52 protein-coding genes, 3 pseudogenes and 1 other annotated feature (1 of these 56 running past the window's edge) are annotated in these 57,671 nt (G+C 50.0%); of the genes and pseudogenes, 16 read left to right on the top strand and 39 right to left on the bottom strand.

The annotated features are described in order from the left end of the window. The first annotated feature begins 511 nt into the window (after positions 1-511). Positions 512-943, top strand: a complete 432-nt coding sequence (locus BLR97_RS17245) for a hypothetical protein (protein ID WP_139172976.1) — start codon at positions 512-514, stop codon at positions 941-943. Between the two features lie 397 nt (positions 944-1,340). Here BLR97_RS17245 and BLR97_RS17250 read toward each other — a convergent pair. Both BLR97_RS17250 and BLR97_RS20030 read right to left on the bottom strand, forming a co-directional pair. Beyond that, a pseudogene (locus BLR97_RS17250) lies at positions 1,341-1,876 on the bottom strand (IS5 family transposase); the annotation flags it as partial. Positions 1,877-1,907: 31 nt separating this feature from the next. Continuing rightward, positions 1,908-2,473: pseudogene (locus BLR97_RS20030) on the bottom strand (IS3 family transposase); the annotation flags it as partial. Between the two features lie 213 nt (positions 2,474-2,686). On the opposite strand from BLR97_RS20030, the gene BLR97_RS17265 reads away from it, so the two are divergent. The 3 genes from BLR97_RS17265 (at position 2,687) to BLR97_RS17275 (ending at position 5,608) form a co-directional block, all read left to right on the top strand. Then, positions 2,687-3,712: a TRAP transporter substrate-binding protein gene (locus BLR97_RS17265; RefSeq protein WP_089707808.1), complete on the top strand. Its 1,026-nt coding sequence runs from the start codon at positions 2,687-2,689 to the stop codon at positions 3,710-3,712. Positions 3,713-3,793: 81 nt separating this feature from the next. Next, a complete protein-coding gene (locus BLR97_RS20210; RefSeq protein WP_089707809.1) occupies positions 3,794-4,327 on the top strand; it encodes a TRAP transporter small permease in 534 nt (177 codons plus the stop codon). 3 nt (positions 4,328-4,330) lie between these two features. Then, positions 4,331-5,608, top strand: a complete 1,278-nt coding sequence (locus BLR97_RS17275; protein ID WP_089707811.1) for a TRAP transporter large permease — start codon at positions 4,331-4,333, stop codon at positions 5,606-5,608. A 184-nt stretch (positions 5,609-5,792) separates the two neighbouring features. Here the strand turns inward: BLR97_RS17275 and BLR97_RS17280 are convergent, their stop codons facing one another. The 4 genes from BLR97_RS17280 to BLR97_RS17295 form a co-directional block, all read right to left on the bottom strand. Next, complete coding sequence (locus BLR97_RS17280) at positions 5,793-6,989, bottom strand: FAD-dependent oxidoreductase (RefSeq protein ID WP_089707813.1); 1,197 nt, start codon at positions 6,987-6,989, stop codon at positions 5,793-5,795. 35 nt (positions 6,990-7,024) lie between these two features. Next, on the bottom strand, positions 7,025-7,696 hold the full coding sequence (locus BLR97_RS17285; RefSeq protein ID WP_089707815.1) for a GntR family transcriptional regulator: 672 nt from the start codon (positions 7,694-7,696) through the stop codon (positions 7,025-7,027). 216 nt (positions 7,697-7,912) lie between these two features. Continuing rightward, entirely contained in the window at positions 7,913-9,394 is a 1,482-nt protein-coding gene (locus tag BLR97_RS17290; RefSeq protein ID WP_089707816.1) for an NAD-dependent succinate-semialdehyde dehydrogenase, read from the bottom strand. 24 nt (positions 9,395-9,418) lie between these two features. Further along, positions 9,419-10,651 carry an aminotransferase family protein gene (locus tag BLR97_RS17295; protein ID WP_211605182.1) on the bottom strand — a complete coding sequence of 411 codons (1,233 nt, stop codon included), beginning with the start codon at positions 10,649-10,651 and terminating at the stop codon, positions 9,419-9,421. A 341-nt stretch (positions 10,652-10,992) separates the two neighbouring features. On the opposite strand from BLR97_RS17295, the gene BLR97_RS17300 reads away from it, so the two are divergent. The 7 genes from BLR97_RS17300 to BLR97_RS17340 all read left to right on the top strand — a co-directional run bounded on the left by BLR97_RS17300 (position 10,993) and on the right by BLR97_RS17340 (position 20,290). After that, entirely contained in the window at positions 10,993-11,214 is a 222-nt protein-coding gene (locus BLR97_RS17300; protein WP_089707820.1) for a TA system antitoxin ParD family protein, read from the top strand. Continuing rightward, complete coding sequence (locus tag BLR97_RS17305) at positions 11,207-11,497, top strand: type II toxin-antitoxin system RelE/ParE family toxin (RefSeq protein WP_089707821.1); 291 nt, start codon at positions 11,207-11,209, stop codon at positions 11,495-11,497. The genes BLR97_RS17300 and BLR97_RS17305 overlap by 8 nt, the downstream gene beginning before the upstream one ends. Positions 11,498-11,675: 178 nt before the next feature. Then, positions 11,676-11,794: a sequence feature (AL1L pseudoknot), on the top strand. A 647-nt stretch (positions 11,795-12,441) separates the two neighbouring features. After that, a complete protein-coding gene (locus BLR97_RS17315) occupies positions 12,442-14,148 on the top strand; it encodes a competence protein CoiA family protein (RefSeq protein WP_139172978.1) in 1,707 nt (568 codons plus the stop codon). Between the two features lie 674 nt (positions 14,149-14,822). Then, positions 14,823-15,599 (top strand): hypothetical protein, encoded by a 777-nt coding sequence (locus BLR97_RS17325; protein WP_089707829.1) that lies wholly within the window; start codon positions 14,823-14,825, stop codon positions 15,597-15,599. Next, positions 15,596-16,594, top strand: coding sequence for a hypothetical protein (locus BLR97_RS17330; protein ID WP_089707831.1), 999 nt, complete (start codon positions 15,596-15,598; stop codon positions 16,592-16,594). Before BLR97_RS17325 ends, BLR97_RS17330 begins: the two co-directional genes overlap by 4 nt. 109 nt (positions 16,595-16,703) lie before the next feature. After that, on the top strand, positions 16,704-17,963 hold the full coding sequence (locus BLR97_RS17335; RefSeq protein WP_089707833.1) for a hypothetical protein: 1,260 nt from the start codon (positions 16,704-16,706) through the stop codon (positions 17,961-17,963). Beyond that, positions 17,951-20,290: a site-specific integrase gene (locus BLR97_RS17340; protein ID WP_089707835.1), complete on the top strand. Its 2,340-nt coding sequence runs from the start codon at positions 17,951-17,953 to the stop codon at positions 20,288-20,290. The genes BLR97_RS17335 and BLR97_RS17340 overlap by 13 nt, the downstream gene beginning before the upstream one ends. Positions 20,291-20,541: 251 nt before the next feature. Here the strand turns inward: BLR97_RS17340 and BLR97_RS17345 are convergent, their stop codons facing one another. Together BLR97_RS17345 and BLR97_RS17350 are read right to left on the bottom strand one after the other, a co-directional pair. Next, positions 20,542-21,636, bottom strand: a complete 1,095-nt coding sequence (locus BLR97_RS17345) for a phospholipase D family protein (protein ID WP_139172980.1) — start codon at positions 21,634-21,636, stop codon at positions 20,542-20,544. Next, entirely contained in the window at positions 21,636-22,514 is an 879-nt protein-coding gene (locus tag BLR97_RS17350; RefSeq protein ID WP_089707838.1) for a hypothetical protein, read from the bottom strand. Before BLR97_RS17350 ends, BLR97_RS17345 begins: the two co-directional genes overlap by 1 nt. Positions 22,515-23,112: 598 nt before the next feature. Here BLR97_RS17350 and BLR97_RS17355 point away from each other — a divergent pair. From BLR97_RS17355 to BLR97_RS17370, 4 genes are read left to right on the top strand one after another with little or no spacing between them, the layout of a single operon-like run. After that, on the top strand, positions 23,113-23,316 hold the full coding sequence (locus BLR97_RS17355; protein ID WP_089707840.1) for a hypothetical protein: 204 nt from the start codon (positions 23,113-23,115) through the stop codon (positions 23,314-23,316). Beyond that, positions 23,313-23,939: a hypothetical protein gene (locus tag BLR97_RS17360; RefSeq protein ID WP_089707842.1), complete on the top strand. Its 627-nt coding sequence runs from the start codon at positions 23,313-23,315 to the stop codon at positions 23,937-23,939. The genes BLR97_RS17355 and BLR97_RS17360 overlap by 4 nt, the downstream gene beginning before the upstream one ends. Next, positions 23,936-25,507: a DEAD/DEAH box helicase gene (locus tag BLR97_RS17365; RefSeq protein WP_089707844.1), complete on the top strand. Its 1,572-nt coding sequence runs from the start codon at positions 23,936-23,938 to the stop codon at positions 25,505-25,507. The genes BLR97_RS17360 and BLR97_RS17365 overlap by 4 nt, the downstream gene beginning before the upstream one ends. A gap of 10 nt (positions 25,508-25,517) precedes the next feature. Next, on the top strand, positions 25,518-26,519 hold the full coding sequence (locus BLR97_RS17370) for a site-specific integrase (RefSeq protein ID WP_244511373.1): 1,002 nt from the start codon (positions 25,518-25,520) through the stop codon (positions 26,517-26,519). Positions 26,520-26,630: 111 nt separating this feature from the next. Here the strand turns inward: BLR97_RS17370 and BLR97_RS17375 are convergent. The 27 genes and pseudogenes from BLR97_RS17375 to BLR97_RS17505 form a co-directional block, all read right to left on the bottom strand. Further along, positions 26,631-27,031: pseudogene (locus BLR97_RS17375) on the bottom strand (UDP-glucose 6-dehydrogenase); the annotation flags it as partial. Positions 27,032-27,048: 17 nt separating this feature from the next. Next, positions 27,049-27,204 carry a hypothetical protein gene (locus BLR97_RS20215; protein ID WP_139172982.1) on the bottom strand — a complete coding sequence of 52 codons (156 nt, stop codon included), beginning with the start codon at positions 27,202-27,204 and terminating at the stop codon, positions 27,049-27,051. 37 nt (positions 27,205-27,241) lie between these two features. Next, entirely contained in the window at positions 27,242-28,417 is a 1,176-nt protein-coding gene (locus BLR97_RS17385) for a DegT/DnrJ/EryC1/StrS family aminotransferase (protein ID WP_089707851.1), read from the bottom strand. A gap of 63 nt (positions 28,418-28,480) precedes the next feature. Next, positions 28,481-29,101 carry an acetyltransferase gene (locus BLR97_RS17390; protein ID WP_089707853.1) on the bottom strand — a complete coding sequence of 207 codons (621 nt, stop codon included), beginning with the start codon at positions 29,099-29,101 and terminating at the stop codon, positions 28,481-28,483. After that, positions 29,101-29,697 (bottom strand): sugar transferase, encoded by a 597-nt coding sequence (locus BLR97_RS17395; RefSeq protein ID WP_089707855.1) that lies wholly within the window; start codon positions 29,695-29,697, stop codon positions 29,101-29,103. Before BLR97_RS17395 ends, BLR97_RS17390 begins: the two co-directional genes overlap by 1 nt. Next, entirely contained in the window at positions 29,694-30,818 is a 1,125-nt protein-coding gene (locus BLR97_RS17400; protein WP_089707857.1) for a glycosyltransferase family 4 protein, read from the bottom strand. Before BLR97_RS17400 ends, BLR97_RS17395 begins: the two co-directional genes overlap by 4 nt. Further along, positions 30,815-32,077, bottom strand: a complete 1,263-nt coding sequence (tviB, locus tag BLR97_RS17405) for a Vi polysaccharide biosynthesis UDP-N-acetylglucosamine C-6 dehydrogenase TviB (protein ID WP_089707859.1) — start codon at positions 32,075-32,077, stop codon at positions 30,815-30,817. The genes BLR97_RS17400 and tviB overlap by 4 nt, the downstream gene beginning before the upstream one ends. A gap of 41 nt (positions 32,078-32,118) precedes the next feature. After that, on the bottom strand, positions 32,119-33,135 hold the full coding sequence (locus BLR97_RS17410; protein ID WP_089707860.1) for an NAD-dependent epimerase/dehydratase family protein: 1,017 nt from the start codon (positions 33,133-33,135) through the stop codon (positions 32,119-32,121). 749 nt (positions 33,136-33,884) lie between these two features. Then, the gene (gene asnB / locus BLR97_RS17415; RefSeq protein ID WP_089707862.1) at positions 33,885-35,840 is read right to left on the bottom strand and encodes an asparagine synthase (glutamine-hydrolyzing); all 1,956 of its coding nucleotides are present in this window, start codon (positions 35,838-35,840) and stop codon (positions 33,885-33,887) included. A gap of 3 nt (positions 35,841-35,843) precedes the next feature. Next, a complete protein-coding gene (locus tag BLR97_RS17420; protein WP_089707906.1) occupies positions 35,844-36,926 on the bottom strand; it encodes a glycosyltransferase family 4 protein in 1,083 nt (360 codons plus the stop codon). A gap of 14 nt (positions 36,927-36,940) precedes the next feature. Next, complete coding sequence (locus BLR97_RS17425; RefSeq protein WP_170833053.1) at positions 36,941-37,864, bottom strand: glycosyltransferase family 2 protein; 924 nt, start codon at positions 37,862-37,864, stop codon at positions 36,941-36,943. After that, entirely contained in the window at positions 37,861-38,850 is a 990-nt protein-coding gene (locus BLR97_RS17430; RefSeq protein ID WP_089707864.1) for an EpsG family protein, read from the bottom strand. The genes BLR97_RS17425 and BLR97_RS17430 overlap by 4 nt, the downstream gene beginning before the upstream one ends. A gap of 1,042 nt (positions 38,851-39,892) precedes the next feature. Then, entirely contained in the window at positions 39,893-40,966 is a 1,074-nt protein-coding gene (locus BLR97_RS17435; RefSeq protein ID WP_089707866.1) for a glycosyltransferase family protein, read from the bottom strand. Positions 40,967-40,977: 11 nt separating this feature from the next. Then, positions 40,978-41,844 (bottom strand): polysaccharide pyruvyl transferase family protein, encoded by an 867-nt coding sequence (locus tag BLR97_RS17440; protein ID WP_089707869.1) that lies wholly within the window; start codon positions 41,842-41,844, stop codon positions 40,978-40,980. Positions 41,845-42,107: 263 nt separating this feature from the next. Next, positions 42,108-43,073 carry a glycosyltransferase gene (locus BLR97_RS17445; protein WP_089707871.1) on the bottom strand — a complete coding sequence of 322 codons (966 nt, stop codon included), beginning with the start codon at positions 43,071-43,073 and terminating at the stop codon, positions 42,108-42,110. Next, positions 43,070-44,590 carry an O-antigen translocase gene (locus tag BLR97_RS17450; protein WP_089707873.1) on the bottom strand — a complete coding sequence of 507 codons (1,521 nt, stop codon included), beginning with the start codon at positions 44,588-44,590 and terminating at the stop codon, positions 43,070-43,072. The genes BLR97_RS17445 and BLR97_RS17450 overlap by 4 nt, the downstream gene beginning before the upstream one ends. Beyond that, positions 44,587-45,690, bottom strand: a complete 1,104-nt coding sequence (locus tag BLR97_RS17455; RefSeq protein ID WP_089707875.1) for a DegT/DnrJ/EryC1/StrS family aminotransferase — start codon at positions 45,688-45,690, stop codon at positions 44,587-44,589. The genes BLR97_RS17450 and BLR97_RS17455 overlap by 4 nt, the downstream gene beginning before the upstream one ends. Positions 45,691-45,933: 243 nt before the next feature. Further along, entirely contained in the window at positions 45,934-46,251 is a 318-nt protein-coding gene (locus BLR97_RS17460) for a hypothetical protein (protein ID WP_089707877.1), read from the bottom strand. After that, a complete protein-coding gene (locus BLR97_RS17465; protein ID WP_089707878.1) occupies positions 46,235-46,771 on the bottom strand; it encodes an acyltransferase in 537 nt (178 codons plus the stop codon). The genes BLR97_RS17460 and BLR97_RS17465 overlap by 17 nt, the downstream gene beginning before the upstream one ends. Continuing rightward, positions 46,768-47,175 carry a sugar 3,4-ketoisomerase gene (locus tag BLR97_RS17470; RefSeq protein WP_089707880.1) on the bottom strand — a complete coding sequence of 136 codons (408 nt, stop codon included), beginning with the start codon at positions 47,173-47,175 and terminating at the stop codon, positions 46,768-46,770. The genes BLR97_RS17465 and BLR97_RS17470 overlap by 4 nt, the downstream gene beginning before the upstream one ends. After that, positions 47,172-47,738 carry a dTDP-4-dehydrorhamnose 3,5-epimerase gene (gene rfbC, locus BLR97_RS17475; protein ID WP_089707882.1) on the bottom strand — a complete coding sequence of 189 codons (567 nt, stop codon included), beginning with the start codon at positions 47,736-47,738 and terminating at the stop codon, positions 47,172-47,174. The genes BLR97_RS17470 and rfbC overlap by 4 nt, the downstream gene beginning before the upstream one ends. Before the next feature lie 9 nt (positions 47,739-47,747). Further along, a complete protein-coding gene (rfbA, locus tag BLR97_RS17480) occupies positions 47,748-48,620 on the bottom strand; it encodes a glucose-1-phosphate thymidylyltransferase RfbA (RefSeq protein WP_089707883.1) in 873 nt (290 codons plus the stop codon). Next, entirely contained in the window at positions 48,621-49,493 is an 873-nt protein-coding gene (rfbD, locus tag BLR97_RS17485; protein ID WP_089707885.1) for a dTDP-4-dehydrorhamnose reductase, read from the bottom strand. It lies immediately after the preceding gene. Then, positions 49,490-50,563, bottom strand: a complete 1,074-nt coding sequence (rfbB, locus tag BLR97_RS17490) for a dTDP-glucose 4,6-dehydratase (RefSeq protein WP_089707888.1) — start codon at positions 50,561-50,563, stop codon at positions 49,490-49,492. Before rfbB ends, rfbD begins: the two co-directional genes overlap by 4 nt. A gap of 566 nt (positions 50,564-51,129) precedes the next feature. After that, positions 51,130-51,825 carry a YveK family protein gene (locus tag BLR97_RS17495; RefSeq protein ID WP_089707890.1) on the bottom strand — a complete coding sequence of 232 codons (696 nt, stop codon included), beginning with the start codon at positions 51,823-51,825 and terminating at the stop codon, positions 51,130-51,132. A 329-nt stretch (positions 51,826-52,154) separates the two neighbouring features. Next, on the bottom strand, positions 52,155-52,982 hold the full coding sequence (cysQ, locus tag BLR97_RS17500) for a 3'(2'),5'-bisphosphate nucleotidase CysQ (protein ID WP_244511375.1): 828 nt from the start codon (positions 52,980-52,982) through the stop codon (positions 52,155-52,157). A gap of 26 nt (positions 52,983-53,008) precedes the next feature. Beyond that, a complete protein-coding gene (locus BLR97_RS17505; RefSeq protein ID WP_089707892.1) occupies positions 53,009-54,775 on the bottom strand; it encodes an SLC13 family permease in 1,767 nt (588 codons plus the stop codon). Between the two features lie 204 nt (positions 54,776-54,979). Between BLR97_RS17505 and rfaH the strand changes: the two genes are divergently transcribed. Beyond that, positions 54,980-55,504 (top strand): transcription/translation regulatory transformer protein RfaH, encoded by a 525-nt coding sequence (gene rfaH, locus BLR97_RS17510; RefSeq protein WP_089707894.1) that lies wholly within the window; start codon positions 54,980-54,982, stop codon positions 55,502-55,504. 458 nt (positions 55,505-55,962) lie between these two features. Here rfaH and nadS read toward each other — a convergent pair whose 3' ends face one another. From nadS to BLR97_RS17530, 4 genes are all read right to left on the bottom strand, one after another. Beyond that, positions 55,963-56,247, bottom strand: coding sequence for a NadS family protein (gene nadS, locus BLR97_RS17515; RefSeq protein ID WP_089707896.1), 285 nt, complete (start codon positions 56,245-56,247; stop codon positions 55,963-55,965). Then, on the bottom strand, positions 56,247-56,582 hold the full coding sequence (locus tag BLR97_RS17520; RefSeq protein ID WP_089707898.1) for a type II toxin-antitoxin system RelE/ParE family toxin: 336 nt from the start codon (positions 56,580-56,582) through the stop codon (positions 56,247-56,249). Before BLR97_RS17520 ends, nadS begins: the two co-directional genes overlap by 1 nt. 413 nt (positions 56,583-56,995) lie before the next feature. Next, a complete protein-coding gene (locus tag BLR97_RS19840; RefSeq protein WP_211605183.1) occupies positions 56,996-57,427 on the bottom strand; it encodes an RpnC/YadD family protein in 432 nt (143 codons plus the stop codon). Positions 57,428-57,507: 80 nt separating this feature from the next. Continuing rightward, on the bottom strand, positions 57,508-57,671 hold the 3' end of the coding sequence (locus BLR97_RS17530) for a hypothetical protein (RefSeq protein ID WP_089707900.1). Its footprint extends 316 nt past the window's final position; only the last 164 of its 480 coding nucleotides appear in the window; the start codon falls outside the window, past its right edge; the stop codon is at positions 57,508-57,510.

Raw genomic sequence — 57,671 nt, forward strand, 5'->3', positions numbered from 1 at the left:
CCGGCTATCAAGTGGCTTGATGACGTTGAAGTAGGCCGGTACCGGCAATCCCGCGGTTCAACACCCCCATTCGGCTTCCTGATGAATGAGGCGGGTTTAGGGTAGGCATACTCAGTCGGTAGACCAAAATAGCCGCTTTATCTATGACGGTAAACCAGCCTTGACCAAAACTCTACGTGTTTACCGCATGGGCCTTAATCTCCTGTCTAGGGGCCATCGTTTTGTCAAGGATCTACATACATGCCTAGGGTGTGGTTAGCGACTCCGTAATACTGGCGGTGGTTACTACAGTAAAAATGTATGATTTTTCTTATAGCTACCTTCAAGCAAGCGCTTACCCGCTACACTTAGGATAAGTCTTGATCAGTAGCAACGAGTAACTCAGCGACAAATATTCCGCTGCTCCGCTCTCCCAAACCGGTGCGTAAGCCAGCCTTGGGCCAGCGACTACTGAAACTATGAGGGACGGGCTATGTGCGAAAACCATAAGCGAGTTGCAGTTGAAATGTACATGCGTCAACACGAGTTCTATGCGGCTCAGACAGCAACAGCGCTACAGTTTCCAATTAAGTTAGTTCTGACATTGAATGCTACTTTAATGGCGGCCTCGCTTCTCCTAGCGAGAGAAGCGGTACAGGCCGGTGATCTACCCCAGTTAATTAACGCTTCGCAGATACCGATGACATTTTTTGGACTAGGTGTAATCTGTGTCCTCATTTCAAGCTGGTTTCAATGGAAACTGTACTCCAAGATCATGTATCGTAAAAGACAGATTCTTAAAGCTGCGGTTAAAGCAAGTAATTGGGTAGAGGCGGTGAGCCCGTTCGTGAACGAGCTGGAAAAATACGGAAAAACCTGGTATCAGGGCGCATGCTACACCTTCGTTGCAGTGTCTTTCTTCTTCTTCCTAGGAGGTGTATTCAATTTGGCAAGGGTGTTATGACGGAACACATAGGCAAGAGATGTTTGAGTTAGCCAAGTGGGTAGTGGCACAAACGAACGTCAGAGCAACCAAAGGCTACGATGGGCGTATTAAAGACCTCTCAGCACTATCTTGCAGCATACGTTTTGAAGTGAAAGGCATTTTGCGTGGTGCTCCACTCAGCCAATAAGTAACGGCAAGGGTGAGAATGCGGGAACGCGTCGATGCTCGTTACCAACTGAGAGAATACATCCTCTACGTCAGTCGATGTTTTGACTTGAAACACCATCAGCTTATGGTCAGCTTGGGCTTGTATTAGTTTATTGAAATCCTAACGTATGCCACCCACCCTGCTGTCGGAGACTTCTATTTCGACTGCTAACGGTATACTAATCACATTTCGATTAGCATCCACGCGCCGCCCTGTCTTTCCTGGCAGATGGATAGTTTCCATCGTGGGCATGAAATGACGAGTGTCGGCGTCCTGGCCCGGCGAGAGCGTGAAGGTCAGCGGCCATCCATGCCGATCGCAGACCAGATGGATCTTGGTGGTCAAGCCACCCCGGCTACGCCCCAACGCATGGTCTACCGGTTCGTCCGGTTCCCATTTTTGCCGCCTCCCGAGGCGGCCCGAGTGGCACGAACGGCCGTGGAGTCGATCATCCAGGTATCCAGATCCATCAATCCATCCTCGCGCAATTTCAGTTGGAGGCGTGCCAGTACGGCGTCGAAGGTGCCATCATCACGCCACTGCCGGAATCGGTCATACACCGTTGTCCAGGGGCCATAGCGCTCCGGCAAGTCGCGCCATTTGGCCCCTGAGAGCAGGACCCAGAAGATGCCGTTCAAGACCTGGCGATCATCCCGCCTTGGCCGACCTATCGTCTGGGGTGGCGAGACGATGTCCTTGATCAGCGACCAGCTGTGCTCGGATAGCTCGTAGCGTCCTGCCATACTTCACCTATGCTGCTGCAGCATGGACAAAATTAGCAGAATCTACTTTTCGTACAAAACCTAGATGGTTGGTGGATACGACGGCCGGTTTGCCGTCGCTATAGCAGCCAGGACGCCTTCGGTAACCCGTCTGAGAGCGTAGTCCCTCTCTGTGCATCAGACGGGCCACTCGGTGCTTACCACAGGCCTCGCAAGCCTCACGCAAATCCTGATAGACCTTGCGATAGCCGTAGACACCGCCGCTTTCAAGCCAAGCATGCTTGATCAATCCCAGCAGGCGCTGATCTTCCCGGTCTCGATCTGACAGGGTATTTCGACACCAAGCGTAGTAACCACTGGGATGCACGGCAATCATGTAGCACAAGCGCCGCACCGGATATTGGCTCGCATGATCCTGAATAAACACGTACCTCAGTCGGAGTCCCTGGCGAAGTACGCGGTGGCCTTTTTTAATAAATCTCGCTCTTCTGATACGCGTTTTAGTTCAGCCTTCAAACGACGGTTTTCCGCTTGGAGATCATCGTCTTCTTGCCGTTGCTCAGTAGGCTTGTCGTAGCGCTTAATCCTTTGGTACAGGCTATGACCTGACACGCCTAAAAAGAACATGGGTTTGATCCCTACACGCGGCGAGCGTGCGGCACTGAGGGCATCAAAGCCAGCCTTCGTGAGGAGTCATCACATGAGTTGCGGTAGACGAAGATTGTGTTACTGTAATACAACGTGGGTGGGCATGATCGGTGACAATGGCACCAACACACCAGCCCACGAATCTGTTGCTCCCAAAAATTTTCCAACAACAGGAGTGCTGATATGATCCGCACTACAAATCTCATCACCGCTGGAACCATGGCTGCCTTCGGCCTCACTGCCTGGTCAGGTGTCGTCGCCAGTGACAGCCACACCATCAAATTCGGGAATGTGATCTCAGCCGGTGACACACAAAACCAGGGTTACGAACTGTTCGCTGAGCAGGTGGCCGAGCGTACCGACGGACGAATTACTGTCGAGGTGTACCCCGACAGTCAGCTCGGTGGTGAGCGGGAGATGGTCGAAGCTACCCAGTTCGGCGATATTGAGATGACTGCGCCTTCGGTTGGTGTGCTTGCCAACTTCGACAAGTCACTCGAGGTCTTCGACTTTCCATTCATCTTCGAAGATGCCGATACAGCCCACGAAGTACTTGACAGCGAACTCGGCGACGAAATGTTGGCAGGTCTGGCCGACAGCGGCTTGGTCGCGCTCGGCTGGGGAGAGAATGGTTTCCGTAATCTGGCCATGACAGATGGCACGGTTCGAGTCCCCGAGGATATGGAAGGCGTCAAACTGCGTACCATGCAGGTGCCAATGCACATTGCATACTGGGAGAGCATCGGCGCGGCTCCCACTCCCCTCTCCTTTCCCGAGGTATTCACATCTTTGCAACAGGGAGTCGTGGATGGTGTGGAGAACCCCTACGAACTTCTCTACTCTGCTCGCTTGACCGAGCCTGCGAACTACCTGACCGAAACCCGGCATATTTATGATCCTGAAGTCCTGCTCATCAACAAGGACTTCTATGAGAGCCTTTCCGACGAAGATCAGGAAATTATTCAGTCTGCAGCCGATGCAGCGATCGACGAGATTCGCTCGCTTAAGGAAAACGTGAGTGATGAGATTCGTGCCGAGATTGAGGCCGCAGGCGGCACTGTCACCGACCTGACGGAAGAAGAGCGCCAAGCATGGATTGACTCTGCCGTTCCGTTCTATGCAGAAAACGCTTCTGAAGTGGATACAGACAAGCTCAAGGCGATTTTGGAAGCGGCAGGCAATACCACCTTCCTTGAAGCCATTCGGTAATTTAGGCTGAAAGTGCCCCTATCTTAGTCAACAGGCTTGGGTAGGGGCTCGTTGTCTTTGTCGCAGAATGGATGATGCCCCATGCTGAAGTGGATATATTCACATTTCGACGATCACATAGAAACCTACTTGGCCACAACGGCTCTAGTCGTGTTTGCATCCTTGGTGATCTTTCAGGTCGTGATGCGCTATTTCTTCAACAGTCCATCCACATGGTCGGAAGAAATTGCACGATATGCTCTCGTCTGGTTCGTTTATTTGAGTGGAAGTTATGCCATCAAATACCAGCGACATGTAAGATTTGGTGTTGTAGTCGACCTCATTGGCAAAAAAATGCCATTTGTGCAACGGATTATTCGCCTTTTTATATTCATTACCTGGCTAGCCTTTCTCATCTACATGTTTACTCTGTCGATTGAGATGGTCAGGAGACAAATGATTACTGGGCAGCTGTCCCCAGGTTCACAGATTCCCATGTACCTCGTGTATGTAGGACTCCCCCTTGGCCTATCCCTGATGTCGTTTCGGGTGTTGCAACACACGATTCGTTCACTCATCGATATCATTCGGAACCCCCTGGCTCCTATACCTCCATCACAGCCCGAAGGTGATTAAGACATGGGCATCAGTATTCTAGCAATAAGCTTTATCGTGCTTCTCATCTTGGGCATGCCAGTTGCTTTTGCTCTTGGCATCTCCTCTATGCTCTCGGTTATCATTACTGAAGTCGTTCCTGTCAACTATCTTACGCAAACGATGTTTGGAGCAGTAGACTCATACTCGTTGCTTGCGGTACCACTCTTCGTATTTTCAGGCGTCATCATGGAGTATGGAGGGCTCTCCAAAAGGCTGATTGATGCTGCCAAAGCATTTGTTGGCCATATCACCGGCGGGTTGCCGGCCGTTACCCTGCTGGGAACGACCGTTTTTGCCATGTTGAGTGGCTCTGGTCCGGCAACAGTTGCCGCTATAGGTGGCATCATGATTCCCGCTATGATCCGGGAAGGTTACGGTCGAGGCTTTAGTGCTGGCATACTGGCGACCGGTGGGGGTGTGGGCATTGTGATCCCACCCAGCATTCCGCTCATCATATACGGAATAACCACGAACACTTCTATTGGTGACCTTTTTCTTGCCGGTCTCATTCCCGGTATTGTAATCGTACTGACCCTCTACATCGTCAGTCGTTACATCTGTAAGAAGAAGGGCTACGGAATCAAGTCAACCAAAGCGAACTGGGGTGAACGTCGCAAGGCCATATGGCGAGCTAAGTGGACGCTTATGATGCCTGTGGTGGTGTTGGGCGGCATCTATGGCGGTGTATTCACTCCGACTGAGGCATCGGGAATCGCCGTGGCCTACAGTCTGGTTCTTGCGACACTGTATCGTGAGGTTCAGCTGTCACAGATACCTTTAATGCTGAAAACCACATTCCTCATTTCTGGAATGATTCTGGTGATCATCGCTACTGCATCTACCTATGCCAGAATCTTGACGCTTGAACGCATCCCCACACTTATTGCCAACTTTCTCGGTGCGCTACCTGTACCGTTCTGGATCGTTCTCGCAGTGATCGTTCTGCTGTTGCTCTTCGTTGGAATGTTCATGGAGACAGTGGCGGGTATTATTCTTCTAGCTCCCATTCTCGTTCCGGTGGTCATGCAGATGGGAATGGACCCGGTTCATTTCGGCATTGTAATGATCATGGCGTCAATGATTGGGTTTGCCACTCCACCTGTGGGTGACAACCTCAATGTGGCCAGTGCCATTAGCGGCTTGTCGATAGAAAAAGTGAGCATAGCGGCGCTGCCGTTCGTGGCGGCTCTAATTGCTATCCTGTTCCTGGTAGCTTATGTGCCACAGATATCTCTCTTCTTGCCCAATTTGTTGGGATGACGTGTTCCTAGTGAACGCGGTTAGTCGTCGGCGGTATCCTTCCTGCGTTCTGCCACCACCTAGCGGCGAGGGTACGTCTGCCTAACTGGGCCGGTTTCAAGTGGTCGTGGCCACTACATGCATACACAGCTAGGTTCGCGACCGACACATGCTCGACTCGGGCAGGTAGAGGAAATGGATAGACTCAAGCTCGCGAAGGACCGCTGGCCATGACTGAGTTATGAGTTGTGGTGCCGTGTTTAGGGTCAAGAATGGAGAAGACCGGGTTTGCCCTTTCCATGAAGCCGATATCCAAGCTGGTTTTTCCATCTACTACCAGTTGGCAAACGATCTCGCCAATGGCGGGAGAGACACGGAAGCCATGCCCCGAAAATCCTGTCACGATAATGACATTCGGATTCTCAATATGCGGGCGGATGTACTCAAGCATTGAGCGCGTATAGCTTTCGACATACGTTTCGACACGGTAGGGTCGGCGGCTGAGCCACGGCAGCATACCCTCGCGAATCCACTCGAACTTGTTCAGCTCCGCCTCGAGCTCAGCCCCTTCGAGCTGTCGAGGTAGCGTGTCGGCATCGCCAGTGGCGTAATGATCATTGAACCCAAGCCCAAGCTTGATTGAGCGCCGATCATGGCTGGGAATACCATAGCAGTATTGAGGAGCCGTCCTCAGGAATGGTGGCAGGTCAATGAAGTCGTCCTGGCGTGCATTGAACCACAATGAGGTCAAGCGTCTTGTCACTACCTCGTCCTGGATATGGGGCACCAGTTTCGATGTCCAACCGCCACAACACATCACCACCCGATCGAATTTCTGCTTACCAGAAAGTGAGAGTACGCTGAGCATAGAGCCTGTAACATCTAGCGCTGTTACAGGGTTAAATTCATGAACGATTGCGCCGTTTCGACGGGCCAGTTCAACGGTGACTTCCACTGTACGCTCTGGCCTAATCACTGCTCCATCTCTGTCCCAGAGACCGAAGGCATGATCATCGAAAGCAAAGTGGGGAAAGCGCCTGCGCAGTGCGGATGCTTCCAGGGGGTCTACGGGTACTTCTAGCGCTTTGGCGGAGTTAAGCGCGCACTGCATCTGGACGTCTTGCTCTCCACCGTATATCAGCACGCCAGTAGGATCGCGCAGCGACTGGCCGCTAGAGGCTTCCAGCTCACGCCACGCCACCGCGGCACGCTCTATCAGAGGGACGTAGGCAGGCTCGGCCATCTCCAGGTTCCAGAAGAGCCGGCTCTCCCCGCCAACACCCGCTGAGGGGTGGCCGGGGTACTCCTTATCGAAGCCATCCACTTCGACTTCGTTGACGCGGCTTAACTGCCACAGTACCTGTGCGCCGATGGCCCCTAGTCCGATGACCGCGACTCTCATTTCCCGCTTCCTTTTTAGTGATTTGGGCACTTTGATTAACGGACGTGAGGCTCACTTCGCGCTTGTATCGCCCGGTTGATAAACGCTTCTGACTCTTCTACATGAATGCGGCTAGCTTCTGCGGCCGTGTCAGGGTCTCCAGTGCGAAGGGCATCCAACAGGTCTCGGTGCTCCTGAGCGATTACCTTGGGTGAAGAGTTTCCCGAGCGATAATAGGAGAGTGCCAGACGTTTTTCGGCCGAGATGCTGCGATAGAACCGCTGCAGCCGTGGACTACCGGTGGCTTCAATAAGCGCTTGATGGAACTGAAAGTCGAGCTTCAAGACTTCGTCCCAGTCGTTTTCATCACATAGCACTTCCATGAAACGTACAGCGCTATCGGCGCTTTTGGGAATCGTCTTGCGTGATGCGAGAATGCGAGCAGTTTCAATCTCGAGTAGCCGGCGTACGGCAAAAAGATCGCGAAGGTCATCTTCCGAAAACTGCGGAACGTATACGCTCTTGTTGGGCTCACGCCGAAGAATGCCATCATGTATCAGCACCATGACTGCAGAGCGGATCGTTTGTCGAGGTACTTGGTAACGGTCCGCGAGTTGCGATTCCACCAACACGCCACCAGGACGAAAGGTACCATCGAAAATCGCCTCGCTGAGTTGTTCGGCAACCGCATCCACGACTGAGATAGTGCGAAGCTTAGGTGTACTCATGGCGGGTGGGAGATACCTTGATTTGGGGAACCAGGTTGGGGGGCCAATCCCTTTAAGCGGTAGTGGCGCGGCCTCCCTTCTCCTGCTTCCTGGGTGAATGAAATATGATGATACCGGGCCTGAGCATCACCTTGCACCCTTGAAAAGCCTATTGTGTAGGGGCGCTCTAGACGACAAGGCCCCGATGGCAGTCGAGGCCTTGTTCACGGGAGACACTCACACGGTGGGGCGACGCGCGATATTGTAGTAACGAATCTCTTGGTACTCCTCTAGCCCTTCGTGGCTGCCCTCGCGGCCAAGCCCGGAGTGTTTCATGCCACCAAACGGTGCAGCCGGGTTGGAGGGAACCCCATTGTTGATGCCAACCAGTCCAGTTTCCAGCTCGTCGGCGACATTGAGTGCACGGTCGAGGTTTTCTGTGAAAACGTAGCTGGCCAGCCCGAACGGCGTATCGTTCGCTCGCGATACCACCTCCGCCTGGGTCGAGAAGCGGGAAATGGCCGCGATGGGGCCGAAGATCTCAGTGTTCGCGATTTTAGCCTCTGCCGGCACGTTATCGAGCACGGTCGGGTCAAAGAAGTAGCCGTTTCCTTCCGGGGCTTGTCCTCCGGTGCGCAGCTCGGCACCGTGCGCAATGGCATCACTGACAAGATCCTGAAAGTTGTTGACGGCACTACGGTTGATCACCGGCCCCAGGCCAACGCCATCGGCGATTGCGTTGCCGACCATGACCTCAGACATCCGCTTGCTGAAGGCCTCGACGAAAGCGTCGGCAATACCGTCTTGCACATAGAAGCGGTTTGCCGCCACGCAGGATTGGCCCCCATTGCGAAGTTTCGCCAGCATCGCCCCCTCCACGGCGCGGTCAAGGTCAGCGTCGTCGAAGACGATGAGCGGCGCGTTGCCCCCTAGTTCCATCGAGCTCTTGACGATGTTTTTAGCCGCAAGCCCCATAAGCGTGCTGCCCACACTGGTGGAGCCGGTGAACGAAACCTTCCGGACCCGAGGGTCCGAGAGTACCGCTTCGCTGAAAGCGGCAGGGTCCGCTGTGGTGACCACGCGCATCAGCTCACGCGGTACGCCGGCTTCTGCCATCAGCTCGACCGTCAGTAAGGTGGTCAATGGTGTCAGGGCCGCCGGCTTGATCACTGATGCGCAACCGGTGGCAATTGCCGGAGCGATCTTTCGCGTGATCATCGCCATGGGGAAATTCCATGGCGCGATGAGCAGTGCCAGGCCCACGGGAGCGCGTCGTGTCAGTATCGTCGAGCCTCCCGCCGGATTTTCACGATACCCGCCGGCCGGGCGCAGCAGCTCTTCAGCATACCACCGTACGTAATCGGCGGCATATTGCACCTCTCCTTGGGCCTCTGCCAGTGGTTTGCCCATCTCGCGACTGATGACATAGGCCAGGCGCTGCTGATTGGCGATGAGTACCGAATAGACGTTGTGCAGAGTGTCGGAACGCAGCCGCGGCGTCGTCTTCGCCCAAGTGCGGCCAGCCTTATCGGCTATCGCTACCTCGGCCAAGGCTTCCTGAGGCGTCATGCTGGGCAGGGTAGCGATGCGCTCCTCCGTGGATGGATCGAGGACGGCAAATTCCTTGTCGCTGGGCGCATGGTTGCTATAGCCGGGCAAGCTCTTTAGGGCTTCATCTGAAGCGGCTAGGCGCTCCGGTGATGGGATTGGTAGCTGCATGGTATTTCTCTCTCAGTTTTTAACTTATGCCGAGGCCTGGGCCTTGCCTGACCGTATGTCGTCGAGGACGTGTCGAACTCCGTTAACGAGGTCGCGCACTTCCTGATCTGTCGTGATGAAGGGCGGGCTGATCTGCACAGAGTTGCCCCGCAAGGGACGAGTGATGAAGCCGAGGTCGAGAATCTGGTCTGTAACCCATTCCGCCTGAACCTCATCATGCAGCTCAATTGCGCCAAGGAAGCCACCGACCCGCGTGGTTGCTACGAGCTCATGCGATTCGATCGCCGAGAGCTCACCGGCCAGCACTCGCTCAAGCGCTGCCGAGCGTTCCACCAAACCCTCGCGTTCGATGATTTCTAGGTTTTTCATCGCTAAGGCGGCGGTAACGGGGTGGCCTGAATAAGTAGTGCCGTGGCGGTATACTGGTGAGGCGGCCCCCAGTTCAAAGAAAGGCTGCCACACGCGGGGGGCAACGAATATCCCACCCAGAGCGGCATAGCCGGAGGTAACGCCTTTAGCAAAAGTGATGATATCCGGCTGTAGTGCATAGCGGGTCGAGGCAAACATGGCGCCGGTCCGCCCGAAGCCGGTAATCACCTCATCGGCTATGAACAGGATGTCATTCTCATGGCACAGCCGCTGAATTTCCGCGAAGTAGCCCTCGTGCGGAGGGTGAACCCCACCGGTTCCCATCACGGGTTCGGCGATATAGGCGGCGATGTTTTCCGCACCGATGCGGTCGATGGCTTCGGCGAAGGCCACTGTAGAATGCTTGTCGATCCGCTCGGTGCCATCGACCAGAGAATCCGTGCCGTAACCTTCACGGTTGAAGTCGAGGCCAGCGACACTGGTGCCATAAGCGTGGAGCCCATGGTAGGAGTGTTCCCGACTGATGACTACCCTCTTCGATGTGTGGCCCATCTGGTTCCAGTAGCGGCGCACCAACTTCAGCGCCACGTCAATGGAATCAGAACCGCCGCTGTTCAATATCACTTTGGCATCGTCGATGGGGGCCATACTAACGAGCGTTTCCGCAAGCGCTAAGGCCCGATCATTCGTGTAGCGGCCGAACACATGGTAGGACTCGAGCGTCTTCATCTGTTCGTAGGCGACTTTCGCCATCTCCTCGCGCCCGTGGCCGATATTTGCATACCACAGTGAAGCGGTGCCATCGAAAAGTTTGGCGCCCGTATCCGTAGTGAGATAGGAGCCTTTCGCGGAGACCACCTGGATCTGTCGGCCGATCACAGAGGGCATGTGCGCTTGAGCACTCCACAAAGCCGGAGTTGTCATTCTATTACCTATCGAGGTTGAGCTGAAGCTAAGAAAAATTGTTGTACAATTGCCTTTCAACACTGATTGTACTGCTGTATTACAATTTGTCTAGAGCAGTGACACCTCAGAATCCACCTATTAGTAATAGGATTCATTTGCCTTTACCGCTGGGCGATGCAAAAGCTGCCCGCTGAGTCGCTAACGCTCCGCGTTGCGGTTGCTTTTTCGCGATAGCGGAACAGCAACCCGACAACATCGTCATGTTGCAATTTGCATCAATTGTGGCCAATTGCTACAGTTAAAAACTCAACGTCGGAGGTAAAATGGCTACGAACAGCATTCGCTTAGATCAAAAACTAATTGAAAAAGCCACTATTATGGCCAAAGCGCTTAATCGGACCCCGCCCAAGCAAATAGAGCATTGGGCAAAAATCGGCGAGATGATGGAAGACAACCCGGACCTATCGTATGAGTTTGTAAGGCAAGCTATCATCGCGCAGGCAGAGCGGGACGCCGGAAAGCTAGAGGCCTACGACTTTGGTTAAAGCCACCAGCGTATTCCAGACCCCTACCTTCAAAAAAGCGGTGAAGAAGCTCAAGCCCAATCAGAAAAAAGACCTTGATTTGGCCATCAAGGATCTAATGGCCAACCCCAATATTGGTGAGCAGAAGAAAGGGGATCTGGCCTTTCTGCGAGTCCATAAATTCAAAATGAACAAGCAACTGACTTTGCTGGGTTACAGTTTTGATGATGGCGCTCTTGTCCTTGAATTGATGGCCCTGGCCACACACGAAAACTTCTATCGGGATATCAAGCACAAGAAGTAACGGTGTAACGTCCGAGCACAGCTGCGACAGCGACGCCGGTGCGTACTGATGACGGCTCCATCAGAGAAAAGTGGCTGAACCCAGCGCCCAAAACCAAGCTCCCCACTGATCTGCGAAGTCCAATTCCCTAGTTGCGCATGCCCTTGGGCGCCTCAGCCCTTTTCCTCGATCAGTGTCCTGTCCGCTTTGCGATGGGCAGATCCTCCTGCGCCGCGACAAGTAATGATTAACTTTATCGATGATTACCGATCGTTGTACGGGGTCGAGCCGATCTGCCGTGTTCTGCCGATTGCCCCGTCGACGTACTATCAGCATCGGGCCCTACCCCGTAACCTACGTGAACGCTAGCAGCGGGCCGAAATTCAGCGCGTCTGGGAAGATAACGTCGGTGTCTCTACGTTATCCGTCACGTCTGACGTCAAAGGCTCCGAAGAAGGCACGCCGGTGGGCTCGCTGCACCGTCGTTCGACTGATGCACCAAATGGGGCGGCGCGACGTCATACGTCGTCATAAGTGCCGCTTATCGCTAATCGCTTATTAAAAACAACACGTTAACAACAACAGAAAAGCGATGTTCTGATGTGAGTTGTACTGTGATGGCACTCAAAGAACATCATCATGACGCATCGTGTAAGTAGGCTTCTGCATGCCTTCTTCCTGGCCACCAACGTCAGCAAGTTCGACTGGCGCCGGTGTGGGTGCAAGAAAAGGCTCCACCGACATGGCTAAAATTCAGAAGAAGGTTGGTGGCCTCAATGACTCAGGTATCTCACCAGGCAGTTGCGAAGAGACCATGCTACACACCTAATTGCATCCCAAATGCTCCAAAGGCATCATTATCAAAGGGTAGTCCTCTATCAGGTGGCGTCGCCAGCCGCCTCGAAAGTTCTGCTTAATGTTTGAAAGGTGTCACCACTCGGCGAATTACAACCGAAGATTGCCCTATGCAGCCTATGCGTAACCCCTACGCCGTTCCTTATGCTGAAAAAGATGGTTGTCTGGTACCACCCAGCGAAGAGCTCCACCAGCAAAAGCTTGAGGCAGGCTGCATCTGCCCTGGGTGTCATGTACCCCTCACGGTCCGTCGGTCCAAGCTCAACAACCTGCATTTCGTCCATGTGGCCGGCAAAGCCTGTTCGGGTGGTTTCGAGACCGCGGTTCATCGCATGGCCAAGCAGATCATTGAGAACGAGGCCCGCTTATTGCTCCCGACGTACACGCACACCTTCCGCGAAGAGGTAGCAGGAGAGGAAATTAAGCAAACAGCCAAGTTCTCAGCGAAATGGACACGCCTTGCCAATATTCGACAGGAGACGCGCCTTGATCGCTGGGTACCGGATGTCTCGGCCACCCTGCCTGATGGCACTTCCATCTACATCGAGATCTTTGTCACCCATGCAGTAGAAGAAGCCAAGTCAGAGGCGATCACGAACCTGGTTGAAATCGACCTGAGTAAACTATCGGATGACATTATCTTCGACCCTGACCGCTTCCGAGACCAGGTTCTAGCCAAGGCCTCCCGCCACTGGTACCTATGCACACTCTTCGATCACGACCGCAAGTTTCAATGGGCAGAGTCACAGCTTCGCGAAAAGGTGACCGGGCGTAAGGAATGGCTACACAACAAGCTCGCCGTCAGGCAACAGCACGCTCGCGATCTCGAACACCTCGAGGCAGCTTCCAGTGGCGAACTGATCCGGGAGCACACTGAGGCGGTCCGCTCACACCCCAACGTGGAGCAGCTCAATCAGTGGCTTCATTTCGTGCAGCAGAAAACGCCTACCTCACCCGACAATAAAAGCCTCGAAGAAAGCGTCGGCAGCGTGGCGGGTGTTATCGGCGTGGACCTTGCTGGCTCATGGATATTTAACGCCGACAAGCGCGTTTGGCAGGGCTACCTCATTGCCCGATTTGTCACTCACCCAACCCAGTCCACGTTTACCTTAGACGACGCCTATACGGCCGTCATGGCGAGGTACGGCGCACTGGTCTGGATGGAGAGACTCTCGACACTGAAGCACGCAGGGCTGGACTATCTTGAAACCCTTTCAAGCGAAAAAAAGCGACACAAAGGCACCCCGCGGCTGCTCTACCTGGAACCAGAAGAACTCCCCGGCATTCATTCAGCGAGATCGGTCATCAAGGACTATCTGGATTACCTCTCTCACCACCCAGCCAACCTGCTCGATCGGCTGGGCAACGCAGGGCATTATCAACCGAGATATGAGTCACCGGAATCCGCTGGCGCCGTCATCAATCAGAAGATGGCCGCACGGGTTTCGCGCGCTAGGCTTCATGGACACAAGATGCGGGCAGCAAGCCTAGTGGTGGACACCAGAAAAGCACAAGCCAACGACAATGAAACCCATGCGCTTGCCAATGCAATTGGCCCGCAATCAGCAGAAGCGAGCCTTGCGCTTGATCGAGAAAGTCGAAATGAGGCCTGCATCGAGAAGCTACAGTTAGCGTTTGACGCTGGCTTCAGGCAAGTTGCCTACTGCTCCAACTGCCGGCATGTGACCCACTTTTCAAATCAGGCAAAGCCTTGTGCGAGCTGTCGCGTCGGGCGCTACCGCTACGCACCCATTGGCCAACGAGATGCTACTTATCATAGACGGGGATTCACGATGAAACCCTGGCATCCCGAGTAGCTGGTCAAACATCCCCACCGGCTATATCGCTTCACCTGGCTACATTCCAAACTCTAAAGACTATGGCTCCGACGTCGCATCCGTCACGAGCAACCACTGCGAACCACATAGCAGCGCGCGTCGTGCCAGCAAGCGTCGGGGGTAACGCAGGGGTGTGCCACGATTACCATCATTCCCAAAGATATTGGCCAACCGTTCTCATTCTGCATCAATAAGACAACTGGTTTAGCGCTGCTCTGGCGCCTGTTGTCAGTGGCGTTCTTCATAGCCGTAGCAGGCAGGCGGCTCTTCCTCAGGCGTTGATTCGCCGTGCTCGGTTGGTTCATGGCGAGCGCCTTTTGGGCGCGTAATGCCCGTCTCCTGAGGGCTTTACGAAGGGTGCCGATGTACAGCGATATCCCGATCCTGGCGTAAAGTCATCGCGCAGTTCCGGGAGTGTACCAGCGGTTTGTCGGTGGCAATCTCACGCAGTTCTGGCAGGTGGTCAGGCTAGACCTTCATGGGGCAACCTCGGTACGCCATGATGACTGCTCCCGATGATCAGGAACATAGACGCAGACAGGCACATGCTTTTCGTTTTGCTCAGAATTTTTTTGCCATGTCAGGGCAAATATCAAAACCCTGCCCCTTATTACTAGGTGAAAGGAATATTTAACTCTTCACCTGAGGTCGAAATGTGCCAACTAAAAATCCCACTGCTAACCAGACATCCAGTTTTCATCCCGGTCAGTGTCACTGAGCGTTCCGTTTATGAGCTATTAGGCGATCGTCTGGAGCATCGAGTTGAAAACAACGGCCCGGTTCAATTGATGCACCCCCCGGTTTTGTTGATTCAGGAGGGCGACGAGGACGTCTTAAATTCAGAATCTCTAATCGCTCAACTGAAAAACGGTTCGGGTCGTCCACTCGTTCCGTCATCAGTTGTTACATGGGTCATTGAAACTGAAACGGTTCCGGCAGCGTTGTTGAGGTTTATTTTTGGCCCCCTACAGCGAATGTATTATCAAACAAAACACATGAATGGGGAGCTGTTGTGGCGCGCCAACATGCGACAGCTGTGGGATGACCCATTTCTGCGTTCCTGTGTTGAGGAGTCGTTTTTCGATGGGGTTACGCTAGAAAGCCGTCACTACAAACAATTAATGAGTCCACTACAACTGTCCAGCCGGTCGATAGACGGCCAGCTAGCGCTGCTCCGATCTCAGTCAGAAGCGCCTCAGGATGATCTACAAGACTCAGAGCCAGCCCCCGCCGAGCAGACAATGCAACCTGACGAGAGTGGGGTTGCGGCCCATTTGAATTCCGATGCGACTCCTCATTGCGGTGATACAGAAAAAAAACCGGCAGAACAACAGCATGGCCGTCGTTATGTGCGCTTTAGTCCAGAATATGTCAATAAAATTGTGGCTCAGCTAAAGGCTCGCGAAAACTCAGAGGAGAACGAACAATGAATCAGAAGCGACCCTTTCCAGATGAGATAAAACAGCGCTGGGACAGCGCGGTAAAACCGCTGAATTTGTCGAGCGCTCAACAGCAATACATTACTCAGCTCGTTCGCTATGCACAACCGCCGTTAACGCTGGATGGATTTAGGCTTGCCGCGACGTTCTACGATCATGATTGCGACCCTGATAGCCACGTGGAGGCAAAATTGCTTACCAGCGCTCTCAGCACGGCAAAAGAAGCCAAACTCGGTTCGCACTATCCGGTTTTTTTCGCGCTCACAACGCCGCGTCTATTAGGGTCATTGAACTGCCCTGTTTCGCATGCGGCGCGCGTACTTCTAAGTGATTGGTTTTCCGAGATTGAAGAATCCAAATCCGTTTCGCGCGGCAATTTTTACCGGCACCTGCTGTCTGTCCGGCACATATTACGAATTATTATTGACGCCGGCTGGCACGAGAAATCGCCATATGAAACTCATTCATCGTATTTTCTAGATGCGATTAGGAGTAAATATTTACAGTCTCCACGATCTAGAAACGAGCAACACTATAATGTGTTTGTTGCACTTGCCACACACGCATTATCACCCGGCGGAATAATCCGGGACACGGGTAATGGCGGCGGGGGCAAAGGCACAGGCAGCACCGAAAAGAAATCGATAGACGCTTGGCACGCAGAGCACCTAAAGCGTTGCGTCACCGTTCCCAGCCCGAAAAGGCGACGCGTGAGCACAGCTAAACACGATGCCCAGCTATTGTCTCCCCATCAGCTGACGGATCCTGAGTTACGGGCTATGGGTCTGCAGCATAAAACGCCTAAAACCCCACAACGCTCAACGAGCGAAGAAGAAACTGAGGCAACAACGCTTCAACGCTCAACGGCCTCGACGTTAACTCGCCATGATGACCGCCGATTCGCGCAACGTTGGACCAGTGCGGCACCGACCTCATCACTGGCCACTGTGAGTGATTTATCCAGGCTCCCCCCCCTCCCGAATTGACGAAATTCTCAGCATCCCTATGGATGCCATTAGCCAGGTATTTATGAGATTACTATTGGCAACGGGCCTCCCACCGCGGCGACTCATGAGCCTAACCGTTCGATCCCACATGAACGACATATCCAATCCGGCTCAATCTGAAACGCCACATTTAATTTCGGATGGGGATGAGGCCCAACTCTGTTACCGACTGCTGAATGGCGCGAACCCAGATCCCCGGTCACCACAAAATCAATGGCTCGCCTTGGTGTTACCAACCGCGTTAGCGCAGCCACTATTAACTCATGCGACAGACGCAAAAACCCAGCAGCCCTTTCGCGGCATTTATGCGTCGGTAAACCGGCAGTTAAAACGTTATTTTCGTGGCCAACCGGGTATCACACCGACCATCAATCGAATTACCAGCGCCAGTTGGCTATGGCGCAGACCCAATGCACGCGATGACACCTCAGCAGGTATGTTTTCAGGCCAATTTGAGCTATCTCTGTCCGCACCTGCTGCCTATCGCAGGATTTCGCGAGCAGAAATCCAAAAAACATTTAATTCGACATTGGCTCACCTAGGTGTCGCCACTGATACATACTCGCCGTCAGCAACATCGAATTTCCAAAATTCGCCTTCTCATATGGGATCTGCTGTGGCGTGCAACGCACAATTTTTTCAAGAAATTTTTCAAAGCTTGTTGGGCAACATTCGAGCGGCATCAGCTCCCTGTAGCGAATGGTATTCAGGAAAACCGTTTCCGCGTGAGTCGCTCGCAACCCTCTATCAATACGTTGCCGCTTATGAGCTCCTGGGGTGGCAGTTATCCAGCGGCGCACGTCCCCTCGGAAAACGCAGTCAAAACCGTATTGGAAAATACCTCCAGTGGGTACAGGACAAAAATTCCTCGCAGGGCACCGAATCGCGCGTCATCCCCGTGGCCGCCGATACTCGAAATGGTATTACCGCGCTTCAACGCTGGACGCAATCGCTTATCTCAGTGCTATCGCAGCAAGATTTTGTCCTGAGTGATCAACGCAGCGGCGTTCGTGATACGCCCGCATGGTTAACCACGACTCACAAAGGAAAACGCTTTCTTTTGCGCGACATGACGTGGTCTGACATGACGTCACTGTCGTTGCCTGGGCTGTCAACGCAGCCCAATAACGTCACCCGGCATTCGTTAACCAGCTGGTTGCGCTTACACCTACCAGATGCACAGTTGGATGCGCTCTTAGGCCATGCGAGACATGGCCGAAATCTGGTGTCACCGCAAGGGGCAACCGCTCTGGGCCAACAGACATTATTGCGCACTGAGTTAGCGCGTTGGCTAAAACAATCGGGATATCAGCCCATCCATTGGGAGCGTTTACCATGGAACATTTGAATGCTGAGAGCCTGCTAGGTCACTGGAAATCGGAACGGCATGTGTTAATGGAGCCGAGAAGAGAGCCTGACACACGCTGGATATTGGAAGCGGCATTGGGTCATGAGAACTTTCGTACCTTGTCTATTCACCGCGATGAAGTCAGTGCACTGATAAGAGGCCTATTTTTCTGGCGCCGTGCCCACGACCGTCCTATTTCCATGCACCTAGCTCACCAGCGGGTTAACCGCGTGATGGAGCATTTGAACCAGGTCGCGGGTATTGAGGGCGTGCTGATTCCCGAACCGATTCCCGTACATCGCCCGACCGCTCTCCCCCCCTCGGCCCAGAGCTTTTCCGCAACGGAACAAATGCTGGTTTTAGATAAAAAATTATTAACGTGGTGTCGCAAAACGACTACCGCAGACGCGTGGTTACTGGTACTGAGCCAAAACCTGATGGCGCGTTTAGGCATGAGTGAGGCCGTATTATTAGGCACGCTGGCATCGTTAACGCGTCAGCATATTCACCATAAAACGCTGATGGTTCCCTCTAGCCCTAATGAAAGTTTAGACACAGGTGGGCATTACCACGTCAGCTTGCCGCGAGATGTATGGATTCCTCTACGCGCTGTATTGCAAAAAACCAAGCATGATGAAGAGGATTCATGGTTATTTGCCACCAACAAACACCCTAGCAGCCTCCCTTATAAACAGCGGCGGCTAAAATTACGTCAACGCCTGAAAGCGGTCACGAAACGATGTGCGAGCGAGTTAAAATTCTTACCAGACAGCGATCAATGGAGCGCCTTGCATAGCTGGCAGGCCATCGTCAGTGCCTCTCGGTACGTGCCTGTGATGCGAGATATACCTCCGCTGTGGGCCACCCTTTTGCGGCATTATCCGTTGCCCACATGTACACATGTCCCGCTGTTAGCGTCGCACGAGCTATCCCACTCATACGCGCCGGGTGACAGCCATGGGAGACTGCCTGACAGAGGGCCTATTCGCGCAACACGTGCACCACTAGATGAAATAAGGACCCCTGAACTTGGGCAACAAACCCAACCCGTTGGCGTCTCAGAGATACCAACTGAACACCTTCCACCCGATTGGCACCGACAAACAAAAAATATACTGCAACAATTTTTGTCCGAAGTGGGCCATCTCCCCAAAAAGCGCCTGAATAGCGACCAGTTGGAGGACAGCATGCAGGAAAAGCTGCTTGCCTACGAACAGCGACTCAACCGGTTTATCGGCCACCAAAACCACTACCCATTCTGGGTGTTGCATTTCCTGTATTACCAAATGCGCACGAAGGGTAATGAGCTCAGTTCAACACGCACCCTACTCTCGCGACTAACGCCGCTAACATTGCTCATGCATGACGCTGTGCTCGATATGAGCGACTGGGATGACGAGGTCGTGCTGGAGCTGCAAATGGCGGCGGAATCAGGGACACGTTGGGCTGATTCAACACGCCAGCGTTTTATCAGTAGCTTCCGTCAGCTAATGACTTTTTGCCAAAGCTACGGCCTCTTAGAGGGCGTTTCTCTTCCTCGCAGCACCACGTCTGCATTATCGCCGAGCACCTTAAGAACGCGTATTTTGACACCCGACCATCTGCAGACTGTCTGGAGTAACCTGACACAGGGAGTACCGGACGGTGATCCTCGGCAGATGATGGGGCTAACGCTGGCACTGGGTTTTTACGGCGGCCTTCGCGCGTCTGAAGTGTTATCACTGACGCTGAATGACGTGGTAATGGATCCTGTGAGCACTTCGCCGCAGGGAACATGCTGGGTCGAAATTCAGGGCGGTAAAACCCCGGCGGCAAGACGCCGAGTCGGCTTGCACATCATGGCGCCGCCGTCCGTGATAGGGCACATGCATCGCTGGATCATGACGCGTCGCGATGAATGTTCCGCTGTGCCGCTTGAGGACATTGCGCTATTTGGCCCACGTCATAATCCACAGGCTTACACCCGAGAGGCGCTGATCACACCGGTCATCCAATGGATGCGTTTCGTGCTTGGCCAGGATATCGATTTTCATGGTCTCCGCCATGCCGCTGTATCCTGGACGCTGCTCAGACTGCATGCAGCTCAGCACGAGGATTTCAAAAATTCGCTTCAGCACCGACATCATTGGATGTTTCAGCCAATGTCTTTGCGAGATATGCTGAAATACTTTTGTGGCGCTGAGAGGTACGACACGCTTGAGAGAGGTACGTTACTGTTACATGTCGCCCAGTGGATCGGACATCGAGAACCGAGCACGTTACTCAGGCACTATGCGCATACGCTAGGGCTGATTCATAGCCATGTGCTGGCGCCAAGTAATTCTTAACTGTACAGCCCGTATCGACCTGGATCCCAGGTCGATACGGGTGTCCAACCCGACTTGTCGCCACGTTAAGGGCAATGTCTTCCTCACCCAGTTCAGTTGCGCTTGAAACTGAGAGAACGGACACCGTGAAAGACCTTCATGTCTGGCTGTCCTTGACGCATCGGGTGGCTCTCAGGCAAAAGGACCTTGCCATACTGAATCAGTAAGCAGTGTAAACCCGCCAGATACCCAGGTGCCTAGCGCGTTTACCATTAACTGACCTCCTTACTGTACGCTTGCTGCAGTTCAACTAAGAACCGCTGATTGTCTTCCCAGGCTTCTGTAAAACACCAAGGGGCATTGTCTACAGACCACATCAGCTTGGGATAATCGCCACTGGCAAGAAGCTGTTTGATCAGATGCTTAACGACGGGATCACCGTCAATATCAAAAGGCGGCGTAACATCCGAATGGCTTGGCAACATAACCGCAAGCAGGGTGTAGTCCTCTTCACCATCTTCGACGACCCCACCTGATATCAGCTGATCGACACGCATCCAGTAAGGAGACATTCCTAGATTGGGCGTGCTATCCCCTTTGGCGACCCAGATAATCAACCAGTCCCCCACACGCACATCATCTCCTTCAACCAGGTTGGTGTAGCCATCGAAATATTGTTCGGGCTGATGAACACCTATCTCAGGAACTGCCTCACGCACATTCGATTCGTTCAAAATAGGCTTTTCATCCTTGTCAACCCAAGCCAACCAAACACACTCATAGCCAGGTTTCCAATCCAGGATGGTACCCTGCGGACGTTCACCGCCTTCATTGGGAAGCACGTTATTACGACGGGCTAAGTTCCACTTGGGCCACAATTCACGAATCATCGAGCGTTGCTTATCCGTGTCGTGAACAGCGCCTTGCTTGAGGGTTTCAAATACGTCGTGAGCTTGATCAACACTCTTTGAATCCGTCAAGTACACGGCGGCTTCGTTCAGCCCACCGTCAAAACCATTCTGACTAAGGTTGGCGCTCCCGATCAGGCAAGCATCATCGCCAACAAATAGCTTGGCGTGCAGCGTATTACGGAAGTAGACACGGAAATCATGCTGATTGGCTTCATCAAGCAGCTCCGTCAAGGCACCAGGGTAGGAGCCAATCGTGGGCGAGACGACGATCGCTTCAAGTGCGTCTAGGTTTGTCAGGTACTCTTGCCATCCACTGCCCAAATAAGCCACCGCCACATGCGTGGGCGCTACCTCGGCTAGTGTTGAGCGGAGTTTCTCGGGGACTGTTATCACCATGATGGCAATCCTTTGCTGAATGAAGTTATGAGCGTTGTGATACGGCAGCGTATCGGACACTACCCGGCATCATACGTATTGAAGTGAAAAGCATGTTGCGTTGTACACCACCCCGCCAATAAATAACGGCAAGGGTGTGAATGCGGGAACGCATCGATGCTCGTCATCAACCGAGAGAATACTTCCTCTACGTCGGTCGGTGTTTTGACTTGAAACACCATCAACTTATGGTCGGCTTGGGCTTGCAGCAATTTATTGAAGTCGTAACGAATGCCACCCAATCTGCTGTCGGAGACTTCTATCTCGACTGCTAGCGGTATACCGATCACATTTCGATTAGCATCAACGCGCCGCCATACGGCATCGTATAACCACTCTCCACGTTTTGTAACTGGGTTCGGCAACACCTGAAATCCCAGGCGCTGGCCTTCTTCCGCCAGTGCGACTTTAATCAGGTGATTTTTTTCAGGACTGCGCCATATCATGCGCTTCCAGTGGGCTTCATCCCCGTGCTTGGCTAGTGCCTTTTGCTTTTTCTCCGCGATGGCCTGTTGCTCAAGACGCGATAAAGTTGCCTGTAACCAAGGAAGCAAGTCAGTGTCATCACGTCGAACGTCCGCTGCATCACTGCCAGCGCCTTTGGGCAACCATTCTATTCGAGAGGCACCGTCTCCCAAGCGGAGCAAGCCATCACGGGCTAAGGGTTGGCCCTGCTCAGTACGCTGAATCATCAGGTTATCCAGCCATGCCATCAGCGAATCACGTAGACCGCTCGCTTTTAACTGAGTTTGACCATCGTTCTGTAAGAAAAAGCTGGCGTGATCCAAGCGGTTTTCGTCACCTTCTGCCCAGAACACCACTTCGCCACGGATTGAGGGGGATTCCGTACACTGAGCCAGCAAGGCATTGAGCTGCGTTGTATCTTCGTAAGATGTCATGTCACATCCTTATCAGTGTTGAGGGAAGTTTAAGCCTGCATGCAGCAACGCCATTTACCCAACTATACCGGTTCTTATCCTCGCCACTGCCCTCCTCTAAACGAATTGTTCCTTGCGTGAATGTTGTTATATTCCGTGTGATTAAGAGTATGGCGGATGAAAAATGTTCTGGCTTGATACTGAACAACACTAAACCGTGATGTGATGCCGCTTATGTCGAACATATCGTTGTATCCGACTTTGATAGCAGAAACTTCACATGTGAAATCACAGGATAGTAACGGGTGTTGTAACCGAACCCTGGTTTCCAGTCCGACCTCGCCTAGTACTTTACACGGCCCACATCCCCTGATATCTTTCCAGTAATCGAGTCAAAAGCTCGATCGGGTTTGGCGACCCATACAACTCTAGGCGCACAAGCGCCCCTGCCATGGCTGGCGCTGTTTTTTTGCCTGCCATGTTTATGGCGGTCGTGCGTGGGAGACCTTCGGGTCTGCCGGTGTCCTAGAGTGCCGGTTCGCCAACCTGCGTACGGCCGCCCCCAGTGCTGTTTGGCGACAGCGGGGACGGCTCCTAAAACTCTAGGAGCAAACGCTATATGGTAAAGTCCACCCTCTCTCCTCACCGTAGTCACCGTGCGCGCGCCGCCGCTCACCGTGCCATGGCCATCGCCGCCTTAACGTCGAATAGCAGCACCCGCGTGCGCTATCGCCGTTACAATGCCCATATGCAAAAGGCGACCACCCTCCTCCGCCTTGCTCATTACACAGAAACATCCTCCTTACAGGAGGTGACCGAATGAGCCAGCCTGCCTCTTCTCTACTCCCCTCTCGTAAAAAACGTTGCACGACCTCCAAAGGACGCATCATCGCCGAAGCACTGGATAATCAGCTGCTGCACTTCGCGCACACGGACACGCGCTTCACGATCGCCAAGGTGCGTAATGCCCTCCTCGCTCAACCGGAACTGGCAGACCACAATAAGACGCAATTGCGCTATCACGTCCGTGACCGGCTCAATAAACTTGAAGAGATGGGGCTTGCAGAGCGCGTGGACATCGAAGGCCAGAACCGCCCGATTTACCGCCTGATCCTCGATGACAGCGATGCGTCCTGTGACGAAGTCAGCGCCGAGGCCACATCACCGGTCGACACAACTCACTTAACACCGACATCAACGACTGACGACACCGACGATTTACTCGCCTTTCTTGAGCGCGACCGCCATCAACTAAGCACACAAATGCAGGCCGCGATCAGTGAAGCGGAATATTACCAGCAGGTCCTTACGCGCTACCCGCAGGAGAAATCGCGTATTTCGCCGTTACTGGACAAGGCGATAAAACGCAGTGGCACGCTGAAAGGCCAGTGGGACGCCAATCTCACGCTTCGCCATCAGCTGACAGCCCAGGAGGATTGCGCATGAGCCCTGCGACTCCTCCTCAAACCGTTGTTAACGCTACCCCTCAGCATAAGCCATTGCGTCGCTGGCAAGCCGAATGCCTGGCGCATGCGCTGGAACGGCTTTCCCCACAGACCCCACACTTTCTGTGCCAAGCCACGCCGGGGGCGGGCAAAATGCGGCTCGCCGCCGAGCTCGCTAAGGCGCTCATCACGCAGGGCGACATTGACTATGTCATCTATGTGGGGCCAACGCGTGCCGTGGTTTCAGATGCCCGTGATTCCCTCAGCCATGTGCTCGATAGCGCCATGGATGGCCAACTGGGCGCCATTGGTATGGCACTGACTTACCATGGTTTGCCCAACCGCCTGGCCGCCTTGATTCGTCTCTGCCGGCAGTGGCGTATTTTGCTTATCTGGGACGAAAGCCATCATGCCGCCGCGCCGGGCGGCTTAGTCAGCACGCCCAATCAGTGGGGAATGACGTTAATGGCAGTGGAGCGTCATGTCCGCTATACGCTAGCGCTGTCAGGGACGCCCTGGCGTTCGGATGGCAGTTGTCTACCGCTGTTGCGCTATGTCGACGCCCCGGAGCAAGCGGGAGACGATACGGATGACGAGAATGACGCAGCTGATACCTCGACTGGCCCCTCCAAGCAACAGCTAATGCCTGACTATGTGTATACGCTCAAGCAGGCCATTCTGGATGGTGTATGTCGCTACCCCCATATCGCCCTTGTGGACAATCGCGAGATCGGGTTGACGCACAAACACCCCATATCAGGTCGTATGGAAGCACGTCAGTACACCAGTATTGTGCAGCTACTTCGGCATCCCGCCGTACAGTATGCACAGGTCGTGCGTGAACAAGCGCCTCAAGGCCATATGTTGGCTTTGGGCATGGGACGTTTAAACACCCTTCGTCAGGACGACCCAAGCGCAGGTGGATTGGTCGTTGCGTCCAGCATTGCCCATGCGGAAGACATTGCCCAACAACTTGAAGCTGCCGGCCAAAGCGTTTGTTTAGTGACCAGCCAAGAGCCAAATGCGCATGCCAAACTGGAAGCGTTTCGGGATGCGATAACCCCATGGATTGTTTCCGTCGGCATGGTCTCGGAAGGCGTCAACCTACCGCGTCTAAGGGTCTGTTGTTACCTCAGCCACATCCGCACAGAGCAATTCTTTCGTCAGGTGCTGGGCCGCATTATTCGTCGCCAAGGCAACGAAGACACCACCTGTTATTTCTATGCATTGAATGAAACCCGGCTGCGCCGTTTTGCGCGGCGTTTAACCGATGACCTCCCCAATGATCTGGCTAAGGTGACGCCACCCGGCAACACCGCTAGGGCCACTGACGCGCAAGATACCACGACGACGGCAGGCGCTACGGCGTCCAGTGGCGATGAAGGTGACACGGAAGCCGACCCACTTACCGAAACAGCGGGCTCCGATGACAATTCGGCCACAGCGACGCCGAATCTATCGATAAGTTTTGAAGAGAGAGCAGAGACACAGGGTGTTGCGATGGGAGCTGACGTGGCGTTTTCGCAGGCGTTTTTCGAACGTTTGGTCGCTTTGAGCTTAACGGACTGAGGGGATTATTATGCAGAAACGTGCACGTCTATCGCCGTTATCGGCCACGTCATCGCATAATTCGAAAACACGTGGAGAGCTTAAGGTTGATACGGACGAACTAACTCGGGATGCCAGGCGATTGCTGTCTGAGAGCGTATCACCAAACACAGTGCGGGCTATGCGCGCCGACTTGAAGGTGTACCAGAAAGCCGGTGGTTGTCTGCCAGCTACCGACACGGAGATCGCGAACTACCTGTCAGCACAAAATTCGTTGGGTAAAGCGCCTGCGACTATCGAGCGCTATGCCAATTCATTACACATGTGGCATCGCTATCACGACCTGCCCTCGCCGGTGAAGACAATGGCGGTCCGCAGTGTGATACGGGGGATTAAGCGCAGCCGCGACATGCGCCAAGCCTCTGCACCTGCGTTGCGGCTAAAGGAGTTGCATACGCTGCTGGATAGCCTGGACTTGGAGACGCTCTACGGACTTCGCGATGCGGCGATGTTTGCGCTGGCGTTTTATGGGGCGTGTCGACGAAGTGAAGTGGTGGCGATCACCGTTGATGATATCGAGTGGCGCCCAGAAGGCATCATCGTGACGGTGCACCACAGTAAAACCAATAAGTCGGGCCGAGTGGAAACTAAAAGCATTGTGCGGGCATCAACAAGTACGCCCTACTGTCCGGTGCGGATTCTGGAATTGTGGTTGCAAGCCAGTGGGATAAAGCGCGGGGCAGTATTTCGTGCAGTGAGTCTTGCAGGCCGTATAGGGGCTGGTCGCTTGTCGGCTCAGGTCGTCCATTTGCGTATGCAAAAAGCCCTACAAACGGCGGGATTGACGGCAAAAGGCTATAGCCCGCATAGCTTTCGGGCCGGATTTATTACCGAGGCGCATTTGCGGGGCCGGAGTGACGTTCAGATTAAGCGAGTATCAGGGCATCGCGATCAGCGAACGTTTGAGCAGTACATTCGTATTGCGGATGCGTTCGAAGATAATGCCAACGATTTCTTTTCGCTGGACGAATAGTCTACGGGCGAGATACAGGGAGAGGGATAAAAAAAAGGCCATGCCAATGTTATTGGCATGGCTTTTTATGTGAGCTGATGGGCATATCTGTCTTTTGTTTCGTGCGGGTGCTCAATCGCTGCCGAATAGATCTCGCGTGCAGACTTTTTCTACAATGTCATCGAGATACGGAGCCATGCGGTTGGTCAGCACGACGTCGGCCTCGGCCTTGAAAGCATCAAGCACGCGAGAACCGAAAAAGGTGTCGTCTTCTAAAGCGGGCTCAAACACCACAACACTTCAATGCCCTTCATTTTGATGCGCTTCATCACCCCTAGCATGGCCCTGGCACGGAAGTTGTCAGAGCCTGTTTTCATAATCAGGCGATAGAAACCCACGATCTTGGGTTGGTACTTGATGATTTGCTAGGCGACAAAATCCTTACGAGTACGATTGGCATCGACTATTGCCTGGATCATGTTGTGGGGTACTTCATCGTAATTAGCCAACAGCTGTTTGGTATCTTTGGGTAAGCTCAGCTCACAAGAGGTCAAATACTTGCTGACTTCGATACCTTCAATAGGCGAGGCTTGGCTTTCAGCAACGCAACTATTTCCGGCTCGATATCCAGAGCAACCACTTCAATGTGCTTGGCCAATAGCATAGCGTTAGAAAGGCCTACGTAACCTATACCGACAATAGCAATTTGAACCCGTACTCATTGAACCTTACTTGCATCCATTCTATTTGGCAGCCTTAACCATCACATCTTTAAGTACAATGCACGTTTTGTGTAACTCAGCCTCTGTGAGGGTAGGATGGCAGAGGAACATCAAACTCGTTTCTCCCAATTCCCGGGCCACCGGTAAAGATTGTTCAGGCCGCCAACCAGTACCATCAAAAGCTGTTTCCAGATACACCTCAGAACAAGAACCTGAAAAACATGGGACGCCAGCCGCCACCAATTCATTCTGAATGCGGTCACGGTTCCAGCCATCAGCCAAATGTTCCGGTACAACAAATACATAACACTTATAGGCTGCATGGCTGACATGACTCGGAACTTCGGGCACTCGAAGGCCCGGTAGCGCCCGAGCACAATCCCAAATAGCAGTAGTATTGCGCTGACGTACGGCAGACCACTCCGGCATACGGCCTAGCTGAATACGGCCAATGGTAGACTGCATTTCGGTCATCCGGAAGTTGGTACCAAAGCTTTCATGCAGCCAACGGAAGCCCGGCGGATGCTCGCGCTCATAGACTGCCTCCCAGCTCTTACCATGATCCTTGTAAGACCACATACGCGACCAAAGCTCACGATCATTGGTGGTCACCATGCCGCCTTCACCGCCGGTCGACATGATCTTATCCTGGCAGAAAGACCAACAGCCTACATGCCCAATAGAACCCACAGAGCGGCTCTTGTAGGAAGCGCCATGTGCCTGGGCACAGTCCTCAATCACGTAGAGGTTCTTCTCGCTGGCAAGCGCCATTATGTCATCCATCTCACAGGGCCAACCCGCAAGGTGTACGCAAACAATAGCTCGGGTCTTATCGGTCAACACTGCCATAACCGTGTCTGCAGAGATATTCTGGTTATCTCGCTCTACATCAGCAAACACCGGAACGGCTCCTGACGTTACGATGGAAGACACAGACGCCAGAAAGGTGCGGGAAGTAACAACCACTTCATCTCCCGGGCCAATACCCAGCCCCCTAATGGCAAGGTCCAAAGCATTTGTGCCATTAGCTACCGCAATGGCGTGTTCAGTCTGGGCGAAAGCTGCGAATTCTTTCTCGAACTCGCGACCTTCTTGTCCAGTCCAGTAATTCACCTTATTGGAAAGCAAAACTTTTGACACCGCATGGGCTTCTTTATCGGTAAACGAAGGCCATGGGGAAAACGGGCTATTTAACATGGATTACACAATTCCTGTCAGGATTTGCTGCACACATTGAGCAGCTTGAAACGCGCTCAAGATTTAGCGTGAAAGCATTTTCGCTGGGCTACCAATCACCGTCAAACCTGGTGGTACATCCTGAGTAACCACCGCCCCCATCCCTACAATGGCTCCGGCGCCAACCATTAACAACTGCCGAACGGAAGCGCAGGCACCTACCCACGCTTCACGACCAAGGTTGACGCCTCCGGCCAGAGCAGCGTTCGGGCTCACATGAGCGAATTCGCCAACGGTACAGTCATGTTCGACAACCGCGCCGGTATTAACAATGGCACCAGAACCGATAACCGCACAGGCATTAACGACAGCATTTCCAAAAACCACAACCCCATCGCCAATGGATGCATAAGGGCTAATGACGGCAGTTGGATGGACAATAGTTACCAGCTTACCCCCGGCATCACTAAGGCGATTCTGTTTTTCTGCACGAATATGATTGTTGCCAATTGCAACCACCAGGCCGTCAAAATCGGCTACCCGATTCAACAAGGTACTGGTATCGCCATCAACAACCCAGGGGCCATTGGTTTTCAGAGTAGGCCAGGCATCATCGAAAAAAATAACACTATCCCAACCCAACAACTCAGCGGCATCCGCCACCACTTTGCCATGCCCTCTAGCACCAAGAACCGCGAGATTCATTAATCTTTATTCCCGGTAAATTTAGACATAGTTACCTCACCTTCACCGTTTACCCCATCACGAGCAAGTACCTTTTTCACCGTTAGAAACAGTATCTTCATATCCAGCCAAAACGAGCGGTTATCTACATACCAAACATCCAGCTTAAACTTTTCATCCCAGGAGATCGCATTGCGTCCATTCACTTGAGCCCACCCTGTAACACCAGGCCGCACCTCATGGCGGCGATACTGGTCTTTTGAATACAGTGGCAAATATTCCATCAACAAGGGCCTCGGGCCCACCAAACTCATATCACCCCTGAGCACATTCCACAACTCTGGCAACTCATCCAAACTCGTAGAGCGCAAAAAACTACCGAACGTTGACATACGCTGATCATCGGGTAATGGGCTGCCTTGTTTATCGGTGGTATCCAACATGGTACGGAACTTAACCATCTGAAAAGGTTTGCCATTTTTACCGGGACGAGTTTGGCGGAAGAAGATCGGGGAGCCAAGTTTATAACGGATTAAGAAAACCAATAGAAGAAGCACTGGAAAAAAACCTATTAACGCAACCAGTGCCAACGATGAATCAAAAAAACGTTTAATCACAGAATCCCCATTTCTACCAACATAAACTCATTCACTTTGTGAACATCGTATTTTTCTTCCGCCATTGCACGTGATTTTGCTCCCATTAGCAAAGCCAAATCAGGTTGCTCAATAAAACGACTCATTGCACCAGCAAGTTCAACCACAGATTTAATTGGTACCAAAAAACCATTATCACCCTCAATAACTGTCTCCCGGCAACCGGGCGCGTCAGTCGTGATAATAGGCCTCCCCATCGCCATTGCCTCTAGCACTGTGCGCGGGGTACCTTCACGATAGGAAGGCAATACATACACGCTAGAATCTGCAATCGCAGGGCGAACATCGGCGAGCTTTCCTAAAAATTCAAGCGTGCCGGAATTCACCCAATCCTCCAACTCATACTGACTGATGGAGTCCGGATTCTCATCAATCCAGCCAACCAATCGGAATTTGGCCTCAGGGTACTGTCGCTTCACTTGCGAAGATGCATGCGCGTATTCCCTGATACCTTTATCACCCAACAGACGAGCAATCAAAAGAAAAGACGGCTTTGCAGGCACCGTAGCCAACGAATAATCAGCCACATCTATACCAGAGCCACTCACCACACATGACGGAATATTCGTAGATAGCAAATCAAATTGTCGAAAAAGCGCTTCGTCATCAGGATTCTGGAAAAACACCTTATGGGTTTTAGAAAGGCCGAACCGGTACAACCGTTGTACGAGATTTCGTAACACGCCACGCTTGCCTGAGGCCTCGCCAGTGAAGGCATAGCCTAACCCTGTAACCAGCGCAAAACGATTTGGCACGCCAGCCAGCCACGCCGCAATTGATCCGTAAATTACCGGTTTGATCGTGTAACCTAGTACGTAATCAGGATTTATTCGCCGCATCAACCAATGCAATTCTACCACTGTACTCAAGTCTGCTAATGGATTAGTTCCGGTACGGCGCAAACCTATTTCATGGACCTTTATGTCCATTTTTTGCAATTGAGCAAAAATAGCTAGCGAGCTAGATATATTCGGGACTGCCACATGTACTTCTAGCCCTTTGGCCAAAAGTGCTTTGAGCAATGCTCCGCGAAATTTAATCAGGGAGTCGGGGAAGCTGGAAACAAGAAGAAATTTTTTCAAAGCCGCAAATCCGCATCACCCAAAGGCAACACGCCCTTCAAATCATAAAGCACCCCACTTTTCTTCAAATACCTCCGCCAATCATCCACACTCATTGATGTATATTCTTTGTGTGGAACCGCGAAAATAAGCGCATCGTATTCACTAGAAGCCGGCTCACTAACTAAGCTAATACCGTATTCTTCCTCTGCCTCATTGTTGTCGGCCCAGCAGTCAGTAACATGTACATTGCAACCAAACTCTCGCAGTTCTCTCACCACATCAATCACGCGAGTATTGCGCAAGTCAGGACAATTTTCCTTGAAAGTGAAGCCCATCACCAGAACCTTGGCATAGGCAACAGTCTGCCCAGCTTTAATCATAGCTTTTACCAGTTCAGACGCCACATAAGCCCCCATACCATCGTTCACGCGACGACCAGCGAGGATGATTTCCGGGTGGTAGCCAATGGCTTGCGCCTTGTGGGTGAGGTAGTAGGGGTCTACGCCAATACAATGGCCGCCCACCAAGCCGGGCTTGAATGGCAGAAAATTCCACTTGGTACCGGCTGCTGCCAGCACTTCGTGTGTGTCGATACCTAGACGGGAGAAAATCATGGCCAGTTCGTTAATTAAGGCAATATTAAGGTCACGCTGAGTGTTTTCGATCACCTTCGCCGCTTCGGCTACTTTAATAGAACTGGCTTTATGAGTACCGGCAGTAATCACATTCGCATACAGTTCATCAACTTCCTCAGCAATAGCAGGTGTAGATCCAGAAGTGACTTTTTTGATAGTGGTTATTCGGTGATTTTTATCTCCAGGGTTAATACGTTCCGGGCTATAGCCTACATAAAAATCTTCGTTGAAGGTAAGTCCAGACATTTTCTCCAGCACTGGCACACACACTTCTTCCGTCGCTCCAGGATAAACGGTGGATTCATACACAACAATATCGCCAGCTTTAAGCAACTTACCTACACTCTCACTGGCTTTCATCAGCGGAATCAGATCTGGAGTTTTGAACTCATCAATCGGGGTGGGAACTGTCAAAATATATACAGAACAATCTGCCACATCATCCAGGGAAGCGGTAAACGACAACTTTCCGGCGGCGGCGAGTTCCTGGATGGAAACTTCGCGTGTGATATCAACGCCCTGCTTCAGTTCAGCTATACGTTTGGTTTTGATATCAAAGCCGATAACTTCGCGCTTCTCACCAAAAGCGACTGCCAGCGGTAGGCCGACATAGCCCAAGCCTATTACTGCAATCTTTTTCATAGAAAATTTATCCAAAGACAAGAATAATTAAATCGTTTGAATCAATTCTTAAGATACCAGGGCATAGCTTTTGCTATACCTTCGCAAATACGAAACTCCGGCTCGTAACCTAGTTTGGTGGCGGCCTTGCTGATATCTGCCTGGGAATGCTGTACATCGCCAGGTCGAAAATTCTGATACACCGGCTCTTTTTTATAAATCACACCATTTTCTGCCAACGTACTCTTTAAGATCTCAAACAATGTATTGAGTGAAGTTCTGTCACCAACGGCAACATTATAAACCTCATTTTTTGCAGAGTCATCGGCCACAGCAGCAAGTAGATTGGCCTGAATGGCGTTTTCAATGAAACAAAAATCACGACTGGTGTGACCATCGCCATTGATGAACACATCTTCATCTCGAAACATTGCAGCTATCCATTTCGGTATCACCGCCGCGTAAGCTCCCTCGGGATCCTGTCTTTTCCCGAATACATTGAAATAACGCACCCCAATGGTCCTAAAACCATAGCTATTTGCAAACACATCAGCGTATAGCTCATTCACGTACTTGGTCACCGCGTAAGGTGAAAGCGGCTTGCCAATATTCTCTTCAACCTTGGGTAAAGCGGGATGGTCACCATAAGTTGAACTAGAGGCAGCATAGGTGAAACTTTTAACATTGGCGTCCCGCGCGGCAACTAGCATATTTAGAAAGCCTGAGATATTGGATGCATTAGTTGTAATAGGATCATTCAAGGAACGAGGTACGGAACCAAGCGCTGCCTGGTGTAATACGTAATCAACGCCCTTGCAGGCTTTTTGGCAATCTTCGAGATTGCGAATATCCCCTGTGATGAAAGAGAATCGAGACCATTGATCTGATGTTACCAGTGACTGAACCTCTTCTAGATTGCGTTCGGAACCTGTGGCAAAGTTATCAATACCGATGACAATTTGGTCCAAACGCAACAGGTACTCAAGTAAATTTGAACCTATAAAGCCAGCAGATCCAGTAATTAGCCAGGTTCTAGGAGAGTTATACAAATCTTTTAGCACATTTTCAAATCTAATCACAATTTTTCTCACTCCACCCGCGATGGCTTCACGTCAAGTTTCACAAATTAAATTTTAGGAAAGCAAAATATATAGATAACACATTATGGACCGGGTGGTGGGCGGGTTCACCACCAGTGCCCTCCCAAACCACCGGGCAAAAGGATCAGTTTCACGGCGATTCCTGTCCTCATGGCTAAGTTTCGTTCCGCTGATTTCGCTCGCCTGTGTCTCGTTTGAGAGCTTGGACGGTCATTGGCTTCCGGCACACCATACAGTTATAGAGAGCACTCTGGAAAGGCTTCTTTTCGTACACATCAGAGAGCGGACAACTACCTACTCGTGACATGTTCATTTCAGCCCTTCAGCTCTTAGTCAGAGACTACTAAGGCCACTGCTGACTCCTGTTCGCTCTTACTAATACCTTAACAGTGGTGTTAGCCAGTAGCAGGCAGGCAACAGGCCTCCCAGGGTAAAGACTCGCGATCTTCCTCTCACCTACCCGCCGCATCTACTTCTAATCTTCTAGATAGCTATTGGAGTTCAACTTTCATGGTCCTCTCGCCCAGATGTAGCTACCTCGTATGCGGTTCCTGTTTGTCGGGCTAGGAGTTTGCCTATAGCGACCTTCAGACTCCGCCTTGCGACGGACACCCTTGCTCTTCAGCTAACGGTTCACGATATAAGCGGTCCGTGAGAGACTCTCGCCCCAAGTCATCCAACCAGCCACTACTAATGCGCCTAAAAGGCGCTGCGCACCATACAAAAGGCTATTGCTCTTCAAGCCAAGCCTGAAACATCAACACATTCCACAAATGATATTGCCAGTTGTGTTTACCGCTGAGGTGTTCAGCCCACATTTTTCTAATCGGTTCCGGGTGAAAGAAACCTTCCATTTGCAAACGCCTTTCGTTCAGAAGCTCTTCTGCCCAGTCTTTCAGCGGGCCCCTCAACCAGCTATCCAGAGGAACCCCAAAGCCCATTTTAGGACGTTCAATTAGCTCTTTCGGCACATGTCGATAAAGAACCTGTCTTAGTAACCATTTGCCCTGTCCATCACGAATTTTAAAATCTATAGGCATTCGCCAAGCCATTTCTACCAAACGATGATCCAGCATCGGCACACGGGTTTCAAGACTGGACGCCATGGCCGCCCTGTCGACCTTGGTAAGGATGTCTTCTGCCATGTAGGTTTGAGCATCCATCGCCATCATTGCATGTTCCAGGCAATCAGTTACCGGCCAGGAGTCCGAATTGGTAATCAAAGTATTTGGCTCCGTCGAACCTATAACCACACTGGATGGATCCGTCCAGTGACTGGTAAGTTGGCGATAAAAATCATGACCGTTCGAAAGAGCCAGTACATCTGCCAATTTTCGTGCTTTCTCACCCGGAATGGATAATTGTAAACTTTTAGGGAGTACTGGACTTGCCCAATCAAACAGTCTGTCCCAAGTAGTAGAGGGTAAGGATCGCAATAAACCGGCTACAGCCCGACGAGCAAACAGCGGCAAATGTTGAACCGGGTACCAGACTTTATAAGCTGCCATATAGCGGTTGTAGCCACCGAACAGCTCATCCCCTCCATCTCCACTCAAAGACACCGTAACATGCTGCTTGGCCATCTGGCTGACCAGATAAGTCGGTATCTGCGAACTGTCTCCGAAGGGTTCACAATACATAGAGGAAAGTTTCGGGATAACAGCTAAAGCATCGTCAGAGCTCACATATAATTCAGAATGGTCAGTACCTAAATGCTTTGCAACAGCTTTAGCGTGAACAGCCTCATTGTATCCCCCTTTATCAAAACCGATGGTAAAGGTACGGACAGGACGCTTACTTTGAGCCTGCATTAGCGCCACAATAGTACTGCTGTCCACTCCCCCACTGAGAAACGCCCCAAGGGGAACATCCGATAACATTTGATCACCAATACTTGCAGTCAGCTGTGACTCGAGTTCATCAACAGCTGACTCAGGGCTACCTGTAAACGGGTTTGACAATCCACACTCTACAGCATCATTCAACCTCCAATAGGGAACAGCTTCGAGGGCTTTAGAAGCTGTCGAATGTCCACTTAAGGGAATACGAATAAAGTGTCCCGGCAATAATTTCTGGATGCCCTTATAAATGCTATAAGGCGCTGGAATATAACAATGACGCAAAAATAAAGTCAGTGCATTACGGTCGATTTCCGACTTGAAAGCCGGGTGAGCCTTCAGCGCTTTCAGCTCAGATCCAAACAGTAATACATCATCACACCACCCCCAATACAGTGGTTTTTCACCCATGCGGTCGCGGGCCAATGTCAACACTTGCTCCTGCTTATCCCACAGAGCAATAGAAAACATACCTACTGCGGCTTTCAAGGTCTGTTCAATACCCCATGCAGCAATACAAGCCAATAGAGTTTCAGTATCAGAATGGCCTCGCCAGGTGTGGTCAGACTCTTCTACCTGTAATTGGGCGCGCAGTGTCAGATGATTGTAAATTTCTCCATTGTAAACCAGAGTGTAACGGTCACAAGCGGAAAGCATAGGCTGATGACCAGCAGAGGAAAGGTCGAGTATGGAGAGACGGGTATGACCCAGTGCTAATCCACTCGATTGATCTATCCAATAGCCTGTATCATCTGGGCCACGGTGGTCAATGCGTTCACACATCCTCGTGATAACAGAATCAAGTGCCACCGAATCGCGATGCCAAAAACCTACAATGCCGCACATTACTTACCCCCCCGGCCCAATCAGAGACTGTGTCAAGATGCTGGCAAGAACAGGTGCCTGAATGGCTAATGAATACTGATCGTCAACGGCTTGCCGCCCGGCGCTGCCCAGTTTCAGTCTCTGCGCCGGTAATTCAAGCAAGCTGTCCAAAGCAATTTCCCACTCCGCTTCATTCGCAACCAACAACCCACACTGATTATTACCAACAATATCGACATTCACCCCCACTGGCGAGGCTATAACAGGAATGCCACACGCCATGTATTGAATTAATTTATAACCGCACTTTCCCTTTTCCCAGGGACCATCAGGTAATGGCATGATACCAATATCCATAGCTGCAATCAGCTCTGCTTCGGATGCCTCACTCCAAGGCGCAACTTCGACATCAACTCCAGGAAATTCACTAGTTATATCGACTGAAGCACCAACCAGAAGCAATCGTGCATTATACTTTTGGCACATCGAAGATAATGCATGTGCTATTGACACTACATATCTCTGTGTTGAGGGTGAACCAATCCAACCAATCACAGGGCTAGATGCCACTGAAGACTCAATAGAACTATAGCGTGTAGCATCAACTACTGTTGGGACTAGCTCTACGCGTGTGGCGCCTGCGCTTTTTGCTCGACTAGCTAGATAATCATTACCAACTACGACGGAACTTGCGCAGCGCATTACAACATCAATTTTCCGCCCTAAAGCCAAACGAAGAAAAGGGTTACTAGACAGATCATAATTATGGAATATAGCGTCGTCATAATCAACCACATAGTGCTTACCCAGAGCATGAAAAACACGTTCAGCAAGTGCAGGCATATAAGGGAATATTTCTTTTTCAATCCAAATGACATCGTATCTAAAGGCACGAAAAACCACAAATAACCTACGCAAATAAAGCATTATAATACGGAATCTCGACCGCTTACCTTTTTGATACAGCATATCAAGATATTGATCGTCGAAAAGGCTACTGACAGTAAACTCAAATCCTTTGATCTCCAAAAGAGGGAGGTACTGCAGTAAGCGTAACCGAGTGCTGGCGCCTTTCCTTGAGTATTTAGAAAGCAGGAGAATTTTCATAAAAATCATCACACTTAACGTGTCTTTCCCTTAAAAAACCATCTTGGTAACCATGACCATAGCATCAAAGAGCCCGTGATAGACTCTTTAAACCCTGTAAAAGAAAGTTTAGCTAGAGAAGATGCAGAGCGAGTCAAGGGCTCGAGCAATGTGGTTATGGCTAATAAAACTAAAGAAGAGGGGAAGGAAAAATGCTTAAAACCATACAGTAAACGACTGCGCAAAGAATAAAAAAGCCGCTTAGCCTTCACTTGATTAGAAGTTCCACCTCCTGCATGAGAAGCAGAAGCATCAGCCAAATAGAAGCTTCGCCAGCCTGCACAATATGCACGGTATGAAAAATCAACCTCCTCGAAGTACACAAAAAAACGTTCATCGAAACCCTGAAGTGTCTCGAAAAGGCCGCGACGAACGAAAAAGAAAGCACCAATGACCTGATCAACAGGGCGGTCAAATGAATGATCCCACTCAGCCATAGAATGACCTAAACGTGGTATAAAAATATCCAGCCCAACTGCATGCGCTAGAAACCTAGAAACGGCAGGAAACCGCGAACAACTGCGTGAAATCTTACCGTTTTCGTCAAGTAACTGTACACCACATATACCAACACTTTGATTGGACGACTTCTGCATAAAGTCTGTTACCTTGGTAAGCGTACCATCAAACAGTGCCGCATCAGGATTTAGAAAAAGTAAATAGTCGCTGTTTGAGTTCTCTGCGCCAATATTGCATGCCTTTCCGAAGCCAAGATTATCTCCTGTACGTATTAGGACAACGTTTTTCTCCTCGTCGACAAATTTTTCTGATCCATCTATAGAACCGTTATCAACAACTATTGTCTTATCCACCAGACCACTGTTAAAATTCTTAATAGATTCAACACAGCTTTTTAGCTGCGAACCGGAGTTCCAGTTAACAACCACTATAGAAATCATAAATCATGCCTAAAAATGGGTTCAAGATAGATCACACTTACAAATAAATAAATGGCAATTAAAGATATCAAAATCATTGCTAACAGTCTACTGAATTTAGGTAAACTTGGAATCCACAAAAAATATGAAAAAATTGTTAACTCAAAAACACGATGTGCAAAAACAGGAATATACATCATACCATACCAGAAAAAAATACCAAAAAACGAAAGGTAAAACCAAGGCAGTTGATCCGACTGAATCCTGTTTATATTAGCTAGACCAATAGCAACAATAGATAAAAAAATAATATTTCTAGCTGAAAATGGGTTCGCTTGCATTTCACTTGCAGCATTAACAATAGCGGGCACTTGGGGATTTAAGTAACTAAGGAACGAAAAAGAAAAATAAATAAAAACCACAGGGCCAAAAGCAATCAATATAAGTAGAGAAACTCTTCTTCTTTTTAAAAACCTTGAAAAAACAACAAAAGGAACAAATACAAGAAGTGTCCAGTGGAACAAGACTGACAACACTGCTAAAACCGTAACTCGAACCGAAAGACTCTCATTAATAGAAAAATAAATTGCTAGGTAACCAAAACCTAAAGCTATGGCTACACGTAATTGCGTCATTTCGTGCAAAGGTAATAAAATTAAAAAATAAACACCAATCCAAAAAAACTTATTTGGCAATTTGGCAATTAAATAAAATTTAGCTGATAAAGAAATATACGCCGTAGTGAAAAGCAGTACACAAAAAGGCCATCCAAAATTTTTAATCAATAAAGAAAGCCAAACAAACCCTAGCTCAAAACGACCGTCATAATCTAGAGAAAGAGAATCAAAAAACTGTTTATACTGAAAGTAATCTCTATCTATGCCCAACAAGCGAAAAGCAGTAAAATATGAAAATATGAAAATAAACAGCAAAGTTAACGTTAAAAAAAACAAGCGGCGTGGAGAGTTTTTTTTCTTGTTAAAAGATAATAGCTTTACATTAACCATTTTCGATCACCGTAGTTTTCAATACAGAGTTTTAAATATCGCTGACGAACATAGTAGCTGAGCATAGTAACAACCTAAATCACGTAGCCGAAATAGTCTTTGGCATGTCCAAGTTCTTCGTTAACGACGCAGAATGGCAGCCTAAAGCCGAGGTGACAGTTGAATAGTTCCACGTCGTTCAGACCTTCACCATCGCACTAGACAAGATTCGCTAACGATAGAAGTTCCAAGGCGATGCTTTGGCTGGTCAGTGCGGAAGAACACCAACAACAGCAACTTGACGATGCAACAGATCACGGCACTGAGGTTCAGATTAGCGACCAGACCCTGAAGCAATAGAGGCTGCGCTGGATCCATCCAAAACGTACCGTCGACAGAAGATTCCCTTTAGAGTATTCCGGACCACCGGCTAGTGGTGCGAGAAATGATTATTGATAATACGGTTTTCAAGCCAATGGTAAAAGCCCAAGTAATCCTAAACGACATACACAGCGGGTACTCACGCGCAGGATGATGGGCTAACAAATGCTGGTTAGAAAATATGAACAGACTTTTTAAGGAACTCAGATTATGCGAAAAAATACTAAAACGCGACCATCGACATATCCAAGATTATTTTCTTGGTAGTGTATGTGGTACTTTCTCAATCAAGCCATCACCACATAAAACGTAGAATAGCCAGTTTTAAATAGTAAGTAATGCTGAACCCAAGCAAATATCTACAAGTTCCGTGCATTAACCGGACTGATTCTTTAAATCTAGACGATTAGAAATCACATAAATCCCTTCCAAGTACAAAACCGTACTTGCTTGATGCCGGCTAGCAAACTTCACGAATTATCCTTATCTAGATTCTTTTGTTTCGTACATCAATATCGATGTCACGAATACTAAATGCTATGCAACAAACAGCTGAAACAAATGAATGATGTTTACTCTACGTAAGAAAATAGAGTGACAAAAGGCGTAAATAATGAACGCTAGAGCCCAGGACTTACATTTATTACTCAATCAAAATCATAGCACTAGTTAAATTAGCCTATTAGTCAGAAACACTCATATTCTCATCCAACCATATATCCCATAGATTATCCCAATAGAAATTTTGACTGGTCTTATCAAGCACTGTAGAAGCCATTACCTTTGCTTTAATAGGTAAATTGGGATCAGACAATAGGCTACCCCACTCAGATAGAGGAGCAAAAAAAGCTGTTTCTTCTGTGAAATGATTTTTTAGCTCTTTCAATGGAGTTGACAAAATAGGAAGACCCGACGCGGCATAAAATGAAGCTTTGGTTGGATAGCATATATTGTAATAAAACCTATTTTCATCATATGGAATTAGTCCAACATCGCATTGTCTAACTATATTTTGTGCCTTTTTTTCCGGATATGAGCCAAGGTAAAAAATATTTTCATTCTGATTATATTCAGACTTGATCCAACTGCCACCAACTCCTAACAAAATCAAAGAATGATTAGTACCGATAAATTCACGTATCATATCTTCAATCTGCCTCCCTCTATTCAGAGTACCAGCGTATACAAATGCTAAACCAAATCCATCGTGAGAAAACCATGTAGAAACCTCATTCTCAAGTGGCATATTCGCCCCATTAATAAGATAGCTTACTTTTGATTTTTTAATTGAATATTTAATTTCTGCATAACGCGCCATTTCAACGGAGGCGAAAATAAAGTACAAATCTTTCTGGGTAAATATATTACGATCAAATACATTCATTTTGTTTTTCGGGAGCTCTAAATCCAAAGCCTGTTCGTAAGGCAGATCATTAACCTCTATATAAACTACATTCCTTAACCCGCAAAACCTAAGAAGAATTTTGATAAAATATGAAAACAGAGCATTGCTTACCACATGCTGTGAAAATATGCTTGGAAATACAGAATAGTGAATAAGGATAACTTCATTTTTCAAAAAAAGGAGGCTTATAAAAAGCTTAAAACCCTCAAAAAGTCTACCCAGGCGTGATCTATTTGCAAATATTATCTGCTTTACTCCTAATTTCGCTGTAATATTTAAAAAAGCTAATGCTCTAGAACTACCGCCCTCACGGACTGTGCCTGTTACGTATGTATAATGTTTAGTGAACATATAGCCTCATATTAATAAAAAACATTAACTGGGAAAGAGTCATGTAGATTATCCAAAGAATACTTAAATCCCGAGACTTGAAAGACTTTATTTGGATTTTTTACCGTATTAATAATATCTTCTACTTGGCAAATTTGAAGAGCACTAGGTGAATAATTATCTGTTACAGAATAATAATCATGGAACTTCCATGTACCTCCAACTATTAAATCAGAAAATTGAACCCATTTATTAGGTATCTGATAAGAGTCAGCAAGAATTAGTCCGTGCAATGAAGACGAAATTATAAATTCACATTCGCTAATTTTTGAAATAAACGTCTCAGGATCTTGTCTTACATCGATAATCGTGTAATCACTTTCGCACCCTTCAAGTAGACTTTTCGCTTTATCAAAGTCTACATAATGAGGGATTATTCCAAGGGTAAACTTAACATTAGGCTTGGGCTTAAAAAATTTTGGCATTAGGAGAGCTGGGTCTCCTAATGGCAGTCTTGCCGATAATTCGTATTTTGATTTTAAAAGATCAAGCGAACGCTTTCCTCGAACAGCAAATATTTTTTTAGGATCTAGCTCATTTTTGGGAAATTGTCCATCGATTGAGCCGCTTCCCCATATGTAAGAATTAAAACTACCAGAGCCTAATATGCTACCCACACCCAGAAGTCTTGGGAAAATTGATGTTTGTGCACGACGAACCATTTTTCCCGTAATTTTCTCAACTAAATACGGACTTACTAGATCTCCGACGTTTTTGATCTCTGAAAAGTAAACTAGTGAAATATACTCTTTCAAAAAAAAATTAGCAACCGCATCTGAACATAGTCGACTTGTCTTTGAAACAATAATTTTATTTTTAAAGCGATCAAGATTGTTCACTATTTTGTCCTTGCATATACTATATATAAGTTAATATTGATAATTTATTAAAGATTTAAAAATCGACACATATTAAAAAGCCATGGAAAACGACATTTAAGTTCCAAGCAACAAGCGCTATGTGAAACCTATACTCATCCTCACCTCTCGTAGCTATAGCGCAAAAGTAAAGCCTCTCATGCCTCATGCCTCATGCCTCATGCCTCATGCCTCATGCCTCATGCCTCATGCCTCATGCCTCATGCCTGCAAATTTATTCAAAATCAACGGATAATTTTATACAAGCGAATTAGCTTAAATTTTAGATATAATTTCGATATCGACACTTTTTCACTTATACTGAAATCTTCTTCTAAAAATATAATAGCTATTATTTTTCTCAAACTTATACTACTATTGCTTATATCTTGTGAAAACTTACGCCAATGAATATTTTTTATAGCCCATGTTAATAAGCCTTTTCTTTTAGTTTCATTAATCTTTCCTACTTGGGCTAAAAAGTTAATATCACTCTTGTATTGTCTTTCTATAGCGTCTAAGTTTATAGTTTTCATAGATGCTTCGCCTGATAAATTCCGATCGTGATGCCTACGTAATAATAGCCTATCTTCTATCAAGCAGCCTTTACCAAGCATGAGGCATCGCAGAACAGAAGTAGTATCCTCAGTTGGGCAAGAAAAATTCAATGGTGGGAAAAACCGGAGTGCCTCTTTACGGTATGTCCGCGCAGCGCCGCTTAGTCCGATTGGAGACCTCTTAATAAATTGTTCTAAATCGATGTCACCCTTTTCAAATGTAGTTTTAATATCAATCTCATTTCCATCTGCGTCTATTTCATATGCCGATACATCAACAAAGTTTAAAGATCTATCTTGGATTAATAACTTTAAAGAATCCGAGCACCGAGTTGCCAAAGAAACATCATCTCCTGCTGCCGCCACTATATAATCTCCATCAGCAATTTCTACCACACTACTGAAGTGTGACGCGACACCCTCATTTTTATAATTTTGCCGCAGCAATATCTTTGCTGTACCACCATAGCTCTCTGCCATTTCCTGCATAATCAAGAACGTACTATCTGTCGAGCAGTCATCAGACAAAATAATTTCAAGCGGCTTGTAGGTCTGAGCAAATGCACCCTCAATTGCCTCTCGGATGTACTTCTCTTGGTTATAGGCTAATAGGACAAAAGTCGCTAATGGCAACTGTATTTTTTCCTCTTTCATTCACTCTGCCCTCTGATCGGCCAGCCCAACTTCGAAAAAATCTTATAACCGTAATCTGCTACACGCCCCTCTGGACCGGTTTTCTTCAGAACAATTCGTAATCCAATAATTCCAGCTAGAACTGCTATTATAGGAGAAATTATAAGACTAGTAGTTGGAATATTTAACGCTAAAGCAAGCAGCAAAACTGCAAAAAAAACATGAAAACCAAATAATTTCAGTGAGAGTAACTGCCAACGAAATCCTCTTTTTTTTCTCACAAGAAGATAGACCGTTAAAAAATAAAACATATATCCTAATAAAAAAGAAACCCCGGTAATTTCAAGGCCAAACGTAGGTAATAAAAACCAGATTATCGACAGAAAAACCACATTGAAACTTAGCTCCATGAAAAAAAAAGTCTTTGCTTGGGCTGCAGCAACAATCGAAAAACTCAGTGCCCAGCTTGCTAACTTAAACACATTTCCAACTGTCTGCCATTGAAGTAGCGAAGTTGCTGGCCCAAAATCACTAGCATAAAGTGCGTCGATAAGCCATGGAGCCCAACCGATCATGATCAATAACACCGGTCCGCCTATCGCCAATCCCAACTGTGCCTGATCATTCATTAATTGGTTGGCCAAACTCCGATCCTGGATCACTTCAGCCAATCTAGGATAATAATCGGCTCCCATGGCACCCAACAAAAATCCCACATAGGTCATTGTGATGCCCCATGCAGCAGCAAAATAACCGGCTGCATCCAGGCCTAATTCACGAGTTATAGTTGCACGTACTAATAACAAAGTTCCCGTTGTTGCGAGTCCCCCCACCATGAAAGCAGCGCCAAGACGAGCCATCGGTTTCCATGTTTCCCATATTTCTGCAAGCTGCAATGATCGTCCATAATTTAGTTGTGGTAACTTACAAATAAAGAATACTGCCGCACACAAGTTTGCTAACGGTTGTACAATTAAGAACAATATTAAACCAGACCTACCTAGGCACCATACTGCTATCAAGCCGACCAAGGTCGCCGCTAACGAGCCAATGATTGTAACTCGTGCCAAATCACCAATTTTTCTAAGGCCCTGCAAAATAGTTGTATAGGCTGTTGCCAGCAACATTAAAAAGATTGAAATTCCTACCAGACCAACTTCAGTTGCAAGAGTTGAATCACCAGTAAGCCAAACCGCCAAAGGACTACGTATAGCCCACAATGCGACCATCGCCAGCGTACCTTGTAAAAAGTGAGCAACAAGAAGCACACGACTAACCCGGCTTAGTGTTTCTGCATCACTGCGAACGACTGCAATCTGCCTAACCCCGCTGGATCCCATCCCAAGACCAGCCGCATTTCCCAACATCTGCTGCAGATTATTATACATTCCAAGCAAGCCGACACCAGCAGGGCCCAATAAAACTGCCACTACCTTAAGTCTAATAATTGCAAGAAAAATATTTACTACCTGAGAAGAGCCAATCACCAGCATAGCTCGAACTAAACCACGTGAATTTGACGAATTATAAATGCTCATTGGAAATTATTAACTGCAGTAATCACCTGTTTCATTTGATCTATCGTGAGATATGGTCCCATCGGCAGGCTCAATACAGACTGATGAATTGCTTCTGTTAAACATAATGCCTTGCTAGCACATTTTTTGAAAGCTTCTTGGTGATGAGGTGGAATAGGATAGTGGATCAGCGTTTCCACACCGCATTCGGCTAAATAGCTTTGTAAAGCATCTCTCTTATTTGAACGCACAACAAAAAGATGCCAAACGTGACTCTCACGTTTATTTATTACGGGCAGCTTAATTAAAGAGTTTTGGATATTATCAAGATAATAGTCCGCTACTTCTTGACGTCTCTGGATCTCTGCATCAAGGTAGCGCAGCTTTACTCTTAGCATCGCGGCTTGAATCTCATCAAGCCGACTATTTACCCCCTGGTACAGATTTTCGTACTTTTTTTGGCTGCCGTAGCAACCCAGCACCCGAATTATATTGGCCAAACCTTCGTCATCAGTGGTTACGGCACCTGCATCTCCCAATGCACCAAGGTTTTTGCCTGGGTAAAAGCTGAAAGCCGCAGCATGGCCGCAGCTTCCTGCTTTGCGGTCATTTATGCTGGCTCCGTGTGCTTGTGCAGCGTCTTCAAGCACTAACAGTTCGTGCTTGTCTGCCAATTGCATCAACTCTGGCATTGCAGATAACTGGCCGTAGAGATGAACTGTAATGATAGCCTTGGTGTTTGAGTTTATGGCAGCAGCAGTTTTGTCGGGACACAAATTAAAGGTCGCCTCGTCTGGCTCTACCAAAACAGGTTTTAACCTATTTTCGGTGATAGCCAGGATGCTTGCGATGTAAGTGTTAGCTGGCACGATTACTTCATCACCCTCTTTCAGCTTGCCCATTTCTTTCCAGGCTCTGAGAGTCAGAGTAAGCGCGTCCAAGCCGTTGGCTACGCCTATGCAGTATTTACTGCCGCAATATTCGGCGAACTCTTCTTCGAAGGCTTTTACTTCAGCGCCTTGGATGTACCAGCCAGAATCTATGACGTGGGTAGCGGCAGCAACGAGTTCATCTCGGTATTGGGCGTTGATTGCTTTTAGATCTAGGAATGGAACTGTCATTTGATTTTATCTGCTAATTTCTGCTTGGCATTTTCGACGTCAGCTTCGGATATCTCGAAATAGAGTTGTTGTTCATCTTCGTGCAATTTGCACAGCGCCGATTCGGTGGTGGAACTTGATCACGCCTTTTTGTCTTTCATCTCATCAAAATGTGATTTTACAAAGCCCAGGAGTTAAAAACCGAACTCAAAAACCATAAGGCGCTTACAAGAGCGGCATACCCTGTTTTTATTTGGTTCAGAATCAAGCTTCCCCGGCAGAAGGAAACTTTCCACAGGTCATACACTCGAACGGTTCCGCAAGGTGTGCCATCAATGTGCTCAATGATGAAGTAGTTCTGATTTCCAGCTTAATCGTCGCATTTTTTTTGCTCCACTGCTTATGCGCTTCCACATCTGGTGCAACGGCGGATAGGCAAGCGTTGTAACACTCACCGAAGCGTAGGCTCATGAAGAAATCCGCATCGTTTTCTTCTAATAGTCTCAATCTGAGTGTTTTGCTTTCGAGCTTGTTCATGCCACTAAACTCGCAGTATGAAACATACTCAATCAGCCGCGTCATGTCGTGTCGTTTCGTGTGCAGTAATCTGCATACTTTGAACCGTTGCATCACTTGAATGGGTTTCAATGTAACGCAATATTTTTGCAGGATTACCCGCTACAATGGCACCTGCAGGTACGCTCTTTGTAACCACAGCGCCCGCCCCAATCATAGATGATTCGCCAATCGTGATTCCTGGCAGTAGAGTAGCGTTTGCACCGATACTTGCATAGCGCTTGATGATTATGCCGGAGAATTGCTCCGGATATTCCTTAGAGCGGGGATACGGGTCATTTGTCAGCGTTACATTCGGGCCAATAAACACATCGTCTTCTATGCGGGTACCGTCCCAAAATTGTACACCTGACTTTACGGTTACCCTGTCCCCGACAATGACATCGCCTTCAATCAAAGTTTGAGCGCAAATGTTACAGTGCTGACCAATTTTTGCGCCTTTAAGGATGACCACGAATTGCCAGACCTTTGTGCCCTCGCCTATGGTACAATCTGCCACGTCTGCAAGTGGATGGATAAAGCTCATTGGATCGCTTGCCTTAGGAAGTCGTCGTAATCCCGAATGTAGTCGGATTCGTCGTAGTGTTCGCTCGCCAGCACCAAAAGCACGCAGTTTTTGCTGAAGTCGTGCATTTCCCGCCAAACCATGTCTTCGATCACCATGCCTTTGGTGGGGCAATCCAGCCAGACTTCTTCCCGGTTTGTGCCATCATCCAACACCAAGCGGCATTTTCCGGTTACGCAGATGGCAACTTGTTTTAAATTTTTGTGAGCGTGGTAACCACGGCTTACGCCCTGCTCTGTGTGATAGATGTAATATACGCGCTTGATGTCAAACGGGACGGCTTTTTCCATGCCGATTTCGACGGCCACCAGGCTGCCACGCTCGTCACCAAGGCTCTGGAAGTCGATCCATTTCACCAGGCTCATACGCTTGCACCTTTCTGTTCATACTTTTTAGCCTGAGAAAAGGAACCGGCCTGCTTGTCTTTCTGAGATACAAGCAGCTCTCCGCTGCTATCCAGCGGCCAATCTATCGCTAGCTGATCGTCTGCCCAGTGAATGGCACACTCATACTCCGGTGCGTAAAAGTCTGTGCACTTGTACTGAAAATCCGCCGTGTCACTCGTAACGAGAAAACCATGGGCAAAGCTCGGTGGTACCCATAGCATCCGCTTGTTCTCCTCCGAGAGATATTCCCCTACCCACTGGCCGAAAGTGGGAGAGTTGGTGCGCAGGTCTACAGCTACATCGAAGACTTCGCCTCGAGTTACGCGCACCAGTTTGCCCTGGGGCTGTTTGATCTGGTAATGAAGGCCGCGCAGGGTGTATTTTGCCGAGCGGCTATGATTATCTTGCACGAAGGTGGCGTTTATGCCGGCTTCGCGGAAGGCTTTTTCGTTCCAGGTTTCCATGAAGAAGCCGCGTTCATCTCCGAACACTTTGGGTTCGATGAGTTTTACGGCGGGTATCTTCGTTTCGGTGATTTTCATAGAGTTGGCTTACTTGGCTGTTTTGACCAGTTTTTTCAGGTAGGCGCCGTAGCTGTTCTTTTTGAGGTTTTCTGCCTCCGCCAATAGTTCCTCTTTGCCGATGAAGCCCATGCGGTAGGCCACTTCTTCGAGGCAGGCGATTTTAAGGCCCTGACGCTTTTCCAGGGTTTCGATAAAGCCACTGGCTTCATGGAGCGAGTCGAAAGTGCCAGTGTCCAGCCAGGCGAAGCCACGCCCCAGCAGCTCTACGTTTAAATCCCCTCGTTCCATGTAGGCCTGATTGATACTGGTAATTTCCAGTTCGCCACGCTCTGACGGTTTTACCTGCTTGGCGATGTTGACTACGTCGTTGTCGTAGAAATACAGGCCTGTTACGGCGTAATCAGATTTCGGGCTGGCCGGCTTTTCTTCGATGGAGATGGCGCGTTGCTTGTCGTCAAACTCTACTACACCGAAACGCTCCGGATCGGTGACCTGGTAGCCAAATACAGTGGCTCCCTTATCTCGCCTGGCAGCAGTTTGCAGCATGTTGCTCAGGCCCTGGCCGTAGTAGATGTTGTCGCCCAGCACCAGGCATACTCTGTCGTCGCCTATGAACTCTTCGCCGATGATGAAGGCTTGGGCAAGGCCGTCCGGGCTGGGTTGTGCGGCGTAGCTAAGGTTGATGCCCCACTGGCTACCGTCATTGAGTAGACGCTGGAAGCCATCCTGGTCTTCGGGAGTGGTGATTACGAGGATGTCCCGGATGCCCGCCAGCATGAGTACTGAGAGCGGATAATAGATCATCGGTTTGTCGTACACCGGGAGGAGTTGCTTGGAGATGCCTCGGGTAATTGGGTAGAGACGGGTGCCGGAGCCGCCGGCCAGGATGATCCCTTTCATTTACTTCTCCAGATATTCGTTCAATGTAAGTGACAATTCAGCTCTCCAATCTTGGAACTGGATGTTTAGAGCGTTTTCCAGTTTGGTTGTGTCCATCCGCGAATTCAGAGGCCTAGTTGCGGGCGTGGGATAGCAGCTAGTGGGGATAGGTTTGGCATCCTCGGAGCCCATCGTTAGCTGCTCACCATACTCTTGCGCTTGCCGGAAAATTTCTTGAGCAAAGCCATGCCAACTAGTTTCGCCCTTGGGAGCCAGGTGGTAGAGGCCTTTGTCAAGTTGGCTGTGGAGGGCCAGGGTGGTTACCTGTGCGATCAACCTTGCCGGTGTTGGAGCGCCGATCTGATCGCACACAATACTGAGTTCAGTTTTGTTTTTAGCTAAGCGCAGCATAGTTTTCATAAAATTATTACCGCGCGCGCTGTAAACCCAACTGGTGCGGAAAATCAAATAATTTGCGCCGCTTTTCGCAATGTCTTGATCACCTCGCAGCTTGGTTCCACCATAAATGTTTAACGGGCCAGTAGGGCTATTTTCTTGCCAAGTATGACCGCCACCTCCCGGGTATACATAGTCACTGCTGTAATGCACCAAACGAGCGCTCTTGGCTGCTACGTAATTGGCTAGTTGTTTGGGCAAACCAGCGTTCAGACGCTCGGCTTCAGTCCGATGCTCCTCGGCGGCGTCTACGGCCGTCCACGCAGCGGCATTTACAATCAAACTTGGCTTTGTAGTCGTCAGGCAGTTGGCTACAGCTTCTTCACTCAATAGATCCAGCTTATCTCTGCCTGGGGCCATGACATTACCCAGTGAAGAAAGCGTGCGGTGAAGTTCGAAACCGACTTGCCCTGTTTTGCCTAAGAGTAAAATACTCACTCACCACCACCTAAGCGCTCTCGTTGGTAGCTTCCGTCTTGCACTCGCTGGCACCAATCAAGATTACCCAGATACCACTGTACAGTTTTACAAATGCCGGTTTCGAAGGTTTCTTGTGGGGCCCAGCCCAGCTCTTCCTGTATTTTGCTGGCATCGATGGCGTAGCGCATGTCGTGACCAGGACGGTCTTTTACGTAGGTGATCAGGTCGCGGTAATGGGCTTCCTGTGGTCGCAATTCCTGAAGGATGTCGCACAGGGTGCGCACTACATCAATGTTCTGTTTTTCGTTATGCCCACCAATGTTGTATGTCTCCCCCACGCGCCCTTCGGTGACAACTTTATAAAGTGCACGGGCGTGATCTTCGACATACAGCCAATCGCGGATCTGATCACCTTTTCCGTATACAGGCAGCGGCTTGCCTTCCAGTGCATTAAGGATTATCAGCGGGATGAGTTTTTCCGGGAAGTGGTAGGGGCCGTAGTTGTTGCTGCAATTGGTGACCAATGTTGGCAAGCCGTAGGTACGTCGCCATGCGCGCACTAAGTGATCAGAACTGGCCTTGCTCGCACTGTAGGGACTACTGGGTGCGTAAGGAGTCGTTTCTTTAAATAGATACTCTTCCGCATTGGCATTTTCAGCGGGATGCGGCAAATCGCCGTAGACTTCATCGGTACTAATATGGTGAAAGCGAAATGCTTGCTGCTTTTCATTATCTAGTCCTTGCCAGTATTGGCGAGTGGCTTCCAGCAGAATGTAGGTCCCGAATATATTGGTCTCAATAAAATCTGCCGGGCCGTCGATAGAGCGGTCAACATGACTCTCTGCCGCAAGATGCATCACCGCACTCGGCTGATGCTCATGAAATACGCGATTAAGTTCATTACGATTATTGATATCTACCTGCTCGAAGGCATAACGATCACTATCACTAATGTGATCCAGCGATTCGAGATTGCCTGCGTAAGTCAGCTTGTCGACGTTAATCACACTATCATTGGTGTTTTGAATTATGTGGCGAATAACTGCAGAGCCGATAAAGCCCGCCCCGCCGGTTACTAATAATTTCATAAAAGCTGTCCATCAGTTTGCTTTCTCAAACGTTGCCAGGTGATCCAGGGTCTATAGTGATATTTAAACAACCAAAATACGCAGCACACCGGGCTAAGCTAAGAAGTTCTTTTAATGAGATTGAAAATCTGTGCCAAACAACAATGCTTCAATTTAGGAAGAGTTATTTAGCCTAATAAAACTTATTACTAAGTGATCTAGCTTAAATCTTGCTAGAAAGATCGCCTAAACAAGCCGCCTCTTGGGCGATTTTCTGCAATTTTGCATGTTTTGGCTTTTCATCGTACGTACTGCAATTTTGCAGACATGCTCTGCATTTCGAAAAACGGCTTACTTCTGCCAGCACAATATTCTCCCGCCCAACCCTGCAATTTTGCAGGGTTGAGCATTTCGTCGAATGCCCTGAAATCTTGCAGACTGACACTGCATTTTCGCCAACCTCAACTCATAGTAACTCATCGTAAATTATTGATTAACAAGGGTTTTTCTGATAAGGCGGGGGTTATCAAAACCTTTAACCGGATAAAGTTTACCGAAAGACAACCCATACCCTTTACCTGCCACTTTTAAGCTTCTTTTTCTGCAGTAAGGCTTTCTCGCACACGGAATACAAATTCTGCAAGAAAGGCCATGACTATCCCGGCCAAACCGCCTAACATAATGCCTAGCACTACAATCAGTTTACTATTAACACCTTGTTTCGCTTCGGTAGGTTGTTCTGTTTCTACGGCTAAAGCCACAACCTCTGATGGAATTAATTGCGTTATTTGGCGTCCCTGAAATATAGAAGATAGCTGGTGGTTAAGACTTTGCTGAAGGCTTTCATGCCTTTCAACAATTGGTGTCGTCAGAGCTTCGTGAAAGTCAGTAATAACTTTGTTTTTCCCACTCTCAGTGATAACGGTGACAATATTTGAATTGTCAGCATAGCTGGCTTTGGCTGTGAGCGAATCAAACTGTTCATTCTGCTGTATTACCTTTGGAATTATTGCACCGTTAAGCTGCTCAATAATTGAAGGCAAGGGTTCAATCAAATGGGAAGGAGTTTTGTAGCCTACTGCTAGCTGTGTAGTGTACTGGTAAAGACTTTCCTGAATCGGCGTTTTGCCGCTTTGGAGTAGCACCCAGCCACCTGATGCCAACACTACCACTACAAACGTAATCACAAACCACCAGCGGCGATGAATTAGGATTTTGGCTAGATCGATAAGGGAAATTTCATCGTCCTTGTAGGTACTGCGTAGGGGCTGCTCAATGCTCACTGCTTTGACCTCACTGGATAACGTTTAGGCACGCTACCGCCCGGGGATGTTCCGGACGCATTCCCATGCCCTGCTTTTTATATATGCCACGTGCTGTGTTTACGCCAGATTGTTAGTAACCACTCACACACAAGGCAGTTATAAATTAATCGGCATGATACATTTTCTTAATGATGGGTACTACGTTGACGCGGGGTTGGTTGTGTGCCGCTGTTGGTGCATGCGTGTAGATGGTTTGATCGCTCGACAAGTCGTGCTCCTACGAACACCTGTTGGGTGGTGCCGTTGGTTCGTGCTTGTCGATGGTCTGATCGCCCAATGAATTGGTTCTACTGGGCCGTCACTTTGTTTAGCGCGTTTTCCCAGCGGGTGTCGCGCTGGCCGCACACGATAAAATGAGGGTTGAGCAGGCTTTCCTGCTGGTTGCAGCGTAGCGGCTCTAACGTGTGGGCGTTGAGTACTTCGCCGCCTGCGGCGGTGACGACGGCCTGGGCGGCGGCGGTGTCCCACTCAGAGGTGGGAGCAAGGCGTGGGTATAGATCGGCTTTGCCTTCCGCTACCAGGCACAGCTTGATCGAGCTGCCCATGGTGACGCGCTCGTGCTTTGGCAGGCCCGCGCAGAAGTTTTCAAATGCTTCCGCACCGTGGGAGCGGCTGCCGAAGACCTTCCAGGGTGCCTCTTCGGGGTCTGGCAGTTCACGCACCTGAAGGTTGATGTAGATGCCCTGCTCAATCTTGAAGACTTCACCGCCTACCTGCCCAACCCAGGTGTTTTGCAGCACCGGCGCGTAGACAATGCCGAATACCGGCACGCCGTTTTCGATCAGCGCCACGTTCAGGGTAAACTCGCCGTTCTTGTTGACGAACTCTTTGGTGCCGTCCAACGGGTCGACCAGCCAGTAGCGCTGCCATTCTTGGCGAGTGGCAAAAGGGATCTCGCCAGACTCTTCAGACAGTACCGGCACATCAGGCGTCAGCCCTTCCAGCAACGCAACCAGCGCGTGATGCGCGGCCATATCGGCTTCGGTCAGCGGGCTTTGGTCGGCTTTGGTCTCGACCGAGAAATCAGTCTGATAAATCGCCATTACCTCACGCCCGGCGGCGTGTACGCCTTCGATCAGGCGGGCGCGTATTGCATTCGAGATAAAAGCAGTCACGGAACATCCTTAAACATGGGTAACGATTAAAACGACCATACCAGCGGCACCAGGCCGATGACGGTGGCGGCCACTAGCACGCTGAGCGGTGCCCCCAGGCGTAGGTAGTCGCTAAAGCGGTAGCCGCCGGGGCCAAGTACCATCAGGTTGGTTTGGTAACCCAGCGGGGTCATAAAGCTTGCCGAGGCGGCGAACATGATGGCGATGGCAAAGGGTAAAAAGTTAACGCCTAGCTGGTCGGCCACCGAGACGGCAATGGGAAACATCAGCACGGCGGCGGCGTTGTTGGTGATCAGCTCGGTGAATATCACCGTCATCAGGTACACCAGCGCTAGCGCCATCCAGGGGGCCAGGTCATCGGCCATCAGCAACCATTGAGCCACCTGGGCGGCCGCACCGGTCTCCGTCATGCCTGCGCCCAGTGCGAAAGACGCGGCGATGACGATGAGCACGGATAGATCGATGTAGCGGCGCGCTTTGCTCATGGGCACGCAGCGGGTCACCAGCATGCCGCCGCTGGCGAGTAGCGCGGCTTCCAGAATCGACAGCAGCCCTAGGGCGCTTAACGACACCATGGCCCCCAGAATACCCAGCGCGATGGGCGCCTTGCGGAAATCCGGCGGGGTGGAGTCGTTCAGGCTACTGACCAGCAGGAAGTCTTTGCGGTACCGGTACTGGTCGACAAAGTCGTGGGTGGTTTCCAGCAGCAAGGTATCGCCCACTTGCAGTGTGGCGGTGCCCAGCTTGCCGGGCAGGCTTTTACCGTGGCGCGAGATCGACAGAATCACCGCCTGGTAGCGGGAGCGAAACCGCGAGTCTTTAACGCTTTGCCCCAGCCCGCCAAAATCCGGGCCGATGACCGCTTCCACCAGGCAGCGCCGGTGATGGGCAATATCCAGCTTGTGGATATCGCCGCTGGCGGGTTTTAGGCCCCGAATGCGGCGCAGCTCCCGGGCGCATTCCGGCGCGCCAATAAACATCAGTATATCGCCTGCCTTGAGCACCGCTTCCGGCGGTACGCTGTTGAGCAATTCCCCATCGCGCTCAATGTCGGCCAGGTAGCCGTTCGCCAGGCTGCGTAGCCCGGCCTCGGCAATTGTTTTGCCTACCAGCGGCCCTTTGGCTTCTACTTCAACATCCACCACGTATTCGCGGGCTTGCTCAAGCTGTTCTAAAACGCCTTGGCGGTCGGGCAGTAGCTTGTTGGTAAAAAAGTACAGAAAGGTGCCGCCGACGAGCACTAGCGGCACGCCCACCCAGGCCAGTGAAAACATCGAGAGGCTGACGCCGCGCTCGGTTTGCAGCAGGCCATCTACCACCAGGTTGGTACTGGTGCCAATCAGCGTACAGGTGCCGCCGATAATCGCCGCGTAGCTCAGCGGCAGCAACAGCTTGCCCGGCGGGAGTTTTAGCCGTGCCGCCCATTCCTGTATCGCGGGGATGAACATGGCGACCACAGTGGTGTTGTTCATAAAGGCGCTGAGCCCGGCGGCGGGCAGTAATACGCGTAGCTGAGCTTGGCGTAGCTGCGTGGGTTGGCCCAGTAGGCGGTGGGCCAGCCATTGAATCGCCCCGGTTTCTTTCAGCCCTGCCGCCACCACGTAAAGCGTGGCAATGGTAATCACCCCGGGGTTGGAAAACCCTTGTAGCGCTTGAGCGGGAGTTAGCGTACCGCTGATGACCAGGCACCCCAGGGCGGACATCAAGATGGCATCGGGGGCAATGCGGGTAAATGCGAGGGCGGCTAGCGTGGCCACGACCACGAACAGGGTAAAAATAGCCGCGACTTCCATAGTGCTCCGTCTTAAAAAAACCGTTTAGGCACGCTACCGCCCGGGGATTGTTCCGGACGCTTTCCCTTGCCCTGGTCTTGATTAACATTTGGTGTGCCGACGGCGTGGTTTGCTGCGTTCGGCCACTGCGATTTTGTTACAATGCGCTCTTACCCCAAGAGTAGACAACCTCATGGGTTAACTCATTCTACCGCAAGGAGAGACATGACCCTTTACGATAGCCAAGCCAACGCAGAATGCGCGCAATGGTACCTTATCCAGTGTAAGGGGGGCGAGTCTTTCCGCGCGGCTAGCCAGTTGGAAAACCAGGGCTATCATGTCTTTCACCCGGTGTTGGCCGTGCAGCGAAAACGTCGTGGCAAACTGGTGTGGCTCACGGAACCGCTCTTCCCGCATTATCTGTTTATTGAGCTTGATCAGGTGGCCAGCAACTGGCGGCCCATCCGCTCTACACGGGGTGTTTTGCGCCTGGTGACCTTTGGCGACCAGCCCGCTGCCGTGCCCTCGCACATTGTGGAGACGTTACGCCAGAATAGTGTTGAAGATGAGAGCTCAAAAGAGGTGTATTTTCACGTGGGCGATGCCGTGGAAGTCACCGAAGGGGCGTTCAAAGGCCAGCTTGCGCAGCTCACCGAGCTGAAAGGCCAGGATCGCGCCCTTCTTCTCCTTACCTTATTAAACCGCCCCCAGCAGGTAGAAGTTCCCATCGCGCATTTGCAGAAGCAGTGAATGATGCCATTAGATGACCTGATCGCCAGGTAGGAGTGCAATTCATTGCGCGATCAGGAAAGGATCTTGGGAGAGGGTGAGAACGTTTATAGATAATGATCGCGCGAGAAATATCGGTCTTACAAAAAACTGGATGGCTTCGAGGCACCGAGGGTGAACGCCGGCAGATGGCCTGATCGCCCGGTAGGAGCGCAATTCATTGCGCGATCAGCAAGGATCGAGGCGCGAGGGTGAACGCTTGTAGATAATCTGATCGCCCGATAAATCGGGCTCTTACAAAAAACTGGATGGCTTCGAGGCACCGAGGGTGAACGCCGGCAGATGGCCTGATCGCCCGGTAGGAGCGCAATTCATTGCGCGATCAGCAAGCATCAGGGCGCCGAAGGTGAACGCTGGTAGATGGCCTGATCACCCGACAAGTCGGGCTTCTACAAGGGGGCAGGTGCAGGCATGGGCAATCAGTGTGAAGCCAGCTCGTTAAAGAACGAAGGGTTTTCTTGAATGGTCGCGAGCACCTTCGCTGCCAGCCCCGTTGGATTGCGACGTTTAGTCTCCCAGCTTTTAATGGTATCAATACTGGTGCCCATTGCGTCGGCAAACTCAGCTTGGGATACATGCAATTTCGCGCGAATCGCTCTGACATCTGCCACTTCGTGGCGAGTCTCTCGGCTGGCTTGAGCCTTACCCTTTTTAATCTCGACAGCTTCTTGCAGCGATGTATTGAGCTCATCAAAAATACTCATCAAGAAACCTCCTCTCTTAACTGCTGGGTAAGTGTTTTCAGCGTGGCCTTTTCAGAAGGCGTCAAACTGTCTTTCACATTTTTAGGATAAGCCAATATCAGGTAAATGACCTCAGCGGTAGCCAGAAAGTAAATAACACGAGCGCCACCTCGTTTACCCTTATGCCCCAATGCCATACGAACCTTGCGCAGCCCTCCTGTACCTTGAATCAGGTCACCCTTGTCTGGCTGCGCAATAAGCGTTAACTGAAGCTCCTTTAGCTCGTCATCAGAGGCAATAGTATCGATTTGCCTAGTGAACGTAGGCGTTTCAATAAACTCTATGGCGTGAGTCACCTTTATCTGCTTCCTCTGACCAGTATGCTTATAGTGTACAAAGTACACAATCAAAATCGAAATGTCGATATATAATTAACATCTGACGACGGAAGTGGCCTGACCGCCACGTAGGAGCGCAATTCATTGCGCGATCAGGAAGGATCATGGTGCCGAGGGTGAACGCTGTTAGATAGTCTGATCGCCCGATAAATCGGGCTCTTACAAAAAACTGGATGGCTTCGAGGCGCCGAGGGTGAATGCTGGTAGATGGCCTGATCGCCCGGTAGGAGCGCAATTCATTGCGCGATCAGCAATGATCAAGGCGCCGAGGGCGAATGCTTGTAGGTAGTCTGATCGCCCGACAAGTCGAGCTCTTAGCTGGGTGCATGCAGTGGGTTTTGTAAGTGCACTCATAATGGCGTATTGAAAAGTTACTTAAATATGTCGCCCAAGTGTTCCGCAAACAGCGTATCGCGCATCCAGGTTTTAAGCTGATCATGCTCCGCCCGTTCAATCCGAACTTCTACCCATGAGGGCACGTCGCTAAATTTAAGCTTCACTAGCGAGCGAAGGTTATCGCGCGCTTCATCGAGGCGACCTTCTTGACGACCTTCCAAACGTCCTTTTTCTTCCCAGCGCTCAGGCCATTGTTTAATGCGTTCTGCCAACATGTGATGTACCTCATGTAGCTCGTGTAAGTTGTTGAACTCGGGCAATTCCATCTCGGGCGCCCGGTTAGGCAGCAGTACTCGGCGTATCCATACCACAAAGGCTCGACGAAGCGCCGTTTGCTCAGAGGCTTTAAGCCATTCTACCAGGCTGCCCAGCACTTCCAGACGTATTGGGACGTGGTGAAGGAACACACCAAGTAGCCCAATTCAATGGGCGATCAGGAAGAGTCGTGACGGCAACCAGGTATCAGTTGGATCGCTTAAATTTAGTGTTATTCCTCCAGCAACTCCCACACCTGTCCTCCAAGCTTATCCGCGAACTGTTCAAGCACTGTTTTGTTGTTATGCGCTGTAGAAAGCGCATCAAACAGGGTCTGCGTGTCTTCAATATATTCGTGGATCATCTGGTTGCGTAGTTGCCTGAGGGCGATCCATT

It is taken from the genome of Vreelandella arcis (genome assembly GCF_900103865.1).
Lineage (GTDB): Bacteria > Pseudomonadota > Gammaproteobacteria > Pseudomonadales > Halomonadaceae > Vreelandella > Vreelandella arcis.

Bases quoted from the DNA above. Each gene is read 5' to 3' on its own strand.
- BLR97_RS17245 (WP_139172976.1), top strand. From the start codon at position 512: ATGCGTCAACACGAGTTCTATGCGGCTCAGACAGCAACAGCGCTACAG.
- BLR97_RS17265 (WP_089707808.1), top strand. From the start codon at position 2,687: ATGATCCGCACTACAAATCTCATCACCGCTGGAACCATGGCTGCCTTC.
- BLR97_RS20210 (WP_089707809.1), top strand. From the start codon at position 3,794: ATGCTGAAGTGGATATATTCACATTTCGACGATCACATAGAAACCTAC.
- BLR97_RS17275 (WP_089707811.1), top strand. From the start codon at position 4,331: ATGGGCATCAGTATTCTAGCAATAAGCTTTATCGTGCTTCTCATCTTG.
- BLR97_RS17280 (WP_089707813.1), bottom strand. From the start codon at position 6,989: ATGAGAGTCGCGGTCATCGGACTAGGGGCCATCGGCGCACAGGTACTG.
- BLR97_RS17285 (WP_089707815.1), bottom strand. From the start codon at position 7,696: ATGAGTACACCTAAGCTTCGCACTATCTCAGTCGTGGATGCGGTTGCC.
- BLR97_RS17290 (WP_089707816.1), bottom strand. From the start codon at position 9,394: ATGCAGCTACCAATCCCATCACCGGAGCGCCTAGCCGCTTCAGATGAA.
- BLR97_RS17295 (WP_211605182.1), bottom strand. From the start codon at position 10,651: ATGCCCTCTGTGATCGGCCGACAGATCCAGGTGGTCTCCGCGAAAGGC.
- BLR97_RS17300 (WP_089707820.1), top strand. From the start codon at position 10,993: ATGGCTACGAACAGCATTCGCTTAGATCAAAAACTAATTGAAAAAGCC.
- BLR97_RS17315 (WP_139172978.1), top strand. From the start codon at position 12,442: ATGCAGCCTATGCGTAACCCCTACGCCGTTCCTTATGCTGAAAAAGAT.
- BLR97_RS17325 (WP_089707829.1), top strand. From the start codon at position 14,823: ATGTGCCAACTAAAAATCCCACTGCTAACCAGACATCCAGTTTTCATC.
- BLR97_RS17330 (WP_089707831.1), top strand. From the start codon at position 15,596: ATGAATCAGAAGCGACCCTTTCCAGATGAGATAAAACAGCGCTGGGAC.
- BLR97_RS17335 (WP_089707833.1), top strand. From the start codon at position 16,704: ATGAACGACATATCCAATCCGGCTCAATCTGAAACGCCACATTTAATT.
- BLR97_RS17340 (WP_089707835.1), top strand. From the start codon at position 17,951: ATGGAACATTTGAATGCTGAGAGCCTGCTAGGTCACTGGAAATCGGAA.
- BLR97_RS17350 (WP_089707838.1), bottom strand. From the start codon at position 22,514: ATGACATCTTACGAAGATACAACGCAGCTCAATGCCTTGCTGGCTCAG.
- BLR97_RS17355 (WP_089707840.1), top strand. From the start codon at position 23,113: ATGGTAAAGTCCACCCTCTCTCCTCACCGTAGTCACCGTGCGCGCGCC.
- BLR97_RS17360 (WP_089707842.1), top strand. From the start codon at position 23,313: ATGAGCCAGCCTGCCTCTTCTCTACTCCCCTCTCGTAAAAAACGTTGC.
- BLR97_RS17365 (WP_089707844.1), top strand. From the start codon at position 23,936: ATGAGCCCTGCGACTCCTCCTCAAACCGTTGTTAACGCTACCCCTCAG.
- BLR97_RS17370 (WP_244511373.1), top strand. From the start codon at position 25,518: ATGCAGAAACGTGCACGTCTATCGCCGTTATCGGCCACGTCATCGCAT.
- BLR97_RS17385 (WP_089707851.1), bottom strand. From the start codon at position 28,417: ATGTTAAATAGCCCGTTTTCCCCATGGCCTTCGTTTACCGATAAAGAA.
- BLR97_RS17390 (WP_089707853.1), bottom strand. From the start codon at position 29,101: ATGAATCTCGCGGTTCTTGGTGCTAGAGGGCATGGCAAAGTGGTGGCG.
- tviB (WP_089707859.1), bottom strand. From the start codon at position 32,077: ATGAAAAAGATTGCAGTAATAGGCTTGGGCTATGTCGGCCTACCGCTG.
- asnB (WP_089707862.1), bottom strand. From the start codon at position 35,840: ATGTGCGGCATTGTAGGTTTTTGGCATCGCGATTCGGTGGCACTTGAT.
- BLR97_RS17420 (WP_089707906.1), bottom strand. From the start codon at position 36,926: ATGAAAATTCTCCTGCTTTCTAAATACTCAAGGAAAGGCGCCAGCACT.
- BLR97_RS17425 (WP_170833053.1), bottom strand. From the start codon at position 37,864: ATGATTTCTATAGTGGTTGTTAACTGGAACTCCGGTTCGCAGCTAAAA.
- BLR97_RS17430 (WP_089707864.1), bottom strand. From the start codon at position 38,850: ATGGTTAATGTAAAGCTATTATCTTTTAACAAGAAAAAAAACTCTCCA.
- BLR97_RS17435 (WP_089707866.1), bottom strand. From the start codon at position 40,966: ATGTTCACTAAACATTATACATACGTAACAGGCACAGTCCGTGAGGGC.
- BLR97_RS17445 (WP_089707871.1), bottom strand. From the start codon at position 43,073: ATGAAAGAGGAAAAAATACAGTTGCCATTAGCGACTTTTGTCCTATTA.
- BLR97_RS17450 (WP_089707873.1), bottom strand. From the start codon at position 44,590: ATGAGCATTTATAATTCGTCAAATTCACGTGGTTTAGTTCGAGCTATG.
- BLR97_RS17455 (WP_089707875.1), bottom strand. From the start codon at position 45,690: ATGACAGTTCCATTCCTAGATCTAAAAGCAATCAACGCCCAATACCGA.
- BLR97_RS17460 (WP_089707877.1), bottom strand. From the start codon at position 46,251: ATGACGCGGCTGATTGAGTATGTTTCATACTGCGAGTTTAGTGGCATG.
- BLR97_RS17465 (WP_089707878.1), bottom strand. From the start codon at position 46,771: ATGAGCTTTATCCATCCACTTGCAGACGTGGCAGATTGTACCATAGGC.
- BLR97_RS17470 (WP_089707880.1), bottom strand. From the start codon at position 47,175: ATGAGCCTGGTGAAATGGATCGACTTCCAGAGCCTTGGTGACGAGCGT.
- rfbC (WP_089707882.1), bottom strand. From the start codon at position 47,738: ATGAAAATCACCGAAACGAAGATACCCGCCGTAAAACTCATCGAACCC.
- rfbA (WP_089707883.1), bottom strand. From the start codon at position 48,620: ATGAAAGGGATCATCCTGGCCGGCGGCTCCGGCACCCGTCTCTACCCA.
- rfbB (WP_089707888.1), bottom strand. From the start codon at position 50,563: ATGAAATTATTAGTAACCGGCGGGGCGGGCTTTATCGGCTCTGCAGTT.
- BLR97_RS17505 (WP_089707892.1), bottom strand. From the start codon at position 54,775: ATGGAAGTCGCGGCTATTTTTACCCTGTTCGTGGTCGTGGCCACGCTA.
- rfaH (WP_089707894.1), top strand. From the start codon at position 54,980: ATGACCCTTTACGATAGCCAAGCCAACGCAGAATGCGCGCAATGGTAC.
- nadS (WP_089707896.1), bottom strand. From the start codon at position 56,247: ATGAGTATTTTTGATGAGCTCAATACATCGCTGCAAGAAGCTGTCGAG.